The 57,671-nt window shown below is 38.3% G+C and carries 46 protein-coding genes (1 of these 46 running past the window's edge); 20 read left to right on the plus strand and 26 right to left on the minus strand.

Annotated features, from left to right (window positions below; translation table 11 throughout):
• The first annotated feature begins 119 nt into the window (after window positions 1-119).
• The 7 genes from ACFIME_RS07475 (at window position 120) to virB11 (ending at window position 6,284) form a co-directional block, all read left to right on the plus strand.
• Window positions 120-263 carry a hypothetical protein gene (locus ACFIME_RS07475; protein ID WP_015857026.1) on the plus strand — a complete coding sequence of 48 codons (144 nt, stop codon included), beginning with the start codon at window positions 120-122 and terminating at the stop codon, window positions 261-263.
• A gap of 145 nt (window positions 264-408) precedes the next feature.
• A complete protein-coding gene (locus ACFIME_RS07480; protein WP_375684742.1) occupies window positions 409-1,149 on the plus strand; it encodes a type IV secretion system protein in 741 nt (246 codons plus the stop codon).
• Between the two features lie 354 nt (window positions 1,150-1,503).
• Window positions 1,504-2,283, plus strand: a complete 780-nt coding sequence (locus ACFIME_RS07485) for a type IV secretion system protein (protein WP_375684743.1) — start codon at window positions 1,504-1,506, stop codon at window positions 2,281-2,283.
• A 286-nt stretch (window positions 2,284-2,569) separates the two neighbouring features.
• Complete coding sequence (locus ACFIME_RS07490) at window positions 2,570-3,271, plus strand: virB8 family protein (RefSeq protein WP_375606007.1); 702 nt, start codon at window positions 2,570-2,572, stop codon at window positions 3,269-3,271.
• Window positions 3,272-3,284: 13 nt separating this feature from the next.
• On the plus strand, window positions 3,285-4,091 hold the full coding sequence (gene virB9, locus ACFIME_RS07495) for a P-type conjugative transfer protein VirB9 (protein ID WP_375606008.1): 807 nt from the start codon (window positions 3,285-3,287) through the stop codon (window positions 4,089-4,091).
• The gene (gene virB10 / locus ACFIME_RS07500) at window positions 4,091-5,248 is read left to right on the plus strand and encodes a type IV secretion system protein VirB10 (protein ID WP_375618344.1); all 1,158 of its coding nucleotides are present in this window, start codon (window positions 4,091-4,093) and stop codon (window positions 5,246-5,248) included. Before virB9 ends, virB10 begins: the two co-directional genes overlap by 1 nt.
• Window positions 5,223-6,284 carry a P-type DNA transfer ATPase VirB11 gene (gene virB11 / locus ACFIME_RS07505; RefSeq protein ID WP_375634367.1) on the plus strand — a complete coding sequence of 354 codons (1,062 nt, stop codon included), beginning with the start codon at window positions 5,223-5,225 and terminating at the stop codon, window positions 6,282-6,284. The genes virB10 and virB11 overlap by 26 nt, the downstream gene beginning before the upstream one ends.
• Before the next feature lie 3,309 nt (window positions 6,285-9,593).
• Here virB11 and ACFIME_RS07510 read toward each other — a convergent pair.
• The 7 genes from ACFIME_RS07510 to rimM all read right to left on the minus strand — a co-directional run bounded on the left by ACFIME_RS07510 (window position 9,594) and on the right by rimM (window position 15,706).
• A complete protein-coding gene (locus ACFIME_RS07510) occupies window positions 9,594-10,373 on the minus strand; it encodes a succinate dehydrogenase iron-sulfur subunit (RefSeq protein ID WP_005774220.1) in 780 nt (259 codons plus the stop codon).
• A 14-nt stretch (window positions 10,374-10,387) separates the two neighbouring features.
• Complete coding sequence (gene sdhA / locus ACFIME_RS07515; protein ID WP_375620955.1) at window positions 10,388-12,232, minus strand: succinate dehydrogenase flavoprotein subunit; 1,845 nt, start codon at window positions 12,230-12,232, stop codon at window positions 10,388-10,390.
• Between the two features lie 6 nt (window positions 12,233-12,238).
• Window positions 12,239-12,625, minus strand: coding sequence for a succinate dehydrogenase, hydrophobic membrane anchor protein (sdhD, locus tag ACFIME_RS07520; RefSeq protein WP_375612246.1), 387 nt, complete (start codon window positions 12,623-12,625; stop codon window positions 12,239-12,241).
• A gap of 18 nt (window positions 12,626-12,643) precedes the next feature.
• Window positions 12,644-13,045 carry a succinate dehydrogenase, cytochrome b556 subunit gene (sdhC, locus tag ACFIME_RS07525; RefSeq protein WP_375606014.1) on the minus strand — a complete coding sequence of 134 codons (402 nt, stop codon included), beginning with the start codon at window positions 13,043-13,045 and terminating at the stop codon, window positions 12,644-12,646.
• Window positions 13,046-13,515: 470 nt separating this feature from the next.
• Entirely contained in the window at window positions 13,516-13,956 is a 441-nt protein-coding gene (rplS, locus tag ACFIME_RS07530) for a 50S ribosomal protein L19 (RefSeq protein ID WP_375662046.1), read from the minus strand.
• A gap of 209 nt (window positions 13,957-14,165) precedes the next feature.
• Window positions 14,166-14,864: a tRNA (guanosine(37)-N1)-methyltransferase TrmD gene (gene trmD, locus ACFIME_RS07535; RefSeq protein ID WP_375612244.1), complete on the minus strand. Its 699-nt coding sequence runs from the start codon at window positions 14,862-14,864 to the stop codon at window positions 14,166-14,168.
• Window positions 14,865-15,148: 284 nt separating this feature from the next.
• Entirely contained in the window at window positions 15,149-15,706 is a 558-nt protein-coding gene (gene rimM / locus ACFIME_RS07540) for a ribosome maturation factor RimM (protein WP_375639818.1), read from the minus strand.
• A 131-nt stretch (window positions 15,707-15,837) separates the two neighbouring features.
• On the opposite strand from rimM, the gene ACFIME_RS07545 reads away from it, so the two are divergent.
• Both ACFIME_RS07545 and ACFIME_RS07550 read left to right on the plus strand, forming a co-directional pair.
• Complete coding sequence (locus ACFIME_RS07545; protein WP_375620953.1) at window positions 15,838-16,659, plus strand: SapC family protein; 822 nt, start codon at window positions 15,838-15,840, stop codon at window positions 16,657-16,659.
• Window positions 16,660-16,662: 3 nt separating this feature from the next.
• Window positions 16,663-17,631: a tyrosine recombinase XerC gene (locus tag ACFIME_RS07550; RefSeq protein ID WP_375684744.1), complete on the plus strand. Its 969-nt coding sequence runs from the start codon at window positions 16,663-16,665 to the stop codon at window positions 17,629-17,631.
• 18 nt (window positions 17,632-17,649) lie between these two features.
• Here ACFIME_RS07550 and ACFIME_RS07555 read toward each other — a convergent pair whose 3' ends face one another.
• Entirely contained in the window at window positions 17,650-17,922 is a 273-nt protein-coding gene (locus ACFIME_RS07555) for a BolA family protein (RefSeq protein WP_375612716.1), read from the minus strand.
• Window positions 17,923-18,046: 124 nt separating this feature from the next.
• Here ACFIME_RS07555 and ACFIME_RS07560 point away from each other — a divergent pair, with 124 nt between their 5' ends.
• The 3 genes from ACFIME_RS07560 to cobT all read left to right on the plus strand — a co-directional run bounded on the left by ACFIME_RS07560 (window position 18,047) and on the right by cobT (window position 21,759).
• Window positions 18,047-18,667, plus strand: coding sequence for a J domain-containing protein (locus tag ACFIME_RS07560; protein ID WP_375606021.1), 621 nt, complete (start codon window positions 18,047-18,049; stop codon window positions 18,665-18,667).
• 201 nt (window positions 18,668-18,868) lie between these two features.
• Complete coding sequence (gene cobS, locus ACFIME_RS07565; protein ID WP_375684745.1) at window positions 18,869-19,849, plus strand: cobaltochelatase subunit CobS; 981 nt, start codon at window positions 18,869-18,871, stop codon at window positions 19,847-19,849.
• A gap of 14 nt (window positions 19,850-19,863) precedes the next feature.
• Window positions 19,864-21,759, plus strand: coding sequence for a cobaltochelatase subunit CobT (gene cobT, locus ACFIME_RS07570; RefSeq protein ID WP_375684746.1), 1,896 nt, complete (start codon window positions 19,864-19,866; stop codon window positions 21,757-21,759).
• 49 nt (window positions 21,760-21,808) lie between these two features.
• Here cobT and ACFIME_RS07575 read toward each other — a convergent pair whose 3' ends face one another.
• The 5 genes from ACFIME_RS07575 to rpmB all read right to left on the minus strand — a co-directional run bounded on the left by ACFIME_RS07575 (window position 21,809) and on the right by rpmB (window position 25,195).
• Entirely contained in the window at window positions 21,809-22,411 is a 603-nt protein-coding gene (locus tag ACFIME_RS07575) for a HaeIII family restriction endonuclease (RefSeq protein ID WP_375684795.1), read from the minus strand.
• Between the two features lie 7 nt (window positions 22,412-22,418).
• Complete coding sequence (locus tag ACFIME_RS07580; RefSeq protein WP_375684747.1) at window positions 22,419-22,703, minus strand: hypothetical protein; 285 nt, start codon at window positions 22,701-22,703, stop codon at window positions 22,419-22,421.
• An 8-nt stretch (window positions 22,704-22,711) separates the two neighbouring features.
• Window positions 22,712-23,470 (minus strand): DNA adenine methylase, encoded by a 759-nt coding sequence (locus tag ACFIME_RS07585; protein ID WP_375684748.1) that lies wholly within the window; start codon window positions 23,468-23,470, stop codon window positions 22,712-22,714.
• 647 nt (window positions 23,471-24,117) lie between these two features.
• On the minus strand, window positions 24,118-24,801 hold the full coding sequence (locus ACFIME_RS07590) for a VUT family protein (protein ID WP_375618314.1): 684 nt from the start codon (window positions 24,799-24,801) through the stop codon (window positions 24,118-24,120).
• Between the two features lie 76 nt (window positions 24,802-24,877).
• Window positions 24,878-25,195: a 50S ribosomal protein L28 gene (gene rpmB / locus ACFIME_RS07595; RefSeq protein ID WP_375622115.1), complete on the minus strand. Its 318-nt coding sequence runs from the start codon at window positions 25,193-25,195 to the stop codon at window positions 24,878-24,880.
• Between the two features lie 294 nt (window positions 25,196-25,489).
• Between rpmB and ACFIME_RS07600 the strand changes: the two genes are divergently transcribed.
• The 3 genes from ACFIME_RS07600 (at window position 25,490) to ACFIME_RS07610 (ending at window position 29,013) form a co-directional block, all read left to right on the plus strand.
• A complete protein-coding gene (locus tag ACFIME_RS07600; RefSeq protein WP_375618316.1) occupies window positions 25,490-26,272 on the plus strand; it encodes an SURF1 family protein in 783 nt (260 codons plus the stop codon).
• 622 nt (window positions 26,273-26,894) lie between these two features.
• Window positions 26,895-28,514, plus strand: a complete 1,620-nt coding sequence (gene purH, locus ACFIME_RS07605; RefSeq protein WP_375684749.1) for a bifunctional phosphoribosylaminoimidazolecarboxamide formyltransferase/IMP cyclohydrolase — start codon at window positions 26,895-26,897, stop codon at window positions 28,512-28,514.
• Between the two features lie 346 nt (window positions 28,515-28,860).
• On the plus strand, window positions 28,861-29,013 hold the full coding sequence (locus tag ACFIME_RS07610; RefSeq protein WP_375684750.1) for a DUF1127 domain-containing protein: 153 nt from the start codon (window positions 28,861-28,863) through the stop codon (window positions 29,011-29,013).
• 927 nt (window positions 29,014-29,940) lie between these two features.
• On the opposite strand, the gene ACFIME_RS07615 is transcribed toward ACFIME_RS07610, so the two are convergent.
• The 3 genes from ACFIME_RS07615 to htpX form a co-directional block, all read right to left on the minus strand.
• Complete coding sequence (locus ACFIME_RS07615; protein WP_375684751.1) at window positions 29,941-31,686, minus strand: heparinase II/III family protein; 1,746 nt, start codon at window positions 31,684-31,686, stop codon at window positions 29,941-29,943.
• 64 nt (window positions 31,687-31,750) lie between these two features.
• A complete protein-coding gene (locus ACFIME_RS07620) occupies window positions 31,751-33,115 on the minus strand; it encodes an RsmB/NOP family class I SAM-dependent RNA methyltransferase (protein ID WP_375662041.1) in 1,365 nt (454 codons plus the stop codon).
• Window positions 33,116-33,162: 47 nt separating this feature from the next.
• Complete coding sequence (gene htpX, locus ACFIME_RS07625; RefSeq protein ID WP_375633592.1) at window positions 33,163-34,215, minus strand: zinc metalloprotease HtpX; 1,053 nt, start codon at window positions 34,213-34,215, stop codon at window positions 33,163-33,165.
• An 83-nt stretch (window positions 34,216-34,298) separates the two neighbouring features.
• On the opposite strand from htpX, the gene ACFIME_RS07630 reads away from it, so the two are divergent.
• Window positions 34,299-34,514, plus strand: coding sequence for a DUF1674 domain-containing protein (locus tag ACFIME_RS07630; protein ID WP_375606032.1), 216 nt, complete (start codon window positions 34,299-34,301; stop codon window positions 34,512-34,514).
• 135 nt (window positions 34,515-34,649) lie between these two features.
• Here ACFIME_RS07630 and rpsP read toward each other — a convergent pair whose 3' ends face one another.
• From rpsP to ACFIME_RS07650, 4 genes are all read right to left on the minus strand, one after another.
• Window positions 34,650-35,024: a 30S ribosomal protein S16 gene (rpsP, locus tag ACFIME_RS07635; RefSeq protein WP_375612227.1), complete on the minus strand. Its 375-nt coding sequence runs from the start codon at window positions 35,022-35,024 to the stop codon at window positions 34,650-34,652.
• A 16-nt stretch (window positions 35,025-35,040) separates the two neighbouring features.
• A complete protein-coding gene (locus tag ACFIME_RS07640; protein WP_375633593.1) occupies window positions 35,041-35,370 on the minus strand; it encodes a chorismate mutase in 330 nt (109 codons plus the stop codon).
• A gap of 24 nt (window positions 35,371-35,394) precedes the next feature.
• Window positions 35,395-36,963 carry a signal recognition particle protein gene (gene ffh / locus ACFIME_RS07645; protein ID WP_375633732.1) on the minus strand — a complete coding sequence of 523 codons (1,569 nt, stop codon included), beginning with the start codon at window positions 36,961-36,963 and terminating at the stop codon, window positions 35,395-35,397.
• A gap of 230 nt (window positions 36,964-37,193) precedes the next feature.
• Window positions 37,194-37,850 (minus strand): carbonic anhydrase, encoded by a 657-nt coding sequence (locus tag ACFIME_RS07650; protein ID WP_375684752.1) that lies wholly within the window; start codon window positions 37,848-37,850, stop codon window positions 37,194-37,196.
• A 273-nt stretch (window positions 37,851-38,123) separates the two neighbouring features.
• Here ACFIME_RS07650 and ACFIME_RS07655 point away from each other — a divergent pair, with 273 nt between their 5' ends.
• Window positions 38,124-42,833 (plus strand): NAD-glutamate dehydrogenase, encoded by a 4,710-nt coding sequence (locus ACFIME_RS07655; RefSeq protein WP_375684753.1) that lies wholly within the window; start codon window positions 38,124-38,126, stop codon window positions 42,831-42,833.
• Window positions 42,834-44,025: 1,192 nt separating this feature from the next.
• Here the strand turns inward: ACFIME_RS07655 and ACFIME_RS07660 are convergent.
• The 4 genes from ACFIME_RS07660 to ACFIME_RS07675 form a co-directional block, all read right to left on the minus strand.
• Complete coding sequence (locus ACFIME_RS07660) at window positions 44,026-45,012, minus strand: DUF2125 domain-containing protein (protein ID WP_375634907.1); 987 nt, start codon at window positions 45,010-45,012, stop codon at window positions 44,026-44,028.
• 796 nt (window positions 45,013-45,808) lie between these two features.
• Window positions 45,809-46,555, minus strand: coding sequence for a glutamine amidotransferase (locus ACFIME_RS07665; protein WP_375606037.1), 747 nt, complete (start codon window positions 46,553-46,555; stop codon window positions 45,809-45,811).
• Between the two features lie 146 nt (window positions 46,556-46,701).
• Window positions 46,702-48,261, minus strand: a complete 1,560-nt coding sequence (locus ACFIME_RS07670) for a heme biosynthesis protein HemY (RefSeq protein WP_375662036.1) — start codon at window positions 48,259-48,261, stop codon at window positions 46,702-46,704.
• An 11-nt stretch (window positions 48,262-48,272) separates the two neighbouring features.
• Window positions 48,273-49,457, minus strand: a complete 1,185-nt coding sequence (locus tag ACFIME_RS07675; RefSeq protein ID WP_375662035.1) for a COG4223 family protein — start codon at window positions 49,455-49,457, stop codon at window positions 48,273-48,275.
• Between the two features lie 307 nt (window positions 49,458-49,764).
• Between ACFIME_RS07675 and tsaD the strand changes: the two genes are divergently transcribed.
• From tsaD to ACFIME_RS07690, 3 genes are all read left to right on the plus strand, one after another.
• Window positions 49,765-50,859 (plus strand): tRNA (adenosine(37)-N6)-threonylcarbamoyltransferase complex transferase subunit TsaD, encoded by a 1,095-nt coding sequence (tsaD, locus tag ACFIME_RS07680; RefSeq protein ID WP_375662034.1) that lies wholly within the window; start codon window positions 49,765-49,767, stop codon window positions 50,857-50,859.
• Window positions 50,860-51,455: 596 nt separating this feature from the next.
• Window positions 51,456-51,890: an EVE domain-containing protein gene (locus tag ACFIME_RS07685; protein WP_375684754.1), complete on the plus strand. Its 435-nt coding sequence runs from the start codon at window positions 51,456-51,458 to the stop codon at window positions 51,888-51,890.
• A 906-nt stretch (window positions 51,891-52,796) separates the two neighbouring features.
• A complete protein-coding gene (locus ACFIME_RS07690) occupies window positions 52,797-53,477 on the plus strand; it encodes a response regulator transcription factor (RefSeq protein WP_375639838.1) in 681 nt (226 codons plus the stop codon).
• A 912-nt stretch (window positions 53,478-54,389) separates the two neighbouring features.
• On the opposite strand, the gene ACFIME_RS07695 is transcribed toward ACFIME_RS07690, so the two are convergent.
• Window positions 54,390-55,160, minus strand: a complete 771-nt coding sequence (locus ACFIME_RS07695; protein ID WP_375632423.1) for a class I SAM-dependent methyltransferase — start codon at window positions 55,158-55,160, stop codon at window positions 54,390-54,392.
• Window positions 55,161-55,382: 222 nt separating this feature from the next.
• A protein-coding gene (locus tag ACFIME_RS07700) for a TIGR02302 family protein (RefSeq protein WP_375684755.1) crosses the window boundary here: on the minus strand, window positions 55,383-57,671 show its 3' portion. 141 nt of this gene lie beyond the right edge of the window; only the last 2,289 of its 2,430 coding nucleotides appear in the window; the start codon falls outside the window, past its right edge; the stop codon is at window positions 55,383-55,385.

Genomic DNA, 57,671 nt, shown 5'->3' on the forward strand with positions numbered 1-57,671 from the left:
AAAAATGAAATTAAGAAAAGATAAATTATCGTAAACTATACACTTTACTTTAGTGTCAAAATTATAATAATGACAAAAAATATCAGAATGTATATAACAGTAAAAAGAGTCATATTAAAATGAAAAATATCATTCTTGTAATTTTGATTGCAAACCTTTTATCGGCTTGTGCATTAGCACCAAAGCTAAAACAGCCCAATGATAGGAACCGCGTGCCTATTAATAAAACAATCCCTGCCGAAATCAAGCGAGGAGACAGATGAAAAAGCAATTTATTATAGTAGGAATGGTTACCCTTTTGGGAATGATAAATTTGGCACATGCAAGCAATTTTGATGGAAGTCATTTAGGTAGTAGCGTGCGGCTAAANGTTGGGCTTTTTTAATCGTCAAAAAGAGGAGTGTTAAGGTGAAAAAACGATTTATTACAATAGGAATGATTAGTCTTTTGGCAATGATAGATTTAACTCTAAGGTCTAACTTTAGTTGGGGTTCTGACGCTCAAACTTCAACTATCCAAATCTCTTCCTCAACAGAATATCTGAAAATTATTCAGTTGTTAACAGAAAAAATTAAAGTAACTGAAGAGCAGATCAATAACGCGAAAAAAGTCTATCAATCTATAACAGGAAGTAGAATAACAGAACTAAGAATAAAAGAGGAGGGGAATTTTTTCTTACACGATATGCCTATCTACGCAAAACTAAACCAAAACTACCATAACCTATTTGTGACTGAGTATCCCAATCTCAAAGACATTTCATTTTCTATTTATGCCGAAGAGAAAAGGGCAAACTTTTGGAGCCTTCCGCCAACGATGATGCGGCAAATAATTGATAAGCGTCTTAAATATAGTGGAATTGTCGAAAAAGCTGTAAGCTTGCAAACTTTCAAAGACGTAGAGAAGCGCTTTACGCAAATCATCGATTTCTTAAATGAGATAAATAGAACAACGAATCTAGCGGAAGTTTTCGAGCTACAAACACGCATCAGGAACATGTCATCCATGCTCCAAAATGAATATGCAAAATTACAAATGGTCAGAAATTTACGCGATAATGAAGAGCTCCTTATCGAAATACAAAAACGTAAATTGTATGGAAGAATAGTGAACTTTGAGCACAGCAGTATGCCCAGTGTAAGAATTTAGCGAATAAAGCTCTTTACAACATTTGCTTTTTTCATGAACACAAAAGCTAATTTACAGGGTTCAGTACTATCCCAATAATTCAAAGAGACACAGAGATTTTATCAAAGCCAAGATANGAACCGCGTGCCTATTAATAAAACAATCCCTGCCGAAATCAAGCGAGGAGACAGATGAAAAAGCAATTTATTATAGTAGGAATGGTTACCCTTTTGGGAATACTGAATCTAGCTCCAGCAAATGCAGATGTAGGCGTAAGTTTCGAACCCCCAAAACCACCTAAGGATCCAACTGTAGACTCACCNGATAAATTTGGCACATGCAAGCAATTTTGATGGAAGTCATTTAGGTAGTAGCGTGCGGCTAAATCTTTTAAGGGCACAGATTCTTTCGGAATCACATACTAAACAGAATTCACCTGCTCCATCGCCACCACCTGCTCCATCGCCACAACCTGCTTCACCGCCACAACCTGCTCCATCGCCACCACCTGCTCCATCGCCACCACCTGCTCCATCGCCACAACCTGCTCTATCAGCAGAATATTCGGAAATCCTTCAGCTTTTAAAAAAAGGAGAAATTATTGAGCTCTTAAAAAAGCAGCTTGATTCGAAAAGACAACAACTTTCACAAGTAGAAAAAGCTTATCAGGCTATAACAAAGGATCAGAAAACAAACCCAAAGCAAATAGACTTTTCTAGTTTTTTTCTTAAAGAGCCAGAATTTCTTTATACAGACAGTAAGCTTTCAAGGCAATCATATCAAGAGGTCTTGGAGGAAGAAAACAAAGTTTCTGGGAACTTTGATCAAATCAGCAAAGCTATTTCTGGGCGTTTACAATCTGTATCTGTTCAAGATAAAGCTGTGAGTTTGGAAAGTTTTGAAAACATAGAAAGTCGTTTTCAATACCTCAGAGGACTACTCGATGAGCTTCAAACAAAAGAAAAACTGAAAGACATTGCAGATCTTCAAGCACATATCGATGGTACATTAGCTATGATCCAAAATGAATTTATAAAAATGGAAATGGTAGCGTATTTACATGATGCTGAGCAATCACTTATCAAAAAGAAACGACGCGAACTTGATATGATGTTTTTTAACAATGAAAAAAAACAGATACCGATCATACGATGAACACAAAAGCTAATTTACAGGGTTCAGTACTATCCCAATAATTCAAAGAGACACAGAGATTTTATCAAAGCCAAGATATCGTGGTGAAAATACTTAGGGACTGTATAAATGCAAATGAAGTGTTTAGCATGTATCTATGTTTCAAGGTGATAAAAAGTTGAAAATTCGTTAAAGAGGAATGCCATGAACTTCACTATGTTCACGCAACTTTTCGATAAAATTAACCAGGTANAAATCGTGTGCCTATTAATAAAACAATCCCTGCCGAAATCAAGCGAGGAGACAGATGAAAACAAAACAAGCAAAACCAGTGAAAGCCGAACAACTTAGAAGTTATTATGAAGAAAGCCGTGGCTTAGAACGTGATCTTATCAATGAATTTATAAGGTCGCGCAGAACGGCATGGCGTGTTGCGAGTACTGTGGGTCTTTTTGGCTTATTCGGTATGATATGTGGAGTTGTTGGATTTTCTCAACCAGCTCCAACTCCCTTAGTATTGCGCGTTGATAATACGACAGGTGCAGTTGATGTTATCTCAATCATGCGTGAACACGAAGAAAGCTATGGTGAAGTTGTAGATAGATATTGGCTAAATCAATATGTGCTTAACCGCGAAACTTACGACTACGATACTATTCAACTGAACTATGACACAACAGCACTTTTAAGTGCGGCATCTGTTCAACAAGAATATTATAAAATCTATGATGGAGAAAATGCACGGGACAAAGTGCTTTCCAACAAAGCACGTATCACAGTTAAAGTACGATCAATCCAGCCTAATGGACTCGGTCAAGCAACTGTACGTTTTACGACTCAGCAACTTGACAGCAACGGTGCTGCTACTGGACCAAAACAGCACCAAATTGCAACAATTGGTTACACCTATGTTGGTGCACCCATGAAATCATCTGATCGATTGCTTAACCCCCTTGGTTTTCAAGTAACAAGTTACCGTTCTGACCCAGAAATACTGTTGAATGATTAAGGAATTGATTGTTATGAAAAAACTTGCGTTCGTTGTTCTATTGTCTTCGTTTTCTTCTCTTTATACGGTACCTGTGCAGGCGCTCAAAAGTCCATCAAATTCACAATATGATCACCGCATTCGCTATATAACATATAACGAAGCCGATGTGGTTCAAATTGAAACAGTTCTTGGTGTGGCAACACATATTATTCTTGAAGAAGGTGAACAGTACATAACTCATGCCTTTGGCGATTCTGAAGCCTATGCCTTTGCTCATAAAGGGCGGCATATTTTTATTAAACCAAAAGCAGAACTTGCCAATACCAATCTCATCGTTGTAACCGACAAACGGAGTTATAAATTCCGACTACAATTTCGGAATGACCGTGCGGGATCAACATATGAATTGGCTTTCCATTATCCCGATTCAAACGATGAAAAGTCAGAAGAAAACAATCGACGCCTTGCGATTGAACGTGGTTTTCACCAAAGCGTCAACGGCTATAATCTCAGTTATACCATGAGCGGTCACCAAGATATTGCTCCGATAAATGCTTGGGACAATGGGCGTATTACTTACTTCAAATTTCCCGCTAACATGGATATGCCATCGATTTATGTCGTAGATGCTGAAGGCAATGAAAGCTTAATACCACGCACCGTTATCGGCAGTTCTAATGATATTATCGCCGTTCATAAGGTCAATCCTAAATGGCTCATACGGCTTGGTAAACGCGCTCTAGCTGTTTTTAATGAAGCCTATGACCCCAATGGCGTACCAAACACAACAGGGACAGTATCTTCGGTGGTTTATCGTATCAATAAAGGAGGAAAATGATGTTTGACAATAAGGAAGGAGAGGGAAAAGGTACAAAACTGGACAACGTCGAGCAAAAACATATTGAAGGTGCCTATGGAGGATCCGAACTAGGTTCTGAACGTCGTCCGACAATTCCAGGTACCCGTGCATTGTTAATGGTAGGACTTATTGTCATAGTAGCGATACCGATTGCCTTGACTTGGAAAGCTTTTAAAATGCGTAATACCGTGGAGGTTGAGGAAGAAAAACCACAACAAATAGTACAGCAAATTATACCAAACTATGTCCCTCGGATTATAGAAGAGCCAAAGATTGTAGAAGAAGCAGAAAAATCAACACAAATAGAAGATTCAAACTTGGATATTCCACCGGCCTTGAGTAAACTTCTTCAAACAGCCATTCCTCCACATATGCTCCAAGATTCTGAAGAATTAGCACGCAAACGTATGCTCAGTTCTAGCCTTAACAACGGTGGTAGCGAAGGATCTACAGATACAAATAATAAAGCATCGAATAATGATAGAGGTAATGGCGTATTATTTGATAACCTTCAGCCCGTGCGTTTAGGTCAATCACATGCGATGCAACTTCGTAACCGTGACTTTTTGATTACACAAGGAACGCAAATAGATTGTACGTTAGAAACAAAAATCATTACATCACAACCCGGAATGACGACGTGTCATTTAACACGCGATATTTATTCCACGAGTGGACGTGTTGTTTTGCTTGACCGTGGTTCTAAAGTCGTTGGTTTTTACCAAAGTGGCATACAACAAGGACAAACGCGCGTGTTTGTGCAATGGTTACGCATTGAAACGCCTTCTGGTGTTGTTGTCAATCTTGACTCACCAGGCACAGGTCCTCTGGGTGAAGCGGGTATTGGTGGCTGGGTTGACAGACATTTTTGGGAACGATTTGGTAGTGCAATTATGGTAAGCATTATCGGTGATTTAGGAGAATGGGTAAGAGGAAAAGTTGGTAAAAGCAGCAAAGAAAATAAAGATAACTCACAAAATAAAGGAGCTCAGAATGCTGAATCTATAGCAATCGATGTTCTTCAGAATTCCATCAATATCACACCAACACTTTACAAAAACCAAGGCGAACGAGTAAATATTTTTGTTGCTCGTGATCTGGATTTCAGCGATGTCTACAGTCTCGTCACACGTTAACCCGATACAAAAAGATCAAGCAGTTTTTCAGCTTCTGCAACCGCTTGATTGTTTTTTAGAAGATCCCACGATCACTGAATTATCGATTTGCCGCCCCTGTGAAGTATGGACGAAAAGCTTTAAGGGTTGGCAAGTACATAGCGTACCAGAGTTAACAACCACTTTTTTGCAAACGCTTATTACAGCTATTATCGTTTATAACGGTATGGCTCCCAGAAGTATTAATTATGTGCTCTTGCCTGGTGGGCAACGTGGTACAATTATACAAACACCAGCTGTTGTTGATGGTGCTCTTTCCTTTGTAATTCGTAAACATTCTCTCATAGTTAAGACGTTAGAAGAACTCAAAGAAGAAGGGGCTTTTGACGATTTTTCTGATGTAAGTTTTAATAAGCCTTCAGCAAAAGAAGCCAATAACTTGTTATCGAGGCAGGACTTCACACGGTTGGAACCATTTGAAGTTCAACTCTTACAAAGTAAACGTGAGGGAAAAATTCTTGAATTTTTGGAAAAATGCGTCCTTCACAAACGCAACATTATTATCGCAGGCAAAACAGGATCTGGTAAAACAACATTTGCTCGCTCTTTAATTGAAAAGGTCCCTGTAGAGGAGCGTATTATCACAATTGAAGATGTTCATGAGCTTTTTCTACCCAATCATCCCAATCATGTACATATGATTTATGGTAACAATGTAGGTCGTGTTTCAGCTGAAGAATGCCTAGATGCGTGTATGCGTCAGTCGCCTGACAGAATTTTTCTCGCTGAATTGCGAGGCAATGAAGCATGGGAATATCTCAATTCGCTCAACACTGGTCATCCCGGATCGATTACAACAACGCATGCCAACAGCGCTTTGCAGACATTTGAGCGATGTGCCACCTTGATTAAAAGATCAGAAATTGGCCGGCAACTCGAGTTAGAAATGATAAAAATCGTTCTCTATACAACAGTTGACGTAGTGTTGTTCTTTAAAGATAGAAAACTCTCTGAAGTCTTTTACGACCCGATTTTTGCTAAATCAAAAATCGCTTAAGGGGAGCTTCCTCTCTCGGTAATATGAAGCAAACAAAAATAGCCGTAACTAATTGTTACGGCTATTTATTTAACTTTTCCTATTTTCTTTGCTTCTCCAATGGATTTTCTACACTCTTCATGAAGAAAAAAAGAAAAAAGTTAATAGACAACAACTCTACGAGAAAATCAAATTATACATAAGGCTCTCTCTATTCTCTTGCCTTTGATCATTCTTTCCATTTACCTTTTGAAAAAGTATCTTTGATGCAAAAAAGAAAAAATAGCTGCAAAATAAATATTTAAACAAAAGAAAAGAATAAATTTTGATTCGCCTATCAATGAAAGCTTCGTAAAATAGATACTTTCGATCATCACAAACAATTATCGTCATCAAGACCAAAACTTATCGTTTAAAAATTCTAAGTGCTATTTTCAAGTGATTAATAAATGTGTTTTTTAACCAAACAATCTCCAAATACGGAAAACCTCATACGAAATAAATTATCATTTCAATTTAGCATCCATAAACCACATTCTATTTGGTAATAAAAAGTATAGTGGCATATCAACGTCTTCTTCGGACGAAGAAAGATTCTTAACCTCCAGTTGTTCGTAAACAACCAAATTTCTCTTAAGCAAGCTTTGCTAACCATATCACGTGGCTTATGTCCCTCTCCTAAAGACGATATCCATAGATTACATAAGGTAAGCTCTACTCTGAATATTCCTGCTCTCTTCTCTACACCTCAAAAAGCAAAAATTCCTAAAAGCACAGATCTACAATCACTCTTCTTAAGATGCATCACATTGTCTTATAAAGAGTGTTCATTATTTTGCGTGTTGGATAAAAGATCTTAATACCGTAGGATTCTCTCATTTCAAAGCTGTTTATTAACCAAAACCATGTCTCTTGCACATTATAAGTAAATAAAGCCGTATAGAATGAAACTGTACAAAAAGCACTAAAAATGCCTTTTATAAACCATCCAAAATGCCCAAAATTGTCACAATATTGGGAGTTTGCAAAGTGTCTAATGGCGCCCAACTTGCTCTTTTATGAAGTGTAAAAATGGAGATGCTCTATAAATTTTATATTATTCATCGGGGCTTTACCATTATACCATCCACGAGCTCTGTAGTGAAATAAGCTTAGGCACCTTAAAGAAAGGTTTCTTAAAAACAAGCGTGTAAATTGACAAGCAAAGTGTATTTGGTTCGGGGCGTTCTGTTTTACATAAGGGTTTTGATCTTATTAAAGAACGAGAGAAACAAAAGCGTGAAGCAATGCGTAATCTCTATTATTTAAAAGACATTACTCTAGATGCTTTTAAAAGTCGTAAAGCAGAATTTAAAAATGATGCTAAAATGGAAACTGGTTTGCACCTTTACAGCTTCATATTCTCCTCAAATTAGGAGGCTGTATAGCGACTTTCAAAGATTACGCCAACAGAGATACATAACACTCTTAACTCCCATCTGATAAGTGAAAGCTGCAACAGCAAAAGCTCTTTTAGAAAAACAACGCCATAAAGTCATTAATAAACCGGCAATGAATTGGAGAAATGTTCCAGATTTTTATCGAACACTCTGCAAAGCAACAATAATGATACAACTGGCTTTGCATCTGCTTATTCTTACAGGTGTTCGTACCCATCTCTTGCATCAATTCGTGAAGATCAGATTGAAGAGGATATATGAACAATTCTTGGCTCGAGAATACGAACGGTCTGCGTGATACTACAGGAGATTTCGCATGCCATTATGATCACAAATATTAAAAATTTTAAAATAAGCACGCTTGTTTTTTCGCAATGATTTCTGTTTTCTGTAACCGGTCGTAGTCCTTATTAATGTGAATTTCCTATCACAATATAAGAGAGATTAGACTAAAAACCTGTCCACGTAGATTTCGCTCTCATTTACGTAATTGGCTAACAGACTCCACCTATCACACCTCAAAGGACGAAGCCTCTTAACACGCAAACTAATCTGCAAACAATCCGCCCCCTCGCCTAGCAGATTTCACCTTCTAACCACTCTAATTACCACATCCTAAATACGATAGTGTTTTATGGCACAACAGAATAAATACCAAAACAATGACTGATTATACCGTTAATACTTGGACACCTCTTTTTCATGTTAAGAAATATCTTTTATGCTGAAAAATAAAAAACACTTTTACTGCTTAAACAACTTTCTTAAGCATACATACAAGAACAATGAAATACCCTAACATAATAAATAAGATCTAAACCTAGAAATCTCTATTTTTTATAGATAAAAACATATAAAATCAAAACCTCCGAAACTCGTCAAAATACAACATATTTTCTTTGATTATTGAATTTATTCAACTCAAACGAACCTACAAACACCGCTTATTCCACATTCGCAACATGTGTTCTTAGAATTCTTACTATCGTTTTCTAAATTTTTAGAGAAACCTATAAATTTGCTATTTTTCAAACGTCTTATCTGCTCTTTAATGAATTTAAATCTATGACGTTACAATAATTTTAAATTACTTCCCCCTGAACTGTATGATCTATCTCTACAATAGATAGGGATTTTACGTTCTCCATTTTTTAAGAACTATAAATTTTGTTTTTTAATGCTATTAACAATCCAATCTTTAAAATAAAAAATATGACCTTTAAATATATAAATGATGTTATCAAAAATTCCTAATCCTGAATATTCGCAATATTTTCGATATTATAATAAACGTATCGTAAAATGACAAACTGTCATAATGATCACTTCTTTGTATTTCATATGAATAATTTACATGCGTTATAATATTTGTATCAGCATTTATTTTTTGTGCTATATTTATACAGAGTGATCTTTTTTATAAAAAATGATCAATTGAATCTGCGTCAAAGTATAAATTATGATGCGAATTTAATAAAAATAAAAACACATGGCATATTGATTTTATTGTTTTTACATAGAACGCTATTTAAAGTATAGTTTACTCGAAAGACTAATGCCTTTTTAAAGGCAATAATAACTATACTAACCGCCTTATAGAAGCCAATAAATTTTTAGAGATTAAGCCTCAAAGAGGCACAAAAAACACGCACAATTTTCTATTTTTCTTTTTACTGTTCATTAATCGGTTAATTTTCAAAGATAATATTCAACTATGAGTTTTCTGCTCAGCCATTGCAAGAATTGCTTAAATTTTTAGGGATTACTTCACTTTTAGAATGATGATAGCTACTGCGCCCCCATAAGCAGCCGATCTTCTTTTAGAGATTTAATTGCTAAAAGGAGATACAATTTCCCACCTTGCGCTTTATTTTGATCAATCAGTAAATTTTCAAAGGCGGCGTTCAACCATGAGTTTTTTAATTTCAGCAATCGCTTTCGCTGGATTTAATCCCTTTGGACAAGTTTGCGCACAATTCATAATCGTATGGCAACGATAAAGGCGGAAAGGATCTTCTAAATTATCAAGACGTTCACCACACATCTCATCACGTGAATCCGCAATCCAGCGATAAGCTTGAAGCAAAACAGCGGGGCCCAAATAACGATCACCGTTCCACCAATAACTTGGACATGAAGTCTGACAACACGCACACAAAATACATTCATAAAGGCCATCGATTTTTTGGCGATCGGAGTGACTTTGTAACCATTCTTTTGCAGGTTCAGGAGAAACTGTTTGCAACCAAGGCTCAATGACTCGGTGTTGTGCATAAAAACGCTTTAAATCAGGAACCAAATCTTTAACAACCGGCATGGAAGGCAACGGATAGACCTTAATGGGATGTTTTACATCATCCATCCCTTTGGTACAAGCTAATGTATTGGTTCCATCAATATTCATCGCACATGAACCACAGATGCCTTCACGGCATGATCGACGAAGTGTCAAAGTTGGATCAATATGGTTTTTAATAAACAAAAGCCCATCAAGAATCATAGGACCACAAGCAGAACGATCCACATAATAAGTATCTAAATGAGGATTTTCCTCATCATCAGGCGACCAACGATACACGTGAAATTCCGTCAGCTTTGTAGCACCTTCAGGTTTAGGCCAAACCTTTCCCGGTTTTACTTGAGAATTTTTGGGAAGCTTAATTTGTACCATATTTCATTCTCCCCTTAATAAACCCGTTTTTTAGGTGCAATGCGCTTTAAATCGATCCCACCATCAGCTTCAGATGTTAACGGGTCCACATGGACAGGTCGATATGATAATGTCACCTTACCCTCTTTTGACAAATGTGAAATCGTATGTTTACGCCAGTTTTTATCATCACGCTCTGGATAATCTTCACGAGCGTGAGCGCCACGGCTTTCTGAACGTGCTTCGGCAGAATGAACAGTCATGATTGCATTCGCCATGAGATTTTCAAGCTCTAATGTTTCAACCAAATCAGAATTCCATATCAGAGAACGATCTGTGACTTTGAGATCCGACAATTCCCCCCAGATTTTATTCATCCGTTGACATCCCTGTTTCAAAGAATCTTCTGTACGGAAGACTGCTGCATCTTCTTGCATCGTGCGTTGCATTTTTTCACGCAATACAGCTGTTGGTATTGCCCCTTGTGCAAAACGTAAACGATCAAAACGCGCTATAATTTCGTCAACAGCTTCTTCATTGATGGGTGGAATTTCTGCATTCCGATCAATAACTTCACCCGCGCGAATGGCAGCAGCACGACCAAACACCACAAGATCAATTAATGAATTTGACCCCAAGCGATTAGCACCATGAACAGAAGCACATCCTGCTTCTCCTACCGCCATCAGCCCTGGTTGAATACGATCAGGCGAATCAGCCGTTGGATTGAGAACTTCCCCGTAGTAATTGGTAGGAATCCCACCCATATTATAATGAACCGTTGGTAAGATGGGGATAGGCTCTTTTGTTACATCCACCCCTGCAAAAATCCGTGCTGATTCTGAAATCCCTGGTAAACGCTCATGCAAGATTGCAGGATCAATATGATTGAGAACCAAATGAATATGATCCTTCTTAGGTCCAACGCCACGCCCTTCACGAATTTCAAGTGTGATACAACGCGAAACCAAGTCACGTGAAGCCAAATCCTTAAAGGAAGGTGCATAACGCTCCATAAAGCGTTCACCTTCAGAATTGATTAAATAGCCTCCTTCACCACGAGCTCCTTCTGTAATTAAGCAGCCAGAACCGTAAATCCCTGTCGGATGGAATTGCACAAACTCCATATCCTGAAGTGGCAATCCAGCACGTGCGATCATTCCACCACCATCACCCGTACAGGTATGCGCCGATGTCGCAGAAAAATAAGCGCGTCCATAACCACCGGTTGCAAGAACAACCATTTTGGCAGAAAAACGATGTATTGTACCATCATCGAGATTCCATGCCACAACCCCCGTACAAACCCCATCCGTCATGATGAGATCGAGTGCAAAATATTCAATAAAAAATTGCGCATTATGCTTTAAGCTTTGTCCATAAAGCGTATGCAAAATGGCATGGCCTGTACGGTCAGCTGCTGCGCAAGTACGCTGAACAGGTGGACCTTCACCAAATTGTGTCGTATGTCCACCAAAAGGACGCTGATAAATTTTGCCTTCTTGCGTTCGCGAAAAAGGAACGCCATAATGTTCTAATTCATACACAGCAGCAGGAGCATTACGCACCAAATATTCCATTGCATCGGTATCGCCCAACCAATCAGAACCTTTCACGGTATCATATAAATGCCACTGCCAATTGTCAGGTCCCATATTTGAAAGCGATGCAGCAATTCCCCCTTGTGCTGCAACCGTATGTGAGCGCGTTGGAAAAACCTTCGTAATACAAGCTGTCTTTAATCCTTGTTCTGCCATACCCAGTGTCGCACGTAATCCTGCACCACCTGCCCCAACAACAACAACATCAAATTTATGATCTACAGTGCGATAAGGGGCGTTACCTGCTTTAGCGCCCAGAGATGATCCTGTACCCGCCATACTTGTTTAACCCCCTAATGCAATTTTCAAAAGAGAAAAAATAATGATACCACCTATGAGAAAACAAAATAAAATATTTAACGTCAAAAAGAATATCCGAAAACCTTCACGTGGAATATAATCTTCAATCACCACCTGCATACCAAGTTTCATATGATAAAGGACCGAAAAAGTCATCAATCCCATCAAAATAGCAACAATAGGATGTGCAAGCCGTGCACGCACAATACTATAATCCTTGCCCACAAGCGAAAGAATAAGAACAATAAAAAATATCAAAAGTGGTAGATTGATAAACCCCGTCAAACGTTCTAGCCAAAAATGCTCTGTTCCTTCATGAGCACTGCCACGCCCCCGTACTTTTCCAAGTTCCGTTCGAAAATCTTTTTTCATGTCTCTTTTCACCCCCAGCTAAACAACGGTATATCCAATAATCCAAATCGCAAAAGTAACAATAAGAGAAATAAAAACTGTCGCCCAAGCAGTGACTGTTGCCTTTTCTTTTGCCAAAAGGCAAGGCTTCAGATCCCAAACAATGTGGCGAACACCACCAACCATGTGATGAACCCCTGCCAAAGTATAAAGAAACAAAATACACAATCCAAACCAAGAACTATAAATTTCGTAAACTGTTCTAAATGTCTCCTCGCCACACGCAATAGCAATTAACCAAACAGCAAGAAAAACCGTTCCAACATAAAGTGCCATACCCGTAATGCGGTGTGCAATGGACATGGCCATAGTAATTGTCCAACGATAAATACTTATATGAGGGGAACGAGGGCGCTCTTTTATCCTAGTTGTCTCTATCATAAAATATCCTGACCTGGTTTTTGCAACCGCAATGAACGAGAAAGTTCGCGCAAAACGACTAAACATACTCTCTCGTTTTTACTTGTTTGGCATCTCAAGATACCGATATTACAGGTCGGTTGTCTCAAATAACGGATTAAAGGTCACGCATAAAAAAACCGATTACTCTCCGGATATGATCCGCAAAACTCGCCTTAATCTAATACACTTTTATCTTCACGTCAAAGGTCTAAAATCTTTTCCAAATATAAACAGACATTTTTTCAGATTAAACTTATCCTTTTGAGTATCCACGATATATGCAATGGTCTCTTAAATTGCACCCATAATTAAGAATAAAAAGAGGAAAAATTGATAGATTGAACATTTTTATGTCCACTCCAAGCCCTTTAAAAGGCAAAACGAATCAAGAAAGACACAAATAAGCGGCATAAAAGCCGCTTTTGCATAAAGTTTAGCCGATATAATCTTTACTCAGAAACTTTCTTTTCAACATCTGTGCTGACAGATGCTGCTTCTACTTTCTCAACAACCTTTTCAGCTTTTTTCCGATAATCTCTCTTTTCAGCGATACGTGCAGCTTTACCTCTCAAGCCACGTAGATAATAGAGTTTTGCACGGCGCACTTTACCACGGCGCACCAGCTCAACACCTTCAATCAAAGGAGAATAAACAGGAAATACCCTCTCCACCCCTTCACCATAAGAAATCTTGCGTACTGTAAAGGTCTCATTCAACCCACCGCCTGAACGCGCAATACAGACACCTTCATAAGCCTGAACACGCGTCCGTGTACCTTCTGTCACACGCACCATAACACGGACTGTATCTCCTGGCTGAAATGCTGGAAATTGGCGCTTTTCTTCAATTTTTGCACATTGTTCAGCTTCAAGCTGTGCGATAATATTCATTTCTTTTATCCTTCATGTTCTTTATCGAACAGTCAGAGCGCTCAACTCTTACCAAAAAAGCCTTTATTAAGAATAAGGAGCTCTTTAGGCTATGTCTTACACAGGAGCGAATACACCATTCCTTCATTTTAATTTTGGAACTACAGAAAACCTTTTATAAAAAACTCTCTAAAAAGAGAGCCATGCAATACACCACCTTATCATATGAATCAAGTTTTCTGATGATTTTTATTATAACGCGCATAAAGATCAGGGCGACGTTGACGTGTTAACAATTCGGCTTGGCTTTGACGCCAATCTGCGATCGCTTTGTGATGACCTGAGAGCAATACAGGCGGAATACCCCGCCCTTCGAAAAGAGAAGGGCGGGTATATTGCGGATGTTCCAGCAAGTCATTTTCAAAACTTTCACACCTTGCAGAAGCTGCATTCCCCATCACTCCAGGCAGAAGACGTATAATAGCATCTAAGATAACCAATGCAGCTGTTTCACCCCCTGAAAGAATATAATCACCAATAGAAACTTCTTCTAATTCTCGTGCTTCTATGACTCGCTCATCAACCCCTTCAAAACGTCCACAAACTAACGTTACACCCGTATCACGAGCCAAGCTATGCGCGTAAGCTTGGTCAAAAGGGCGTCCACGTGGACTCATCAACAATCTTGGCGAATCCTGTGGACAGCAATCAAGAGCAGCCGCCAATACATCCGCCCGCATTACCATACCAGCTCCCCCACCAGCAGGTTTATCATCAACGCTATGGTGTTTGTCTAAAGCAAAATCCCTAATCTGTACCGTCTCCAGTGACCAAATTCCACGCTCTAAAGCTTGCCCTGCTAAAGAATACCCTAAAAAACCAGGAAACATTTCAGGATAAAGGGTTAAAACGCGCGCCTGAAACTTCATTTTATTTCTTATCCTTATTTTCTTAAACAGACTCTTAATAGCAAAAATAGCACAAACAAGACTTTTAACGCTATAGCGTTAATTTGAGTCTCCTTGATCTGCGCCATATTCAATACGATCCTTCTAAATACTTGCACTAAAAAAGACTCTAAAAATTCAGGACTATTTCGAGATAAAGTGCTTACAATATCTGCTCAAAAGAGCATTTTTAATATTTTCACACATTCCACTTTTTATTGACGAAATTCATCTGTTGTTTTTTACCTTCATCTTTATTTTTAGATTCAAGCTATTTCCTTTTTATCATTGTCTCCCCCATCAATTAAACCAGCGGCCATGGAATCAACAACAAGAAAACCAGAATCCATACAAATTTCTGGTACCGCCGCCTTACTAAAGGGAATAAGAACTCTTTTACCTGTATTCAAACGTATTTCAAGCAAATCACCAGCCCCGAAATTAAAAAAACCACACACTTCACCTAAGATTTTTCCCCCACAATCTTGGACACACAAGCCTATTAAATCGACTTGATAAAACTCATCCTCCATCAAATCATCAATTAATTGATCGCGCGCCACATAAAGGCGAATACCTTTTAAAGACTCAGCCGCATTACGATTTTCTACCCCTTTAAAACGTACAATCGCCTTATTTTTTTGTATGCGAAGAGTTACAATTTCATAAGAACGCCCCATATCATCATAAAGAGTGCTGTAAAACTTGAAACGCTGTGGCTCAGCACTTAGAATTTTAACAAAAACATCTCCTTTTATACCATGAGGCATACCAATAATGGCAAGATAGACTTTATTTTTAAGCTTTTCTTTATTATACTTCATGCAAAAATATTATCTCTCAAAAATGAACCCTTCAATCTTATAGTTTTCTATTCAATCTTGTTGCCATATGAGACAATCTTCTAAAAGACCTTTCTTGGTAACAAAAACAAATTAATAAAGGAGAAAGTCTTATGGCAAATATTATGCTATTTTACAAAGATATCACACCAATCAACAAAATTTCCCATAAAAATCTAAAATTTGCTCCTCCAAGTGATATGTCTTTTGCCAAGGATACTCATTGGGTTCCTTTAGCAAGTACTGAATATTTTCAAGCAGCACTAGACTATCCTATTTTATTTATGTGCGCCGAAGATGAACAAAAAAAACGGCACTACACATCCGCAGCTCTTGTCGGTCTTTCTAATGACGAAAATGACTATATCGCTTCTGATAAAAGTTGGAAAAACAATACTTATGTTCCTGCTTTTGTCCGTCGCTATCCTTTTGTTTTGGCACAAATTAGCAATGAAAAAGAACTTTCTGTGTGCTTTGATCAACAGTCCGGTATGTTTAATGAAGTTGCAGGAACAGAACTTTTTAATTCCGATGGCTCTATTTCTCCTTTTATGGAAGAACGTATTCGCTTTCTTGAAAGTTTTAAAATCGCTATGGAGAAAACCTCTGAGTTTATTGATGCTCTTGTAGAAATGGATCTTCTAAGCCAAAAATCCATCAATGTGAAAAACGATAAAGGTCTCTCAGCGCAATTGGAACATTTTTGGGTTGTTGATGAAGAAAAATTGAATAAATTATCAGCAAGTCAACTTGCCAAACTTCATAAAAATGGCTTTTTAGGATTAATTTTTGCGCATTTGATGTCAACACACAATCTTGTGAAAATACTCTCTCTCAAAGGTGAAAAGCAACTTATCAATCGTGAAGAGCAACCCCAAAACAAGAATGGTCATTCTAACGATGAAAAATCTAAAAAGAAAGAAACTCTCAACTAGATAATGCCCATCAAAAACGACAAGAGAAAAGATGAAAATATTCCTCTCATTCCAGCAGACCATGCAATTTTAAACGCAAGGAAAAATTGGTTAGAGTGTCTTACCCAAACACGTCGTATGTCAGCACAAACAGTGCAAGCCTATGAACGTGATACGCGGCAATTTTTGTCTTTTCTCTGTCAGCACTTAAATCATACACCAACCCTTACAGATCTTGCTCATTTACGCATCAGTGACTTGCGTGCTTATCTTGCTTATCGGCGTACAAACAATGTAAGTGCGCGCTCTTTAAGCCGCGGAGTAGCAGGCATCCGTTCTTTTTTCAAATACTTATCACGTGAAGGAATCGTCAATGTTCCGGCGGCTCAACTTATCCGAAGCCCCAAACACCCCAAATTGCTCCCAAAACCTTTAGCGATAAAATCAGCACTTCACATAGTCAAACAAGAAAACCAGCTAGAAAATGAACCTTGGATTAGCGCTCGTAATGCGGCTGTCCTCATGCTTCTCTATGGCTGTGGAATGCGAATATCAGAAGCCTTAAGCCTCACACCAGAACAATTTTCTGATCCTGAAAAAACAAGTTTATTTATAACAGGAAAAGGCGGCAAAACACGCCTTGTTCCTCTCATCAAAATTGTTTACGAAGCTGTACAAAATTATCTCAAATGTTGCCCATATCCTTTAGTGGATAACCAACCCATATTTCGCGGGGCACGAGGCGGTCCCCTACAGCCCGCCATTATTCAGAAAACTGTACGCAACTTACGAGCAAGCCTTGGTTTACCAGAAACTGCAACGCCTCATACACTGCGCCATTCTTTTGCCACCCATCTTTTATCACGGGGGGGAGATTTGCGCACGATTCAAGAGCTTCTTGGGCACGCTAGTCTTTCCACCACACAAATCTATACCCACGTCGATACAGACCATTTGTTAAAAATCTATCAAAAGGCCCATCCCCGTTCCTAAAAACGTCTCATCAAAAAATTAGAGTGTTTCAACCTCAAGTGCCAAAGCATGAACACAAGTAGCTAACTCTTCTTGTAAAACTTTATAAATCGCTCGATGTATTTCTACGCGTGTCATATTAGAAAAAGAAGAAGATAAAATTTTCACTCGAAAATGTGTTTCTCCTTTACCATCAAAAGCATGTTCATTATGAGGATGTCCCTCATGAAGATGACTTTCGTTAATCACTTCAAGCTTTTGCGGATGAAAAGCATCCTGAAGCTTTCTCTGAATTATTGTTTCTATAAACATTTTTCATTCCTCAAACAAAATGAACGTGCAAAAATACACCTTTTTCATAATAGAATAAGTGTGAAAACAAATTTTTCAAAAGTCAATTCTTGTAAAATTAATCAATTTTGCATAAACCAATAATATGACAATAACATCTAAATTATTCGATTCAATTCGCATAAGCTCAAATAAAAAACAAAAAGCTGAGCCAGAAGCACAACAGTGTCAGTGGGAAGGTTGTGAAAAAACAGGGTCCCATAAAGCACCAGCAGGTCGAAATCACGAAGGACAATATTTATATTTTTGTATTGAACACGTACGCGCCTATAATAAAAATTTTAATTACTTCTCTGGTCTTAGCAATAAAGATATCGCAAAATTTCAAAAGGATGCTCTCACAGGACATCGTCCGACATGGCCTACAGATCTGAGCAATGGTACATCGAAAAAAACAGCCGCGAATTATGCAAAGATTCGCTCTGGCACAGCTGCCTATCAAAATCGCATGCGCGATCCCTTCACGCTTTTTACTGGGCAGCATTCAAGCAATAAGTTCTCACGAAAATTAAAGCCCTTAGAAGCAAAAGCTTTTGATACACTGGGACTACAGGCAAACGCTTCAGCAGAAGACATCAAAATGAAATATAAAGAGTTGGTAAAAAAGCACCATCCTGATTCCAATGGTGGTAATCGTGCTTCAGAAGAGCGCTTTCGTGATGTTTTACATGCTTACAATTTGCTAAAAAAGTCTGGTTTGTGCTGAAAACATGCGCTTATATGAGTCTATTTTCATTTAGACCATCATTATTTGCGCAAAATGTTACTTTTTTGCAAAACATTATAGAATACGTAAAAAAATCTTTCTTCAACATCTAAGGCTCTCATTATAGAGCATTGCATAAATACTTTAACTCTTGTATCGTTTCTAATGAATAAATAGCGTCCTCTCCCTTCCAGAAACATAATGACAAATCTTACCGTTGAAAATTTGCCCGATATTACACTTTGTGCTCGCGATCTATTTCATATTGAAACAGATCTGAAAGTCCCTGCTTTTAGCACAAAAAGTCCCCATGTTCCTGATATCGATCCTGATTATCTTTTTGATCAGCAAACAACTTTAGCGATTCTCGCAGGTTTTGCCTTTAACCGCCGTGTAATGGTTTCTGGCTATCACGGTACAGGGAAATCAACGCATATTGAACAAGTTGCTGCACGTCTTAACTGGCCTTGTCTTCGCATTAATCTTGATAGTCATGTAAGTCGTATCGATCTTGTAGGAAAAGATGCTATCGTTTTAAAAGATGGCTTACAAATCACTGAATTTAAAGAGGGCATTTTGCCATGGGCTTATCAAAATAATATTGCTCTTGTTTTCGACGAATATGATGCGGGGCGTCCCGATGTTATGTTTGTTATCCAACGCGTTCTTGAAACCTCTGGAAAACTAAGCTTACTTGATCAAAGCCGTGTCATCTCTCCCCATCCAGCATTTCGTCTTTTTGCAACGGCAAACACCATTGGTCTTGGTGATACAACCGGTCTCTATCATGGTACCCAACAGATCAATCAAGCTCAAATGGACCGCTGGTCTATTGTTACGATACTCAATTATTTACCCCATGATAAAGAGGTTAATATCATTTGTTCAAAGGTCAAATCTTTTCAAACGGCTGAGGGAAAAAAGACAATTTCACAAATGGTTCATGTTGCTGATATGGTACGCCAATCTTTTATCAATGGAGATCTTTCAACTGTCATGAGTCCACGTACCGTCATTACTTGGGCAGAAAATACAACAATTTTTCAAGATGTCGGCTTTGCCTTCCGATTAACCTTTCTCAATAAATGTGATGAACTCGAACGTACCACTGTTGCAGAATTTTATCAACGCGCCTTTGGACAAGAGCTTCCCGAATCACTCATTCATGGTGTTTCGCCTTAAGGAATCTGTCACTCATGGCTACCGATATTGGCGACAACAAAAATCTGGCAAAGGACTCTTCCAACAACACTCTTAATGCTGAAGCTTTTAAAAAAGCACTTTCCACCTGTATGCGTGCAATTGCAGGCACAAACAACCTTGAAGTTTCCTTTAGTCATAACCGACCATCTTTAAGCGAAAGTTGCGCGCGTTTACCAGAATTACCTCAATACGCAACGAATAAAGACATCACTATTACCCGCGGACTAGGTGATTCCATGGCTCTGCGCAAAGCATGGCATGACAACCGCATTCACATGCAATTTTCTCCACCAGAATCAGAAGCACATGCTATCTTTGATGCCCTCGAACAAACACGTATTGAAGCAATTGGTACTTTAGCCATGGAGGGACTTGCAAAAAATCTTGATGTCATGCTCGCCGATAAATACAAAAGAGCCCATTATCATAAGATTAGCAACCAAAGTGAAGCCCCCATCCAAGAAGCGATTGCACTTTTATTGCGTGAAAAAATAACAAAGCGCGCAGCTCCAAGAGAAGCGGGTCCTGTTTTAGAATTGTGGCGTCAAGAACTCGAACAAAAAGCAGCATCACAACTCAATGAACTCCCACATCATATTTACAACCAACAAGCTTTTGCACAGATTGTTCGCCAAATGCTTGTTACACTCAAAATGACAGTGCAACAAGCTGAAGCTTCTAACAGTGAAAACAATAAAAAATTAAAAAATGCGTGTGAACCTCAAGACCAAAGAGAAGAAGAGAGTAAAAACAAAAAACACGCTCAAAGTGAAAAACAAACCAGCACTGAACAAGAAAGTGATGTGCAAGATGATGGAAAAACACAAGCGACACAATCAAACAACAATGATCAAGCTGACGGCGAGCAAAAAAATGGACCTTGGCAAGAAAAGCCGAGCAAACCCAAACACCTTTTTTCTGATTCGGAACAAATGCAAAGACTTGGCAATTATAAAATCTTCACCCGTCAATTTGATGAAATTTTGGAAGCAACAGATTTTTGTTCTGAAAACGAGTTAGATCACTTACGCCGTTATCTTGATAAGCAAATCAATCATCTGCAAAACATCGTTGGACGTTTAGCAAACCGTCTCCAGCGCCGCTTGATGGCGCAACAAAATCGCAACTGGAACTTTGACCTTGAAGAAGGATATCTTGATACAACACGGCTTCCACGTCTAATTATTGACCCCATGCAACCCCTTTCTTTTAAAATGGAAAGCAACACCCAATTTCGGGACACAGTTGTTTCACTCCTCATTGATAATTCTGGCTCAATGCGCGGACGCCCCATTAGCGTTGCTGCAAGTTGTGCTGATATTTTGGCACAAACTCTTGAACGTTGTGGTGTCAAAGTTGAAATTTTAGGTTTTACCACCAAAACTTGGAAAGGAGGCAAATCGCGCGAACAATGGCTTACCCAAAACAAACTCCATAATCCTGGACGCCTCAATGATTTATGCCATATCATCTATAAAAGTGCTGATACCCCATGGCGTCGCGCACGACGCAATTTAGGTTTGATGATGCAAGAAGGATTATTAAAAGAAAATATCGACGGAGAAGCTTTGATTTGGGCTCATCAACGCCTTTTATCACGGCGTGAACAACGTCGCATCCTCATGGTCATTTCTGATGGTGCTCCTGTTGACGATTCGACACTATCGGTCAACTCCAGCAATTATTTAGAAAAACACTTACGCGCAGTGATTCAAGAAATCCAAACACACTCCCCTATCGAACTCATTGCCATTGGAATTGGTCATGACGTCACACGTTATTATCAACGTGCTGTAACAATTATGAATGCTGAAGAACTCGCCGACGCCATAACAAAACAATTAGAAATACTTTTTAGTGATAAAAGAACTCATATTCATAAGAAATAAACCTGCCTTGAATCAGCAACGATTACATTTTAAAAAATTATCTCTATCATTAAACCATCGGAATTTGATGACTAACAACCTGAGAAGATAATCCCACAAATTGAATATCGAACTTTAAGGAAGCTTCTACTTTACTGGATGCATTATGAATCCTAAAAGAAATGCTCCAACCATCTTCAAAAATTATAATGAGTTTGTTTTTACTTTCTGGTTTTAGTGCAACGGATAAAATTTTGCTTGGAATTTTCCATTTACGACCATATCCTAGAGTGCCATTCAAATTAAAAGACTGAATAATAACCCGTTTTTGTTTAGATCTTGTATCTATCATAATCTTATAAAAATCATAAGAACCTATAACATACTGAAACAATAGCTTCACAAATTTATCTTGATAATCTAAACAAAGCCTTTGAAGTTCTTTAGAAAAAGCTTCTAGGATTGGAAGATAAACTCTGCTGTCTTTATCCTCTATATCTCTAAAGAACATCTTCTTATCTCTAAGCTCTGCTAAATAATCAAAAATAGGCCTAACTTCATTGAAATAAACGCTGCTACAAGAATAACCTGTCCATTCTTTACCAAAATCTATTTTACTGGAAAGGCGAGGATGTTTGATAGCGCTATGATTATGTTTTGCAGAAATACCAATAGGATTTTCAGGAACTTTTAAATAATATCACGGACATCTCCTTTGATCCCAACAAAATCTTCCTGAAGAACAATAGTTTTCGTGTTTCTAATATTTTTATCATGTAATTGTAAAAAACGGCTGCTTCAATAGAAGCAAGATTTAAAAGCCTTTTTTCAGTATCATTAAATAAATTATAAAAAGACTCCGCTATTTGAAAAGACGAATTAAACTCTATAGAAGCCTTTGTTGCTTTTTTAAAACCCATAGCCAAAGCATATTCAAAGGCTTTTCCATTTTCTACCTGATTCATGCAATTTCCTAAAGATCCTTACTCAAAATTACGAGTTCATTTGATTTTTTATTGTTTCCCATACCGTAAGTCCATTCAGGATTAAGTATTGTATGTCCTTTATAAAGTTCTCTAACTTCCACACAATCATTATAAGATAAAACCCATCCTTGACGCTTTCTCAAAAGTTCAGCAAGAGCTTGATGATCAAAAGAATTATGTTTATCGCCTTTGTGACCATAAAGTTTTTGATTAATAAGGTACGGAGAATCACAATAAAGAAAATCGTTAGAGTGTTTAGGAATACTTTCTGTAAAATCTCTGTGTTCCACTATGAAGTTTTCAATCTTAAAATCTTTAAGCCGTTCAATAGAACGATAATTGAATCGGGGATGTCCTGGAGACATACCACCAGAAAGTGTCGTTCCGGAAAAAGAAGAACGATTAAGAACAAAAAAAACGGCAGCAATCTCTAATTGATTTTTAATATTCCCAAAAGTTTTTTGGAGATTATAAAACATTACGGGAGTCATATCTTCATATTCTCTCACTTTTTCTGCAAGAGCTAAAGCATCTTTCAAAAGCATCTGCCAAAAAATAACAAGCGGCTTAAAAGCATCATAAGCATAAACCCTTGTTCCTCTTTTTGCTAAGGTTAATTCAATTGAACCGCCTCCCACAAAAGGAGAACATAAAGTTTTCTGTTTCCTTATATAGTTATTAATAATCATAGGAACAGCACGACTTTTCCCTCCCGGATAACAAAGAGGTGATTTTACAATAGGCAACTCCCTAGTCTCTCTGTTTTTTCAAGGAAGTTAATACAAAATTATCAAATAAAGCCTCTGTATGATCTGTTTGATTTATCATTTTATTCATACTATCAGCTCCAAGTATCGCATTTCTAACCTACAATTATCTAAAATAAACACTCGAAGCGTTTGCCAAATTCTACAGAGATCGCATTATAACAAATTGTAAATTCATTAACATATCTGCACAAACATTTGTTACTAAAATAATGATAAATATCAGTATAACCAAATTTTAAAACTGTCAAAAAAGACTTGATACCATTGGTATTTATTTTTCTATTTATATACTACCCAAATGTATATCGAAATGTTTTTTCCTTTATAAGAACCAAGTTTCTTATAGCTCAAATAATCATAAGTAAGACATCACAACTCTTAACAAAACATTTTTGATCCTTTATAAGAGCTTTATTATCTGTTTTTAATGCTGATAAGATGCTCTTATCCCATACTGAATCAGTCAAAACCATTTCCTTACACATCGTAAGCATAGATGATGTATGGATAAATACAACTTGAGAAAAGAATCAAAATACCTCTTATAAATCCGCTTAAATTCTGCCCTTAGAGGACATAACTCCCCTCCCCTCTTCTTTAGCAAAACAAAAGAACAAAGACCATTATTTGTTACAAACAAAAGAAGAATCATCCTTTGAAGGACTTTGATAAAGAGGAAGCTTTACAATATTAAGAATTGTTCCATAAGGAATCAACATAAACAGGCTCATAATAATTTTTACCGAAAAATCACCAAAAGCAAGCGATAGCCAAACTGGCATGCCTATCCCTCCCAAAACAGTACTCTCCACTAGTGAACTATCAGCATAGCCTGTTATCTTATCAAGAACAGCAAACGAGCTAGAAAAAGCAAGAGCAAAAAACAGCACTGTATCCAAAGCTGAACCAACCAACGCTGCTGCTAAAGGTGCTTTCCACCATGTTTTACGTCGCAAAGGAGTAAAAACAACAATATCAAGGAGTTGCCCAAATAAAAATGCAAAACTAGAAGCAAGTGCAAGCCGTGGTGTCGCCAATATCCAAGAAACAAAGACACCCGTAAAAAAACCAGCATAAACCACACGCCGCGCAGCAGATGGACCATAAAAACGATTGGTCAAATCATTGATCAGAAAAGCAAATGGATAAGTAAAAGCCCCATAAGTCAACAGCTCATTCAAATCAAACCAATAGACAGGATATTGAACTAAAATATTAGAAGCCGTGACAGCAAGGCACATTGCAAAAATAGAAAAAACAACATACCTTTTCTTTTGCTGTTCTAATAAAGGACCGCTTGAAGACATTTTTTTAACCTGGGATATGGAACCAATAAAACAGAGCGATCAAAAAGAAAAAAGCCAAAAACAATAACGCTGAAAATTACGCTGCTTGTTCAGCCTTCTGCTCACCTTCTTGCTCAGCTTTTTTCTTAACGATTTGGCGTTTTAACAAACGCGCACGTTGTGACAACTCTTTATCGTCTGCTTTAATCAAAAAACCATCAAGACCACCGCGGTGCTCAACAGAACGCAATGCACTTGCTGAAATACGCAAGCGATAACTTTGCTGTAACACCTCTGAAATCAATGTCACATTGCAAAGATTTGGTAAAAAACGACGCCGAGTCTTATTATTCGCATGGCTAACATTATTACCATACAGAACCGTCTTCCCTGTCAATTCACATGCACGAGACATAAACTTCACCCTTAAACTCTAAGAAACTTTCAAATCCCCATACCCAAAGGACACAATGAACGCAAAACACGCGCAATGCAACCTTGAACGGGCATCATTGGGAAGTTTCTTTCTAATAGGGGGTCGACAACAAAAGGTCAAGTCTTTTATAAAACCTTTTTCATCTCTTGTTGGCTCATTTTTCATCTTTTTCCTCAATAAGGCGTGCAAATTCCACCAAAACGCGTACAAAATGTTTTTTTAATATATACATGTTAGAATAAAAGCCTATTGTCCCGAAAGGAAGCACAAATCATGAGCAAAAAAGAGCCCCCTATGACAAAGCTTCAGGGAAATTCTTGCCGTTTTTCTTCTTTTTTATTTGGAACTTTATGTATTTGTTTTTTTCTTCTCTTCAGTGCATTAGGTATATGGCAAGTACAACGGTTAAACTGGAAAACAAATCTTATCACCAGTACCAATCAACGCATTCATTTGCCCCCCATAAAAGCCCCTCCAAAAAATCAATGGTCAGATGTTACTTTTGAAAAATATGAATATCAACCTGTTATTATCACAGGAAAATTTTTAACAGATAAAAATATTTTAGTCACTGCTGCCGCTCAAAATACTACAGGCTATTGGGTTTTGACTCCTTTAAAAACTGCTGATAATACACTGATCTTTATCAACCGTGGCTTTATCCCCATGGATGAACGTAACAATTTTCAAAACTCAGAGCAATCGCATACAAATGCCTCATCTCAGCAAAATTCTACCACGGACACAGAACAAACAACGATTATAGGTTTATTACGCATGAGTGAAAAAAATGGATTTTTCCCGCGTAAAAATAATCCTGACAAAAATTTATGGTATACGCGCGATCTCCCGGCTATGGCACAAAAACTTGGTTTGTCCACTGTTGCTCCTTATTTCATTGATGCCAGAAAAACATCTCCACAAGCAAAACTTCCCGTCGTTGGTCTTACGATTATTCATTTTCGAAATAATCACCTCGTTTATGCAATCACGTGGTTTATTTTAGCTGCTGGTGTGTTAGGAGCTTTTCTTTTTCTGCTACGGCAAAAAAACTAAAAAAATACCTCTTCCATCTCAAGTAACAAAAATTTTTAGAATCTTGAAAACTGATAAAGAGAATAAAAGCTACCAACTTGCGCCTTTGTTAAATTAAAGATCATAGGCATACAATGAACTTTATACCATCCACAAAAGATTTACGCGACACTCTTAAAAAGAATTGTCATAAACGCTTTTGAAAAACATAAAGTCAAATTTAAAAATAATAGGAAAGATAGGCACCTATTTTTACCTTTATAATTTTATATTCTTGCTTCATTAGATTGTTTCCCATTTCAGAGATTACTCCAATTGATATACGCAATACTTTTCGCCTTCATCTAATATAAAAGCTAATATAGCAAAGAACATACGGATACATTTTTTGTTTCACAACTGCTATGAAGATGAGATATTGAGTTATAAGCAACAAAAAAACATTTAATGTCTCAATGAGACTTTTATACCTATCACCACACCTCAAATGAGAGGTTTTTACAGTATAATAGAAAAAGGTGAATCATCCTATATTCTAAAAAGACAGTTTATCCTTTCAGTGTATTTTGCTAAAGGCTTATGCTATAAATGTATAAGCTTGTTTTACTAGAATTTTAACTCTTTCATTTTTAAGGCTGCTGTTATGGGTGTTGTTGCCAAAAATTTTCCCGTACCTGATCTTCATCGGGTTTGTCGTGTTCTCTTTTCTGTGTCTGATAAAACGGGTGTGGTTGCTTTTGCACAAGCTCTTCATGCTACTTACAATGTTGAATTAATTTCAACAGGAGGAACAGCAAAAACCCTCATAGCAGCTGGTTTACCCGTAAAAGATGTTGCTGAAGTTACTGGATTTCCTGAGATAATGGATGGGCGTGTAAAAACACTCCATCCTTTGATTCATGGTGCTTTGTTAGGGGTAAGAGAAGATCCTAGCCATAGGGAAGCTATGGAAAAGAACAGCATTCATGGAATTGATCTTTTGGTGGTAAATCTTTACCCGTTTGAAGAGACGATCCTATCGGGAGCTGATGGACAAACGATTCTTGAAAATATTGATATCGGTGGACCGGCGATGATTCGCGCCGCGGCAAAAAATTATGCTTATACCGGTGTTGTAACAGCGATAAAAGATTATGATTCGATTCTAGCTGAATTAAAGCAGCATAATGGATGTTTAAGCTTATCTATGCGTCATCAGCTAGCAATGCGCGCTTATGCACACACCGCTGCTTATGATACGGCAATAGCATCGTGGTTTGCACGGGATTTAAAAATTGAAATTCCATCATGGCAGAGTTTTTCCGGTCATCTTGAAAGTGTTATGCGCTATGGGGAAAATCCACATCAACAGGCAGCATTTTATCGCAATAATGAAAAACGTTTTGGTATTGCAACAGCAAAACTTTTACAAGGCAAAGCGCTTTCTTATAACAATCTGAATGATACAGATGCAGCCTTTGAGCTTGTGGCAGAATTTGATCCGCAAAAAACCGCTGCTGTCGCTCTTATTAAACATGCCAATCCTTGTGGTGTTGCGGAAGGAGAAAATTTGAAAGAAGCTTATTTGAAAGCTCTTATGTGTGATAATGTATCGGCATTTGGTGGAATTGTTGCTTTAAATCAAACCCTTGATGAGGAATGTGCTGAAGAGATTGTTAAAATTTTTACAGAAGTGATTATTGCTCCTGATGCCACAATGGCGGCACGTGAAATTATTGCCAAGAAAAAAAATCTTCGTTTGCTCATTACAGGTGGAGTTCCTGATCCACGCTGTGGAGGACTTCTTGCGAAAACACTTGCAGGAGGTATTTTAGTGCAATCACGTGATAACGTGGTAGTCGATGATCTTAAATTGCAAGTAGTGACAAAGCGGGCACCAACTCAAGATGAAATGTGTGATCTTCAATTTGCTTTTCGTGTAGCAAAGCACGCTAAATCAAATGCTATTGTGTACGCGAAAAATAGCGCAACAGTTGGAATTGGAGCCGGACAAATGAGCCGCATCGATTCAGCCAAAATTGCTGCAAGTAAAGCAGCAGAAAGTGCGCAAAGAGCAGGCTTAACAGAAACTCTCACAAAAGGATCTGTTGTTGCATCAGATGCATTTTTTCCTTTTGCTGATGGTTTATTAGCAGCAGCTGAAGCAGGAGCAACAGCAGTTATTCAACCAGGAGGCTCCATGCGTGATGAAGAAGTTATCGCCGCTGCTGATGCACAGGGGTTAGCGATGGTTTTTACAGGAACACGTCACTTCCGCCATTAATAATTTTGCTGCTTTTCTTTTCGTATGAGACAAATGTTTCAAGGAATTTTTCATAATTATCGTATGACTATTGATAACTGTTGAAATGGAAGCAGTTATTCAATCCAAAGAATCTACACGTAAAGAAGTTTATCACCGCAGAAAATGCACATAATTTAGCCATTGGTTAGGGATAAGATGTTCTTGTTGATATTTCTAATGGTTACCCTTTCGCATGAGGAAAATGTTAAAGGGACATTATCTTGTATGTAGATGCATACCTGCTATGATATTATAACACAACTCTTTTTAGTAATATACTCTATTCTTAAACTAAAGAGTGTAATGAAAAGTTTGAGTAGAGGATATGAATATTCTACATTTTTATAGTAATTGGCGTCGTTATCGTCGAACCGTTAATGCGTTAAGTCGTCTTTCAACATATGAACTCAGCGATCTTGGAATTTGTCGAGGTGATATTGATTCAATTGCACGACGTTATTCGCGTAAATCTTTATGAAAATTGTTTGAGATATTTGAGAGAATGCTTTGCTATAAAAAAGTGCGCATTTTGTGGTTTGTTATTATGACTTCATTTTTAGTATAATAACAAAGAGCAGAGGGGTTATTTTTCTCGGCCATTGTAATGTATTGTTTCTCGAATTTTCAATGCTTCTGTGATGTACAACATTTGATTTGTAATAATAATTTAGCGTTATTCATATTGAATTAGAACTCCGAATACCGTAAAATTCTTCCATTTCAAATCTATGTATGTTGAATCAACCAAAACCATTCGCCTGCACGTTACAAGCGCGGGGAGAGCTGTATGGATAAAAGCTATTAAGAAAAGGCTAAAAATGCCTCTTATGAACCATCTCTAGTGCCAAGAGCTTGTTACAAACATTGGGCACTGATAAATAGTGTGATAGTGCCGAGCTGCTCCTTCATAAGCGTAAAGATGGGGGTGCTTAATGGATTTACCGTTATACCCATCACGGGCATCATCGCAAAATAGGCTTGGAAGCGTTAAGGGATTTTTCTTTAAAATAAGTCCGTGAATATACAATACAATAGCGCTCTGTTTTTCGTGAAGAGCGTAATCCTATTAATGCAACTCTCTCAGAGAGAAATATTGATCCCAACAGCACACTTAAAAACTTATCGAAGATAAGCAACGGCTTAATTTTCTCTCCATATCTTTAAAGGATCAAAATCCTTAACTAGTACTCATCTGTCAACAATGGTCTTTCAAAAACCTTTTTTTCTGAAGCCAATCCCTTTAGCATCACCTCATGAGATTCTATGAGCAAACCTTGCCTAAAAACATCCAACCCATACTCCCAAAAAATGCTTCGTGTATAAAATTGATATGATCTTCAAATTTTGAGAATATTACCACAATAAACGATGATGTTTTGCGACACGCAAGATAAAACGCAATATACTATGGGTTGGAACAATGTTCTAATTTTTTATCAAATGCTTTACGGATAAAACGCCAACGAACTTTTTCCTGAAAGGCAGGACGAAAATATAAAACAATCTGTTGTGTCCGTTGTGGACCTGTTAATTCTGCAAAATCAATCGAATCTTCAAGACAAATATCTGCGTCAGGCGATATAAAATACCATACTTGTTCGCTCTTCACGTTCTCGTTCTTTACGGCTAAACACACACGTTTGCCATCATAGTTAACTTCAACTTGTGGATGAAGATGAAACCGAACAGCAACATAATTTTGTTCATTTTGCACACTCTTGTGTCTCTTTCTCCCTTTATTTGGCATAAAAAAGCGATCAAAACCTTCGATCGTATCTCCATTTGTCGCCAAAATAAGACCACGCTCATGAATAAGATTAAAGGGTCGCACATAACCATTATGACTCGCAATAAAACCTGTCTTCTCTGAATCCTCTATACGGCACACTTGAACATCTGTTGGTCCATCAAACAAAAATGGCGCGCCATTTTTCTTTTTATGATAAAAAGCACCCACTGAACAATCATTAAGCGTAGCTGTTGAATGTGCTGCAGTAACACGCCCTAAATGTCGATACTCTTCCCGCCCATCAGGATTAACACCGGTATTGATAATAAAACGGTGCCCTTGTGAAGACATTTCAAAAGACAAACACCCCGAACAAGCCTGCTGTGCTACAGAGCGGGGTGGAAACTTTCCTGTATCTGCAAGCACTGTTGTTTGATTGGCTTTTAAGCGCTGAAATCCTGAATAACGGGCATAACTAAAAGGATGTCCTCCTGTTTCATCAAGCTCCAAAAGTGATGATAATCGTTCCGACACAAGGGGACCAACCCCATTAAAATGGGCCAACGTTTGATCCTCATGGATAAAGAATCGTAAAGCTGGCAACATACGCTCAACAGAATCAATCAAAATACGGGGTGCTGTTTCATTGCTACGCATAAAAAGATGCCGTAACGACAATAAATCCGATAACAAATTCAGCAAAATAACAGGACTACGGGAAATATGCCCACCATCAACTAGGATTTGACGAGAAAGCTCCTCTATAAGTGTGGTTTGTACCTTTTTTTTCACTGCCGCAGAAACAGGCAAAGCAAGAGATGCAAACGTCAAAGCTACTGCTGCTTGTAAACGTTGATCATTGTGCTCCATACTACAAATTGTTACGCGCAAATAACGAAATTGCAAACCAAGTGCACGCAAAAAGCGTTTTTCAAACCGCTCACTTGCCCCTTCTAACAACATTTTCGAATGACAAATCCATGAAATCAAGCGCCGCGCCACAACAGGACTACTCCAAGCAAGCCCTTTTACCTTCTTGCCAGCATGGTCAAACCAATCTTCTAAAAGAGAGCGTGCATGTGCAGAAGCTAAATCACTTCCTGCTGCCTCCATATGGCGCAACCAATGAAAATCATGTAGAGCCGCTTCCCATTCTAGCGTTGGTGGAACCAATGAAAACGGCGAAACAGCACCAGAATGAACAATGTGACCAGCAAAAGCAAAACGACCATGATAAAATTCATGCGCCATCATCGGATCAGCTACATGCAAATCCATGGGATGCGCTAAAATTTTATGAGGACGAAACCCTGAAAATCGCCAACGAAACAATGGTCCAACCCATAAACGCCGCATAACATTCTGTATCGTATCGATACAGGCTGCCACTTTTACCTGAGGAGCTTTTACCGCAACCGCCAAAATTTCATCTCCATTTATGCTGAATCAAATACAATTTCGACCATTTTTGTAAATGAAGCGTTAATTAAGCAATTTTTCGTAAGCGCGCAGCAAAAAAACCATCCATTCCTAAAAATACGGTTTTCTCAGCATCAAAATTTTTATGACAAAAATCCGCAGGCGTTGTCCGTAACATCCCCCCACAAAGCAAATGTTCCAGTGCTCCCATTTCCTCTGGATAAATAGGGTCTAAAACAATGTCATTGCGTGTCGATAAAATTTTCTCAATAAGATCTTCACCTTCTTCTCTTGCCAATGAACAATTGGAAAAAACAATCCGCCCCCCTACCTTCACCAAAGAAATTGCTGCGACAAGCAAATCATATTGCAACGCCGCTAACTTGACGATATCTTCCCTCGATTTCGTCCATAAAATATCTGGATGACGACGGATTGTTCCTGTAGAAGAACAAGGAGCATCAAGAAGAACCACATCAAAAAGCTGTGTGGGATAGAAATTTCTCACATCGCCCTGCCAAATGTGAACTGAAAAATGAAGCCGTTCCATATTTTCTTTTAAACGCTTTATGCGGTTAGCAGAAAGCTCAATTGCAGTCACCTCAGCCCCTTGCAAAGCCAATTGTGCTGTTTTTCCTCCAGGGCTCGCACAAAGATCAGCAACGCGTTTACCCTCAATATTCCCAAGTAAACAAGCAGGCAAAGCTGCTGCAAAATCTTGGACCCACCAAGACCCTTCACGATAGCCTGGTAAATCAGAAACAGAACACTCCAGACGCTTCAATCGAACAGAACCATTGGGCAATACCACACCGCCAAGCCTTTCAGCCCATCCACCACTATCAGATTTTACTGTCAAATCGAAAGGAGGTTCCACACTTTGAATTGCGATAATCTTATGCGCCTTTTCTGTTCCATAAGCTGACACTAAAAGCTGTCCAAACCACGCTGGAACACCTTCAATGGTAGGAACTTGTTGGCGTAAAGGCTCTGCCTCACGCGCAACATTGCGCAAAAGAGCATTCACCACCCCTGAAAAACGGCGCATTCGAGGATCAAGTTTCGCCACACGGACAGCTAAATCAATAGTCGCATGATCGGGAATATCAAGATAAAGAATTTGTGCAACACTGATATGCAAAAGATGCTGAAGTGAAAGTGCTTGTGAAGGCAAAGGACGCACCAAAAAGCGTGAGAGAGCCGCCATAATCTGCCCTCGATGACGCAATGAAGCTGTTAAAATAGCCCGACATAACAAACGATCTCGTTGTGAAAGCTTCAAATATTGTGGATGTCCGTGTTCATTATCCGTCAAACCAGACAGAGGCGTGTACTTATCAACTACCGCCCCCAAAAGACGCACACACACCTGTCGAACAGCTAATCCTGGAACATTTTTTTCAGACACATGCCCCGCTTTTTTGTGTTTCAAAACACCACCTTTATATCACTATTTTCTCAAGAGCTCCCTCAATAACTCTATGAACCAGATCTTTTTGAATTTTCATAACGAAGCCAAGAGGGACGTTTTGTAACACGCTGAAAAGAACTGTTTTCTTGCTCACCTAATGCATGAGTCTGACCACTATGAAAATCTCCATAGTTCATCCCGCTGCTTTTTTCATGTATAGCGTCTTCTTTATTCCATCCCACACTTTTGGCAAGAGCCCCTTTCATCTCTTCTGCTTGCTGATAAAGAGCAGCGATACGATTTGCAGTTGCTGGATGTGTCGAAAAAAGACTATCCGCTCCCTCACCGCTCAAAGGATTAATAATAAACAGATGCGCGGTTGCTGGATTATGCTCTGCTTCTTCATTATATACCCCACGTCCTCCATCAGCAATCTTACGCAATGCCGAAGCCAACCATAAAGGATTACCACATATTTCAGCCCCTCTACGATCCGCAGCATATTCCCGTGTACGGCTAATCGCCATTTGCACCAGCATCGCTGCAAAAGGCGCCACGAGCAATGCAATAAATCCTCCAATTGCCCCAGCGCCATGAGAATCTTCTGAAGAATTACGCTGTCCTCCCCCTCCCATAAAGAAAGCAAAATTACCAAGCATTGAAATTGCCCCTGCAATCGTTGCGGTTAGAGTCATTGTTAACGTATCACGATGCTCAATATGTGCGAGCTCATGCGCCATAACGCCGGCAATTTCCTCAGCGCTTAACCGCTCTAACAACCCAGTACTTGCAGCAACAGCTGCATTTTGCGGATTACGTCCCGTCGCAAAAGCATTTGGCTGTGCATTCTCAATAACATAAATTTTTGGTTGAGGAAGAGAAGCTTTTTTAGCTAAATCGCTTACAATCTTATAATAAACTGGTGCTGAATGCTGATCAACTTCACGCGCCCCGTACATGCGTAAAACGATTTTATCTGAATTCCAATAAGAAAAAAAGTTTAAACCACTTGCCATTAAAAGAGCAATGACCATGCCACCACCCCCTCCAACAAGATAACCAACTCCCATAAAGAGAGCAGTTAAAAAAGCCAAAAGCATAGCTGTACGCATTATATTCATTACTCAAAAAACTCCATGATAAAAGTCAATCAATACTATATGATGGTGTTTTCTTTCTGCTTCTTCAATGGAATAGGTGTAAAATGAATAAAAAAGATGAGAAAACAAGCAAAAAAAATGCAACTGTCATTAAACAGCAATCTCTTTCTCCCGCAGCACAACGCGCCCTTAAAGAAGCTGAAGAAAGACGAAAACGCGCAACAAAAAAAGAACAACCTTTAGAAAACGGCGGACGCGGCGGCAAAGACCCTTCCCGCTATGGAGACTGGGAAATTAAAGGCCGCGCCATTGATTTTTAAAACCATTGATTTAAAAAAACCAGCGCGATTTAAACAAGCAACTTTTTAAAGAAAATCCGTTTTTGATAGACAAAAACGGATAATATTTATTTTTCTAAAGCTTTTAAAAACACATTGATTAAACAACCATGCTTCTTATGCTGTAGCAGATTCTGCTTCAGCCGCTGCCGCTGCTTCTTCTGCCGCTTGCTTTGCTGCTGCTATACGTTCTTGTGCTTTTTTACCCGGTTCACCTTTATGTGGATTATTACGAGTTGGACGCTTTTTCAAGCCAGCTGCATCTAAAAACCGTAAAACGCGATCTGTTGGTTGAGCCCCTTGCCCAAGCCAATATTGGATACGTTCTTCATTAAGTTTCACCCTCGGTCCATCTTTAGGCAACATTGGATCCCATGCACCAACACGTTCAAGAAACCGTCCATCGCGCGGACTACGAACATCTGCAACGACGATATGATAGTAAGGACGTTTTTTTGAACCTCCACGGGACAAACGAATTTTCAATGCCATATTTTATCTCCTATTGTCAGCTCTGGCTTTCGTTTAAATTGACTTTTTTTGTTTTTTGCTCTTCAGCAATAACTTCATGATGACTCACAACTTCTTTAATAATAAATTTTAAAAATCTTTCAGCAAAATCAGGATCAAGATGACTATCTATAGCCAATTGCCGCAAACGCGCTACCTGATATTGCTCACGCAGAGGATCTACTTTAGGCAAATCATAATGGGCTTTTAAGCGCCCAACAGCTTTCGTACAACGAAACCGCTCTGCTAAGATATGAATCAAGGTTGCATCAAAATTATCAATGGATGCTCGTAAATGTGCCAATTCGTTTAATACTGTTTCCTGCATTATATTCCTTTCCCTCTTTACATCTTATTTTTTCTTAGGATGCTGAGGAAAATTTCCCCCATCGACAATGCCATTGGAAAGACCAGGAAATGTAGATCCACGCTTAGGAAGTCCGGGCAAGAGCTTCCCTCCATTACCATTTTCAATTTGCTTTTGAAGCATTGAGAATTGCTTTGGATCCAATCCCGACAAATCCGGCATAGCTGGAGAATCCCCTCCCAAGTTTCCCATACCACCAAAACCCATTTTGGAACCAAGGCCTCCCAACATTTTTCCCATAAAACCACTTTTTCCTTTACCACCCATAGCTTTCATCATATCAGCCATTTGGCGATACATCTTCAAAAGTTTATTAATATCAGCCGCTGTCGTACCAGACCCCTTAGCAATTCGTTGTTTGCGGCTATGTTTTAAAAGCTCTGGATTCGCCCGCTCTTTCGGTGTCATAGATGAAATAATGGCCAATTGACGATCAAACAAACGATCATCAAACCCCGCAGCCGCAATCTGCTCTTTGACCTTCCCCATTCCTGGCAACATGCCCATAATACCGCCCATTCCACCCAGTTTTTTCATTTTCTGCAACTGTTCTGCAAGATCATTCAGATCAAATTTTCCGGCTTGCATTTTTTTTGCAAAAGCAGCAGCTTTCTTGTGATCCATTGTTTCTGCAGCTTTTTCAACCAAAGAAACAATATCCCCCATTCCGAGAATACGATCAGCAATACGACTGGGATGAAATTCTTCTAAAGCATCTATTTTTTCACCAGTTCCAATTGCTTTAATTGGTTTACCTGTAACAGCACGCATAGAAAGAGCAGCGCCACCACGCCCATCACTATCCATCCGTGTTAAAATAATCCCCGTAATCCCTACACGCTCATCAAAAGAACGAGCAAGATGAACGGCATCTTGCCCCGTCAAACTATCAGCCACCAACATAATCTCATGAGGAAGGGAACATGCTTTAATTTCAGCCAATTCGAGCATCAAAGCTTCATCAATATGATTACGTCCTGCTGTGTCAAGAAGAAGCACGTCATAACCACCCAATTTAGCAGCCTGCACGGCACGTGATGCAATATCAACGGGCAGCTGACCCGCAATAATAGGCAAGCTTGCAAGTTTTGCCTGCTCTCCCAATTGGCGCAATTGTTCCTGTGCAGCGGGACGGCGTGTATCTAATGACGCCATGAGAACTTTTTTATTGTGCTTATCAGTAAAACGTTTTGCAAGCTTTGCTGTTGTGGTTGTTTTTCCCGAACCTTGCAAACCAGTCATCATGATAACAACAGGAGCTGGTGCATTTAAATCACTCAGAACGCTTTCATTTCCAAGAATATGAACCAATTCATCATGAACAATTTTAACCACCATTTGGCCTGGTTTAATTGATTTAACGATTTCGGCCCCAACAGCTTTTTCCCGAACTCTATCGGTAAAAGAGCGCACAACATCAAGAGCAACATCAGCTTCCAATAAAGCGCGACGAATTTCACGCAGCGCCTCTACAACATCCTGATCCGATAAAGCGCCACGTCCCGTCAAATGAGACAGGATAGAACCAAGTCGCTCTTGCAAGGATTCAAACATCATTTACCTCATTGTTGCATAACAAACAAACCAAAATAGCATCCGAGAACGCATCGCGCCGTCGGATGTTGACCTCTGAGATCTCTTTATACCCTTAAACCGGGGTCTCAGTCGGTGGCTCCAAGTTAATTTTGTCACTGAAAGCTTGCTCCTTCAAACAATAAAACCCCAGCTTTGTCAAGTTTTATCATAAAATGTCTTTTTATACGAAGAAATAAAAACAACAAATACTATACTTCAAAACTTTCAACTTCAACACGCATAAAACAACCTGTTTCCTGTTCCATGCTCCATAATTTTCCGCTAGAGATATCAAACCAAACCCCATGCAATGTCAAAAAACCTTGATCTTTGCGAAGCTTTATCCACGGAAACGTCTCTAAATTTCTCAACGAATGGCGAATAGAAAGCTGCTCTAATGCCGTCTGTTTTTCTGGCCACGACAACGACTTATTATTCAAAACAACTTCTGCTGCTGGAGCTAAGAGACTTATCCATTGACCGATAAAATCATTTGATAATAAAGATTTATATGTCTCATTAAGAGCAGTACGAATGCCTCCACAATGGGCATGACCAAAAACGACAATATGTCTCACCTCAAGCAATTGCACAGCATATTCAAGAGCTGCTGATGTTGCGTGATATTGGTCATCAGGAGAAAAAGGAGGAACCACATTCGCCACGTTGCGCAGAGTGAAAATTTCCCCTGGCTTAGCATCAAAAATCATTTCTGGTACTGCACGCGAATCACAACAAGCAATGACCAAAACTTCAGGTTTCTGCCCCTCAATCGCCAATTGCTGATAATCTGCTATTTTATATAAAAAATGATTGTTTATAAAGTTTTGGTAACCACTTAAAAGTCTTTCTGGTAAATGCGCCATTCTCTCTTTACTTTTGCTTCTTTTTTTACTTTCATTTTGTATAGTTTAAAAAACAAACTATTAACATACAAAAATACTAAAAATGCCCTTTCCTTGAAGCAAAATATTTCTTTAAAGTACAAAATATTACTAAAAATAGCAAAAACAAACTCATTCTTTCCAAATAAAGAGCTATTTTCTTCAGAAAGAAGGTGTTACAGTATATAAAAAATATAATGGTCTGCTTTTAAAAAGAGAAGAAAGACCCCTTAAGAGCAAAAAGGGAGAGTGAATGTGTTGCAACAAAAAAAAACAGAAACAAAAAACACCCAAGATAAAATAGAACAAATCCTTTTTGCCCAAACCGATAAAGAAGATATTGCTTATTATGAAAATGAAGAACTTAAAAAGGCCACAGCCATCGCGGTAAAAGCTTTTAATCTCCATCAGACGGGAAACAACACCATCTGCTTTGAACAAAATTTAACCCGTAGTAACAGACCTGTAACCGTTATCACGCTTGTCAATGATAACAAACCCTTCCTTCTCGATTCTATTTTAAATGTTTTCAATCAACACAAAAACCATATCTATTTGATTGCACACCCCATTATTGATTGTGCTTCTGGAAAACGCATCAGTCTGATGCAAATTCACATCGAGTCATTAAACAAACAGCAAATACAAAAACTTGAAAATGAACTCACCTTAGTTCTTGAACAGGTTAATGCTGCTGTACAAGACTGGAAACCTATGCTTGAAGAAGTTGAAAAGCATATTCATGCCTACCAAATAAGTCTTCCCCCGCACTACAAACAAGAAGGCGAAAAAGCCATTGAGTTTCTTCACTGGCTAATGGACGATAATTTCATTTTCCTTGGTATGCGCACTTACAACTTCATCAAAGACCAAAAACCCCTAAAATCCTTTACAGCAAGTAATATTGAACTTGGTATACTCACGGATGCTTCTATTCATATTATTGACGATAAAAGCATGAAAGAACCTCCTCAAGAAGTTTTATCCTTCATGGAAAGCGATAATCTGTTTATCGTGACAAAAGCGAACAGCCGCTCCAAAATTCACCGTTCTGTTTGGCTCGATTATATTGGTCTTAAAATCTTTGATAAAGAAAACCAACTCTGTGGAGAATTACGCATTGTAGGGCTTTTTACCTCCTCAGCTTATACACGTTCTATTTTGCAAATTCCTTTCTTAAAAGAAAAAGCCCGAACTATTATTCAACGTCTTGGACACAATCATGCCGATTATTCAGGAAAAGCACTCATCAGTGCTTTAGAAACCTATCCAAGAGATGAAATGTTTCGCTCTGATGTTGATACATTGACAGAAAACACTAAGCTTATTCTACAATTAGATGAGCGCCCACGTTTACGGGTTCTTGCCCACACTGATTCTTTTGGACGCTTTGTTTCTATCCTGGTCTACGTACCGCGTGACCAATATAGCAGCAGCCTGCGTGAAAAAGTTGGCGAACATTTTGTTGAGCTTTATAAAGGTGACTTTTTTGAATCTTATCCGCTATTTTTGGAAAGCACTCTTATACGTGTCTATTATATCATCCATCGCAAAGGAAATGAAACTGTTCCTCTTCACGAGCGCTCCACACTTGAACAACATGTACGTTCGATTGCACGAAGTTGGGAAGACAGGGTTCAAGCCATCGCTCTTAACAAGAAAATAACAGAGCAACAAACACGTCTAGCCAGTGAATTCCCCAACAGCTATCGTGATTTATTTTCAGCTGAAGACGCTATTAATGATGCCGGACATATTCTAAGTCTTCATGATGAAAAGCCCTTTTTCGTGATCTTTTATCACGCACAAAACAAAGAAAAACAGTGCATTTCTCTTCGGCTTTTTCACCGCCATGAAGCACTTGCCCTTTCCAAACGTGTACCACTCCTTGAAAACATGGGGTTTCGCGTTATTGCTGAACAAACCCTTGAATTACCAGATGGCAATGGGCGCTCTGTGTATCTTCATGATATGCAGCTAGAAAGTACTTTCCAACGCTGTATCGATTTTGAAAAAGACGGTCAAAAACACGCCGAAACCTTTGAAGCCATTTGGGCACAAAATGCTGATAATGACGGCTTTAATGCTCTCACCCAGACAGCTGAGCTTGATTGGCATGAAATTGTTATTTTGCGCCATTATGGGCGCTATCTCCAACAAGCTGGAATTCCTTATTCGCAAGATCGCGTTGCCCAAACTTTAAATGCTTATCCTGACATTACCCAAGATCTTTATGCTTTATTTCATTTAAAATTTCATCAAAGCCATACAGAAAAAGAACGGGAAAAAAACCAACAAGTCATTCAAAAGCGCATTGAAGAAAAATTACGGAAAGTCTCTGGTTTAGACGATGATCTCATTTTACGCCGTTATTGTAACCTTATCGAGGCGAGTTTACGAACGAATGCCTTTACACCTCTTCCTGATGGAAGTCCACGGCGTATTTTAGCCACCAAATTAAATCCGCGCCAGATTGAAGGTTTGCCTGAACCGCGCCCTTACCGAGAAATTTTTGTTTATGGACCAGAAGTTGAAGGGGTCCATTTGCGTTTTGGACCTATCGCTCGTGGTGGAATTCGTTGGTCTGACCGTGCATTAGATTATCGCACCGAAGTGCTTAGCTTAGTCAAAGCCCAACAAGTTAAAAATGCGGTTATCGTTCCTGCAGGTGCAAAAGGTGGATTCTATCCCCATCGGCTTCCCCAAACAAATGACCGTGCTGTCATCATAGAAGCAGCACGACAAGCTTATACAGACTTTATCACAGCTTTGCTCTCCATTACAGACAATCTGATTAACGGCAAAATAAGTTCTCCCCACAATGTCATCTGTCATGATGACCCTGACCCCTATTTTGTTGTTGCGGCAGACAAAGGAACAGCAACTTTTTCTGATACAGCCAACGCCATCAGCCAAGCAAACCACTTTTGGCTTGATGATGCTTTTGCCTCTGGAGGTTCAGCAGGTTACGACCACAAAGACATTGGTATTACAGCTAAAGGTGCATGGGAAGCCGTCAAAAGACATTTTAGAGAGTCATTTAATCACGATATTCAAACAACGCCCTTCACCTGTGTCGGTGTTGGCGACATGTCTGGTGATGTCTTTGGCAATGGGATGCTGCTTTCCAAACAAACAAAATTGATTGCCGCTTTTGATCACCGCGATATCTTTATTGACCCAGATCCGAACATAGACGAAAGCTATGCAGAGCGTACGCGTCTCTTCAAACTGCCTCGCTCAAGCTGGCAGGATTACGACCAAAGCAAATTATCAAAGGGCGGTGGTATCTTCTCACGAAAAGAAAAAACCATTACTCTCTCACCTGAAGCAGCACAAGCCATTGGTTTCGAAAAACAAACAGGAACACCCTTTGAAATTATCTCTGCTCTTCTCAAAGCCCCTGTTGATCTTTTATGGTTCGGTGGCATTGGTACTTATATCCGTGCTGCAACAGAAAACGATGCCCAAGTAGGTGATCGCGCAAATGATGCAATACGCATTACCGGAGAACAAGTGCGTGCAAAAATTATTGGTGAAGGAGCTAATCTTGGTGTTACACAACGTGGACGGATTGAATATGTCTTAAATGGTGGTCGATGCAATACGGATGCCATTGACAATTCTGCTGGTGTGAATTGTTCTGATATTGAGGTCAATCTCAAAATTGTTCTTGCATCAGCACTACGTGCCAAAACGTTAACCCGCGAAGATCGCAATAAGCTCTTGAAAAAAATGACGCCTCAAGTCGAGCAACTCGTCTTGCGCAACAATTATCTACAACCCCTTGCGCTTTCTTTGGCGGAAAACCAAAGCACTACTGATTTGCCCTATCAAATACGCTTTATGCACGATTTGGAACAAAAAAAGCTTCTAGATCGTAGAGTTGAAATACTCCCTGATGAGCAAATTTTACGACAAAGAACAACCCAAGGCAAAGGTCTTCTCCGTCCAGAACTCGCCGTTATTTTTGCCTATGCTAAATTGACCTTAAAAGAAGAAATTGCTAATAGCCCCATTGTTGATGATCACTATTTCAATACAGCCTTGCTGAACTATTTTCCAACCCAAATTCAAGAAAATTTTAAGAAGGAAGTTATTAACCATCAATTGCGTCGTAATATTATCGCAACGCTGATTGCCAACGATATTGTAAATCGTGGAGGCCCCACTTTTGTTAATAGACTACACGATGCAACAGAACAAAAGACTGAAAATATTATTCGCGTTTTCATTGCCATCCGCGATGGTTTCGAAATTCCTCAATTGTCTGAGCAAATTGATAAGCTTGATAATAAAATACCCGGTCTTGTCCAAAATAAATTCTACGCAACAATGACCCCAATGCTCTTTGAAACAACCAATTGGGGTTTGCACAACATAGATCTCTCACGTCCATTAGAAGAAATTGTAAAAACAATAAAGCAAGCCCGTAGCGTTATTGAAAAAGAGCTTATGCATTCTCACGACAACGATATTAAGCAAAAGATTGAAGAAAAAGCATTACACTACAGCGAAGAGGGAGCACCAAAAGCATTAGCGAAACAATTAGCCCTCTTGGAAGCTGCTTCAACAATCTGTGATATTTCTTTAATTGCAAAAAAAAGCAACAGTGATCTTATTAAAACCGCAGAGATCTACTTTTCACTTGCGCAAATCATTCGTATAAACCGCATTAACGAAGCAAGTCGTATAATCCCTGTAGTAGATTATTATGATAGTATGGCTTTAAGCCAAGCCAAAGAAAATGTTTCTGAAAGCTTTCGGCAAATCGTTATGAAAATCCTCAAAAATCATGGAAAGAAAAAAGATCCTTTTGACACTTGGAAAAAAACAGAAGAAGATCATATTCACAACATTACAAACCGCATTAGCGCCCTTATTGAAAATGATCTCAATATTTCTCGTTTTACCTTTGCAGCAGGATTGATTTCTCAACTTCAAAATATTGGCTTTCAAACCTAAAGCAAATACAAAACGACCCACTCAATCTCCCGTTCTATCCCACCACTACAACAAACCAACAAAAATAGAGAGCGGGAGTTTGCATTTTTAGGCAAGGTTCCAAAAATAAAAATCTCGCTATTTATCACAATAGAATTGTTTGCAACAATTTCAAAAAAACAACAGGATTTATTTTTCACCCTAAAAACATAAACTTTCAGACTTAAAAGCTGTACAAAACAGCTAAGCTTTTGCTCCGTTCTATCCATCCATGACTAATCAGCAAGGGAAGAACGGAAGCCCTATCCTGCATTTTTAGACAGAGCACTCAAAATAAAAAATAAATTCAAATTTTACTGTCAATTAACCCCATTTCCCCTTGCATATTGCAAATGGGAAAACCGAATAGATAAAAACAGTAAAGAAAGGACTAAAAATGCCCCTCATAAACCGCCCCAAGTGCCAAAAGCTGCAGTAACATTGGGAGTTAGCAAATATAATATGATGGTGTTGCCCCCTAGCTTATTACTCCATAACCGAAAAGATGGTGGTGTTTAATGGCTTTATCGTTATACCATTCATAGGCGACATCGTGAAATAAGAAGCACTGAGAAATATTGTTTTAATAAATACGTAAATATGCAATACAAATATATTCTGTTTTACGTGGAAGACATATGGCTTCATTAAAAAATATCAGAAATAAAAGGATAAGTTTAATCCATTATTTAAAAGATATAACTGTAACTGCTTTTGAAATGCATAAAATCGAATAAAAAATGACAGTAAAGATGGATGTTGATTTTCCCCTTTACAACTTCATATCTTCCTCCAACTAGGCTATTTACTTGTTTTAAGAGGTTACACCCAAACAAATATATGCAATATGCTCATTCCATATATAAAGAAAAAGGTTCCTAACAAAAACCACACCACCTGTATAAAAAGGCAATTCAGCATACTTTAAAATGCCACTTTTTCCATACAAACACTGTTGCTATATGTAGTTTGACATAAGATTTTGTACTAAGTGAAAAGAGGTTGGACGAATTAGGAGTAGGTGGTAATTTTTTATTTTTATAGCTATTTTTTTACCATTAAATACGCATTTTGTTAAAATAGATTTTGACACTCTAAAATTGCAAAAAAAGTATGAAAATCAGAAAAAATCGAAATTTGGTAGTAAAAATGAAAAAAGACTTTGGTACAACACCTAAAGCGGAGCAAGACGACCAAGTTTTAAAAAGCCTAATTTTACCCACCCATTGTTAATGAGCAAGGAAAGAACGGGAGTGCCGTCCGCATTTTTAGGCAAAACACCCAAAATAAAAAATAACGCTTGAAGATTATTGGCTTGCGCGGGAAATAAGTGCTGCAGAGTGTCAAGAAGCTTCATGGACTGAATAAGGACAAGTTCAAATTTTGCTGTCAAATATCCTTCATCATCAAAAGAAAAAGGTCCACTAATACGCACTGCACCACCTGTATGAAAAGTCAATTCACCTTGCTTTAAAAGTCCACTTTTTCCATACAGTCGCTGTTGCCAATTTTTTTCTTCATCTTCAGACTGAAAAGAGATGTCATTTAAAATCCATTTCAAATTGCCATCAATTTTAGGAATATCAACAAAAGAAGATTTTAAAAAAGGAGAAGCATCAAAACCGTCAAAAGTTATATGTCCCGATAAATTATTCTTTTCATGTTTTAGATCAAAACGCAAAAATTCTGCCGTTATTTTTTGAGGCATATCTTGTGGCTCTAACGGCTGAATAATCACGTCATGCGTATTTTGCAAAGATGCCGGATCTTCAATATTTTCTTGTGTCGTTTTTTTATCTGCCGTTTGTGCTCTTAATGCTTCTTGAAGCTTTTGATCTTCAGGGGAAGAGGAAAAAGATGAAATATCAAGCCCTTCAGCTATAAATTTCAATGTTTTACCCGTTTTCCAATAAGGCTCTGTTTCAATCACCAAATTGCGCCAATGCGATACTATGGGAGTTTTTCCGGAAAAAACAATTAATGCAGGAGAATGAACATTAAACTCGACCAAATGAGGTGCGTAAATTGGTGCACCAGCTGTCAAACGCCCCGTCGATAAAGAAACCCCATGTAAAGGCCAAGAAAATTGAAACTTGTCACAAACAACACCGACACGTAAAGGATAACCATCCTTGTGCACATTCTCACATACCGCCGCCATATTATGGGAAGATACTTTTGTGAATATATCAGAAACATAGTCTTCTATTTTACGTGAAAAAAAAACCAGAGTGCGCTATAAATAAATATCAGAGCAAGACAAAAGAGCCCACAAATTAAATAACTCAAAGAAAAACTTTTTTGTGATGATGGTATTTGAAAGGATTTAGACAATATTCAAACTTTCTTTATCTCTTAACTTCCTCCCCACCCTAAAAAGGATAAAGATTCCCAACCACGTTCAGTTTATACACAATCCAACTTCTTAATCGATCGGATTTTATCTACTGATCACTTCAAGAAGCCCCTATACATCGTTCTAAAGTATAGTATCTCATAAGCTTAATAAACAAGATTTTCTTAAAAAAAAACCATTACACCCTTTAACAAAAAACACCTCATGTGTAAAGTTTTACATAGATTTTCTACCTCTGCCTTAAACCATACTGTTTTACAGCACAACAAAAATGATAATGAATAGTGTTTCTTAACGATAAAGCCATTGAGCCCCCTCTTTACGCTTATGGAGGCCCCAAAGCCAGCACCATCATTATATTTGGCTAGCCCCCAAATGTTGCGACAGCCCTTGGCACTTAAGACAGTTCATAAGAAGCATTTTTAGTCTTTTCTTATACAGTTTTTGCCCACACGCCAGCCCCACTTGTGACATGCAAGCAAGAAGTTTTTATTGAGTCAACATACACAGGTTTGGAATGAGAAAACCTTACTATATTCGGGGTTCTCATTCAATATACAAAACCGTGAATTACCTATATAAATCAATGCTTTGTCAACAATCACACAAGTACGGGCGGTGTACAAAAAATCTGGTGTAATGCGCTTTCAAACCATTGGCTCAAAGCTCGATCATAGATTAAACGACCTTTCAAATGTGCACAAGCAGGTTGAGCACCTTTTTCAGTCAATTTATGTGCCGAACGCACGACCAAACGCCGCATCATAGCGCGTGTAAATTCAGCATGAAACTGCAAGCCCCATGCATTGTTTCCATAACGAAAAGCTTGTGTAGGATATGTATTCCCTGTTGCCAAAAGCATTGCCTCTTTCGGTAAATCATAAATACCTTCATCATGGAAATGGTAGACCATCTCTGGCCAATTCATCAATTCCTTCCCTTGTGGGGTTGCTTCTAGTGGATACCAGCCGACTTCAACAGTCCCATCACTTCTTGTACCAACGCGCCCCCCTAGATTTCGCGCTAACATTTGTGCTCCAAGACAAATACCCAAAAAAGGCTTATTTTCCTTTAGTGATAACGAAATCCAATCAATTTCCTCACCAATATAGGCTTCGCTGTCATTCACACTCATCGGTCCCCCTAAAATAACAACGCCGGCATAATGCTCTAATGTATCAGGGAGTTTTTGTCCAAAAATAGGACGATAAATATCAAGAACAAAACCATTTTGTTGTAAAAATTTTCCCAAACGACCAGTATAGGTAGAGCGCCGATGAATAACGACAGCAATCCTTGGTTTGTTATTTTTTTGTTTTTTATCAAGACATCTCTGATTTAAAAACATTTTTTAACCAATCACCTCTGCTACCAAGCAAAACTTTATTTTTAAAACATAAGAGAATAATTTTATTGGATAAGACTAACGATATTTTTTCTTCTAGGTCAATTGTTTCTTCTGAGAAAACATTCGTATTATCACATTGGTGCAATTTAAAATAAACGAAATTTTTTCCTCGATAAAGATGTTTCTTCTTCTGTTTTAACCCCTGGATCATCAACATTTAAGTGAGTTTGACTGAACATTTTTACATCTTTTTCTTTTATATCTTGTTTCTCCACCTGCGCATTATGCAAAAGAGAATCATCTATAGGTGTTGATTTTTCAAGCTTCTTATCTCCAACATCATCACTTTTTCCCATAACATACTCTTTGTCTTGCCTTTTCGACACAATATTGTCCGCCTCTAATGTGAGAGAAGGCATACAAGGAGGCGCCTTCCATTCAAAACAGCCCAAACGTCCACTGATTGGAGAAACCGCTGACCAAGAAGAAAAAATGGCCCCATCACACATCCACACTGGATCACGTTCAGCACGAAGTGCTAAAGAAAGCCATTGACGCACAGCACCTTGATTGTTTCCCTGTGCCTCTTCAATATCTGCCAACAATAAATAAACACTTTCCCGTGGATGACATTGTAATGCTTTTTGTGCCTTCTCTCTTGCTAATGCTGTTTCACCAGCATCCAAAGCTGCTTTAGCAATAAGGAAAGCCGACTCAAATGCATCTTTATTATAAGAAGCAAGTGTCTTAGCCCTTTTCAATCGCCCAATGGCTCCTTCTTCTCTTTCAAGATAAAGCGCTCCCAAGTCAGGATGAGGCTCCTTTTGCCAAGCCGCTATAATCATTTTATCCGCTTTACGCGTTTCGTTTAATTTATAAAGAATATCAGCAGCAATAACTATTGTTGGAACAAAATCATGCGCCAATTTATGGGCTTTCAAAATAGCTTCACGTGCTTGTACAGGATGTGTATCAAACAAAGAAAGTGCCTGCCCACTTAGTAGTAAAACCTGTATATGCTGCCGCTCTGGAGTCGCGCGAATAGAACGCGGGAGAGCTTTTTGCGTTCTTTCAAAAATAGTAAGTGCCTTATCCCATTTACCCTCAGTACTTAACCGATCAAGCACCGCCTGATGCGCCCATAAAAGTGCTGGCGATAAAGTCAGTGCCTCTTCGGCATATTGTTGCGCTGCCTCATAAGCTTTACTCTTCATCGCTTCACGAAACAAACCATAAAGTCCAACCAGTTTTGTCGGATCTTCCTTTCTCATCTCTTCATAAAGACCGATGGCGCGAACAGAGTCATTTTGTAAAGACAAGGTTTGCGCTTGTAAGAGTTTTACCAATGGCTCTTGTTTTCCTGCAAGATATTTAGCAACCCGTGCTTCCATTTTTTGCGCAACCATACTATCACCAGCAAAAGTTGCAAGAATCCCCTTTGAAAGAGCTTCGTAACCACGCTTTTGATGGCGTTTATAAAAATAATTGCAAAGAGCATTCGGTATGGAAAAAAAGAAAGACAATAACCACCATAAAAGCACCAGCGTTATAAAAAACAAAATAAGCACACTTAACACTGTAAGAAATGAAGCAGAAAATCTGAAATGCAAAAATGTGAGAACAAAAATACCATTGTGATTAGCTACCCACGTGAAAGCTAAACCGAGGATACAAACAACAAAAATATAAATAAAAACACGTATCATCTTGGGCCTATTTACATCTTTGTTGCTTTAAAAGATCCTTGTTGCACAGACAATAACAATTGCTGCAACAACTGTTGAATAGCAATATGTCTTTCAAGCTGCTTAACAAAATCCATTGAAACATCTTTTGCACTTTGAGGCAATGATTGCCATTCGCTCAAAGCCTTTTCGTAATCACCAGCTTGAATGGCAACTTCCATGCGTGCCGCAATAGCCCCCAGTGTTGGCCCTTCAACATTTCCAATCGGTCGCGAAACAATGAGCCCTTTTATCCATGCTAAAATTCGGTCAAAAAAACCAGCATCTGACGCAACAAGATTTTGCGTACCAACAATTGCATCGGCAACATTAGCAAAATCAACTGAAAGTTGTGCTGAACTTGGAAGACCCACAGTAGCTGTTTTTTGCAACACATCAAGTCCATTAATCGAAGGCGATAATTGCTGTAACAGCTTTAATTCATTATTATAAGATCCACCACGCTCTACAGCATTTTTTAATGAACTAATTGCAGTAAAGAGCGCGGTATCTATTTCTTTTTTCTCACTATTTTTAACAGCAGTTTCTTCCTGTAGTGCTTCTAACTGTTGTTTTAACGCAGAAAAATTATTTGCATTGCTCTGCCCAACAGACAAAGCCGTCTCTATATCTTTCGACTTTCTAACAAAAGTTTGTACAGTTTCTTCAAGAGCTTTTACTTTTTCCTCTAAAATCGCAAAAGCTTTTTTGCTTTCTTCTTTCGATAGTTCATCATTTTTCGTTGTTTTAAACTGTTGTGATGAAAAAGAAGAAAACTCTGTTTTTAACGTATCAATTTCTTGAAAGACCCGCCTCAATTGTTCCTTTGTGTCTTCACCTTGACTTTTTGCGGCTTCAGCAATCTGCAAAGCTTTTTCTCCTCCAGCAGAATTTTCCACAAAAGGAGAAGGAAAAAAACCAGCCCATTGAAGCCCCATAAAAATTCCCAAAGCAATGAATCCTCCCAAAATCCCAGAAAGGGACAAGAAAAGCCAAGTTGTACTAGAGGTACTTTTATCCTGACCTTGCATATTCTGTTTTTCTCGCGCATGAGCTTCTACAGAATTGTGGATTTTTTCCTCTGAATCATGAGGAACAGCTTCATGTTCAATAACTGGTTTCTTACGGCGCGTACCAGCATAATGTGGTTTAACTTTTGGTTTTGAAGAATCGACCATCTCTGTCACTTTTCGTGCACACTTTTTTTAATGATAAAATAATAAAATGAAAAAAGTTTTAAAAATGCAGCTTTTCTCAATAATATTTACAATTATCGCCTTTAATAGAAAAGTTTTTAAAAAACATTTGCATTTTATACTCGAAAATACAGCTTTATTTTTTAATCAACGATATCATAAAATTCAAAGAAAATGCCAAAACACATATTTTTCATAGAAAAAACAATTCTAAGAGAAATACTTTGCATCTTTTTCTGTTCATGGTACGCACGCAGGAAAGAAGCTTCAATATAAGGTTTTGTTTAAAATGCGTCTGCTGGGAATAGAAACAAGTTGTGATGAAACGGCAGCGGCTGTCATTGAATATAACAATGAATCAAACAGCCGAATTCTTTCCAATGTTGTTTGGAGTCAAATTGATCACCATGCACCTTACGGCGGTGTTGTTCCTGAAATTGCTGCTCGTGCCCATGTTGAAGTTCTTGATCATTTAATTCTACAAGCACTAACAGAAGCAAACACAAAATTAAAAGATATTGATGGCATTGCAGCCACCAGTGGACCTGGTTTGATAGGAGGACTGTTGGTAGGGGTTATGAGCGCAAAAGCACTCTCTCTTGCTACTGGAAAACCATTTATTGCCGTAAATCACTTAGAGGGACATGCTTTAACAGCTGTGTTGACGCACAATGTCAACTTTCCTTATTTATTACTTTTAGTTTCAGGTGGCCATACACAAACAATCCTTGTTCATGGAGTAGGTAACTACCAGCGTTTAGGAACCACCATTGATGATGCATTAGGAGAAGCCTTTGATAAAACAGCAAAACTTTTAGGTCTTCCTTATCCTGGTGGACCAGCACTTGAAAAAGCAGCTTTATTTGGTGATAAAAATCGCATCCCTCTTCCACGACCTTTAAAAGGTGAAAAACGGTTAGACTTTTCTTTTTCAGGACTCAAAACTGCTGTTCGACAAGCCGCAACAGCCATAGCTCCCCTTACAGAAAATGATATTGCTGACATTGCCGCAAGTTTTCAAGCCGCCGTGACCGATACAATACATGATCGTATTCACCTAGCCCTACAACACTTTGCCCACCAATATCCTCTCTCTCATGATCAAGAAAAGCGTTCTCCTGCTTTGGTTGTCGCAGGCGGTGTTGCCGCAAACCAAGCCATTCGCTCTACGTTGCAAGAACTTGCCCATCAACATGGTTTTGAATTTATAGCCCCTCCTCTTTCCTTGTGTACCGATAATGCTGCAATGATTGCTTTTGCCGGTGCACAAAAACTCGTACGAGGAGAAACAAACTCTCTTGACATTGCACCCCGCTCACGCTGGCCATTAGATGAAAAAGCCCCGCCCTTGATCGGGATGGGACGCCGTGGAACAAAAGCATAATAAAATTGACGTCCTACACACATCTTAAAGAACGAAGATTTCTACTCAATCCGGTCTATAGATAGTCCGAATTCTCTATCGAGCAGATTCCACCTGCTTCCCACTCACACAATTCACTTAACCCAAAGATCGACACGTAAACCTAAATATTCACCACACATTCTTAAAAACTTCATGTTTCAAAAAACTGCCTTATATCATTACACTTCAAATGACGGTATTTTACAGCATAATAAGATCTACTCTCTCCCACGAAGCATAGATATGAATGCCATTCGTTGACCTCATCATCTTTGATCATTTATTCGTTTCATTGTCATTGTAATCTTAAAGCTTTTTAGAACCAATTTTCTTAATTTTTTCCAACAAACTCTTATAGTAACCGCATTTCAAACCATAGCTGAAAAGATAAGCAAAGAGCAAAATACTTTTATACAACATGAAATATCAATGGAGAGCGTCTCTCTACTACACATTATTTTGAAACAAGAAAAAATAGATAATAGCCGTTCTTTACCCCATTTTTAAAATCATCGTTGATGGTATTACAAAGATGCTTATAAAAATGCATAACAGTCTATGAAAAAGGAGAACTCATGGCTTATTGGCTTTTTAAATCTGAACCCCATAAATGGTCATGGGAGATGCAAAAGAAAAAAGGAGCTGATGGCGAACAATGGGATGGTGTACGCAATTATCAAGCCCGTAACAATATGCGCGCTATGAAATATGGTGATAAAGGTTTTTTTTATCATTCAAATAAAGGTTTAGAAATTGTAGGAATTGTAGAAATATCTGCTGAAGCGCACCCTGATTCTACAAGCTCTGATCCACGCTGGGAATGTGTGGACATCCGTGCACTTTGTGACATGCCAACACCTGTTTCATTAAAACAAATTAAAGCCAATCCCAAACTAGCAAATATGGCGCTGGTCAAAGCCAGCCGCTTATCAGTGCAACCCGTAACAGAAGATGAATGGAAAGAAGTCTGTTTAATGGGCAACCTTAAGGAGGAAATGCTTTTATCTTAAAACAATAATTTTTATTCATTAACTCATATAAAAAGATGCTTCATAGCGCAGAAGAATAAGCTCAACACATCCTTCTGTTGAGGTGTTCTCATGCTAAATGCATAAATATGATATTTTTCTTTGTCATTTTTTATCCTGCACTCTTTCTCAATACAGTCTCCTTCCAAATTACACAAAAAACCTCTTTATGATGCATCTTTTCGGCATTGCTAAAGGCAAAGCTTGCTCAACGATTATAATAAGCAACACCACGAACATAACACACAATCCCCTTCGCACACAAATGCAACAAAAAAACAAAACTGAACGTGGATAAAAACAATAAAAACGATCGTGAAGTTCTCCTAAACAGTGCATATGTGCTAAGTGTTGCACAATTCTCTTCACGCTTAAAAAACGCATCATATTGCGTGTTCATTGTTTTGCATGTTGGACGAGTGCGCCTCATACCGCAGGATTCTCTCATTCCCAACCTGTTTTATATTGAATCAATCAAAAGCTATTGGCTTGCACATTCTAAGCGGAGAAAGTCCCATATAGATAAAAAACGTGAAAGAAAGCACTAAAAATTCCTCCTATGAATCGTCTCAAGTGCCAAGGACTGTCCGCAACACCCACGAACTGGCAAAGTGAATGATAGTGCTAGCTTGTTTCTCCATAAGCGTAAAGATGATGACACTCAATAGCTAAAACACGTTCTAGAACATAAAAAACGCTTCCAACCAATACGTAAAATACTCTGCAGACGGAATACCTTCTTTTCAGCAAGCAACCATTAGAAATTATAAAAGTTTATTTTTTAGAAGCGTTCTTTTTTAATTTTCTTCTTTTAATTTTTCTTGCATGAAATCTCATTTTTCATGAAACTATATCAATCAGTGCATCAACATGCCTATAAGGAAAAACATGAACCACTATACTCTTTTAATCGTTGAAGACGATGATCTACGCCCCATTTTAGTAGAACAATTGCAAATGCATCAAGAGTTTAAAATTTTCCAAGCAAAAACAGCAGAAGCGGGAATGAGAATAATCCAAGAAGAAAATATTGATCTCACTATTTTGGGATTTCAACTTCCTGATCTTGATGGCTACAAAGCCGTTAAACAATTACGCACCCAAGGATTTCGTGCCCCCATTATCATGATAACAAATTATGATACAGACTGTGATAATATTTTAGATCTTGAAACAGGCGCCAATGATTATGTAACAAAACCCTTTCGCTTTGCGGTGTTATTAGCGAGAATTCGAGCACAGTTGCGCCAATATGAACAAAATGAAGACGCAACCTTTCATATTGGTCCCTATACTTTTAAACTAAGACAAAAACTTCTTCTTGATCAATGCAACAATAAAATCTGTCTCACAGAAAAAGAAGCAGCGATTCTTAAATGTCTCTATTATGCCAATGATAAAATTGTCAGCCGTGAAACATTGTTAGAACAAGTTTGGGGTTATAATGAAAATATTGTCACTCATACTTTAGAAACCCATATCTATCGTTTGCGACAAAAAATCGAAAAAGATCCCTCCAATGCACAAATTCTCATGACAGATCAAAATGGTTATCGTTTAAATCTTTAATTCGAGATTTACTGTTTCAAAAATAATTTTAATATCCTAAATGAAAACAGAAACGAGATGAAAAAACTTTCACGTATAATTCGAATGCTATTACATATACATAGAACTTACTCTTATCTGTACTCTTATGACAAAATATATAACATTATGAATAAAAAACGAAATATTCCAACATGAGAACCAGAAACAAAAATGCTTTCAACCCTCACGATATACTTTGTAACTTCTGTTTCACATGCTTTTGTTCTTTCTAAAGTTTTTAATATGTTTCGCATATAAATAATCGTGATATCTTTTAGCAACATTCTTGATCATAACTATCATCTTTAGATGAGTGCTATTTATGATTATTTTTTCAGAAAAACCGCTCCACGCACTGCTTTATCTCATATTCACTAGCCTAAATTGAGAGATGTTTTTTATCTTTATAGTTTTCTTCTATTCTTTATGATTTTATCTCCTCTTAAGAGGTTATATAATTAATGATATAACGCTAAATGTTTATCCTAACGATAAAGCCACTGAGCACCACCATCTTTACGTTTATAAAAGAATAAGCCAGCACCATCACACACTTATGTTAGATCTCGATGTTGCAGAGGAGCCCTTGATACTTGAGATGGTTCATAAGAAGCATTTTAATCCTTCCTTGTACAGTTTTTAACCACCATAAACCATATTATGCAAGATCCCTTGGACTCTGCTATTTTTACGAAGATGCCAGCATTTTTTTCTTTTAAAATGTTTCCACTATTCATGAAATATGGTTCGGTATATAGATACTTGAGATTTTTATTCACATACCAATTCCACATATTAATGTACAAAAGAATATTTTTAAATTGTAAATGCAAAAAATTGAAATAAGAGAATCCTTCTATACTTGCGGTTCTTATGACAATGACAAAATGATTAATTATCTTTATAAATTAAAATATTTCTTGTCTGTGGCGATAAAGCAGGAATAAAAATACGTCGCGACTGACGACGCTGTACGAGCAAACCCTGATAAACACGTTTTTGTGCCTGACACATTAAGAGTCCACCAAAATAAGGCAAAAGATAGCGAGCAAATGGCTCGTAAAAAAATGAGAACAACCGCGAAAAATACCCCGTAGAGGGCATATAGTGTACAATTTCTTGTATTGGACCAGAAACAAAATTTGTTTTTTCGAACAAACGAGTAATTTGTTGCCGACTATAGGGTTCGCCATAACCAAAGGGCGTAGTAATATTGCGCGCCCAAAAGCCAGAGCGATTAGGTACAATAACGATCAAGTGGCCATTGGGTGCTAAAACACGCCATATTTCATTCAACGTTTCAAATGAATTTTCTGTATATTCTAATGCATGTACTAATAAAATACAGTCAACTGACGCATCAGGAAGCGGCAAATCTTCTTCAAAAACAAGCGCTGTAGCAACTTGCTCAGAACAAGGCCAAGGCGAAACACCCTGAGCAGCAGGCATAAAAGCAAAACATTGTTGGGCACGTTCACGCAATGTAGAAAGATAAGGAAGTGCATAACCCAATCCCATAATCCGTTTATCCGTAAGATCAGGCCACCATAAATTCAATTGGTCACACAGCGTCTTTTGCACACGTAGTCCAAGTGCAGAAGCATAAAAATCTTTCAGCGTAACGATATCCAACTCAACATACCATGTAGAAACAAATTTCAAACATTACAGATTTTCATATACCAAACCTATATGGACTTCTGCTTTTTTTCCGCAATAGCGAACATTTCAATATTGCATATTTTAAACTTAAATGATTAAAAAATCAGTACAACAGGATGATTATTGCCTTACAAGCACTTTAATCATTTTTTTGGAGATAAACCCCATAGAGGTTCTTCATACACTGTTTTTGACATCAATTAAGAAAAAAGCCAACACTGGTTAATTAAAATGAAGCAATCTTTCAAGATAGTTTTTTTCTTCTTCTGAAAGATGCTCTTTACCAAGACGTTTGCGAATTTCATCCAAAATCTGCCGCGTACGCATTTGATCACTTTCTTGTGGTAGTGCCTCGCCTTCTTGTTCTTCATCTGTTTTTGAAGAAAGTGGACGTCCTAACGGATCTTTAGGACCAGAATCAGCATTTTGCTCATCTCCCGTTTCTTTAAGTGTTTCGCGCATTTTTTTCAAAACATTTTGTGCACCTTGCCTCAAAGATTCCAAAGCATCAGACTGATTTTGTATAGATACCTGATGATTTCCATTATCAAGCGCATTTTCCGCAGAATTCATTTTTTCTTCTGCCCTTTTCAATGCGCCCCCTGTTTCAAATCCTCGTTCTGATAATTCTTTTTCTAATGTTGATAATTCAGATTGCAATTCAGCTTGACGTTTTTTTAAAGATTTTTTTTGTGTTTCCGGTACATTTTCTCCGCGTTTTTGTTCCATCTCTAACTGATGTGTTTCATTGAGAATTTCTTGCTGACGACGCATTAAATCTCCAAGCTGGTCCATCTTTTCTTTCATTTGTGCAGATTGGCTTTTTTCTCCCTCATTTTGATTGCCTTTTTGCACATGCAAATGATCAAGCGTCTGTTCAACTTCCGCCAAGAGTTGTTCAGCTGCTAAAGAAGAGCCTGTTTTAGCCATTTCCTCAATTAAATTTAGCTTTTCTTGTAATGTAGCTTCAGAAAGATTAGGACTTTTTGAGCTTTTAGAATTTTTAGAAACTTGACTATCCGGTGCTTTTTCAGCCAAAGCACGAATATACTCATCCATAGCTTGACGTAAATCTGCCATAAGCCGTTCAATTTCTGCCGCTGAAGCACCGTAACGCAATGCATCACGTAAAGCAGCTTGTGCTTGTTTTAACTTTTTTTGCACGGATTCAAGTTGATTGCCTTCAATACCCAAAGCAATTTGCCATAAATAATCCACCACATCGCGCAAATCCTCGTCTGTTTGTGCTAAAGAAAGTCTTGTCCACGCACTTTGTAGAACAATAAAATGCGATGCATTTTGCAACCCCTTTTCTGGACGCACAAGCAAAGCAGAAAGCATATCAAGTACCCGCTCTCGCGCTAAAGGATTAAGAGCTAATAAACGACGCAGTTCAACCACTGCGCGTGCAACAGGATTCGAAAAAACACACTGTGGTAATATCATAACAAAAGTTTTGCTACGCCCTTTCTGCCCCGCACCATCTTCTGCCACCAAAGTAATTTTGACTTGCGAACCCGCCCATGGATGCGCTGATATATCCTGCACCATTCGCATTTTCCCCTTTCCACCACGCGGAAGAAGAAGCTCTATTTCCGGAGCATTATAAAGAGAAGAAGCACTTTTATTCTGAGGAAGAAAAGGCTCTATTTCAACAAAAGCCTTTGTCACACCATAATCATCATCCACCACATATCGTAATTCCAATGATCCTGTTAAAATCCTCCCTGGTTTTTCCAACCAATGAATTGTTGGAAGCGTGTCCTTAATTATCTGCAAATGCCATTGCTGTTTTTTACGACGTGATGATACAAATAAATTTATTGAATGCTTTAAATGTGTTTCAAAATGAACAATTGGATCATTCAAAGCTGTTTGTTCCGTTTTCTCTGAAAACGAAACTTCCCTCCCATCTTCTACAGACTTTGCTTTTACTGTAATGCCAGCCCCATTGACAACACGCACAACAACATTACTCCCTTCAGGGATTTCTAGTTGTGTTTTCTCATCTTTTGTCAAATAAATCGGTGCCACACCGGTATAAGCAGGTGGTGTTACCCAAGCATCAATCCGCATGAGTTTTTCATCAACGACAGGACGAAAATCAAAGGCATCAGCCAAACGCCCCCCTTGTGAACCAAAAGAAAAACTAAAAGCGCACACAAAAAGAAGAGCACACAAAGCCCTCAAAGCCAAAGGATCATAATCCGCACTATTAAGAGAGATAAATCCCGTTTTTAAATGGTATAATTGCTTTGCCATTCGGCGTTGATGTTCACGCCAAATAACAGCACTAAAATCTTCATCATTTTCAGAACATAAACGATCTGTCTGAATATTCAAAGGCTGATGTCTAAGATCATTGACGCGTTCAAGGCGGCAATTTACTTCCCGCATTGTGGGAAACCGAAAACGAATAAGAAAAAATAAACTCGCCCCAGCACAAATAAGTATAACCCCAAGTAAGAGCAAATGTGACCAATAGCCCAAAATACCAAAAAGTCCCAACCA

Source organism: Bartonella sp. AP1QHHD (assembly GCF_042196265.1).
Classification (GTDB): domain Bacteria; phylum Pseudomonadota; class Alphaproteobacteria; order Rhizobiales; family Rhizobiaceae; genus Bartonella.

Coding starts and splice junctions, on each gene's coding strand:
- ACFIME_RS07610 (WP_375684750.1), top strand. CDS start 28,861: ATGAATATTCTACATTTTTATAGTAATTGGCGTCGTTATCGTCGAACC.
- virB10 (WP_375618344.1), top strand. CDS start 4,091: ATGTTTGACAATAAGGAAGGAGAGGGAAAAGGTACAAAACTGGACAAC.
- ACFIME_RS07630 (WP_375606032.1), top strand. CDS start 34,299: ATGAATAAAAAAGATGAGAAAACAAGCAAAAAAAATGCAACTGTCATT.
- ACFIME_RS07510 (WP_005774220.1), bottom strand. CDS start 10,373: ATGGTACAAATTAAGCTTCCCAAAAATTCTCAAGTAAAACCGGGAAAG.
- sdhA (WP_375620955.1), bottom strand. CDS start 12,232: ATGGCGGGTACAGGATCATCTCTGGGCGCTAAAGCAGGTAACGCCCCT.
- sdhC (WP_375606014.1), bottom strand. CDS start 13,045: ATGATAGAGACAACTAGGATAAAAGAGCGCCCTCGTTCCCCTCATATA.
- ACFIME_RS07660 (WP_375634907.1), bottom strand. CDS start 45,012: ATGGCGGCGGTATGTGAGAATGTGCACAAGGATGGTTATCCTTTACGT.
- ACFIME_RS07550 (WP_375684744.1), top strand. CDS start 16,663: ATGCCCATCAAAAACGACAAGAGAAAAGATGAAAATATTCCTCTCATT.
- ACFIME_RS07475 (WP_015857026.1), top strand. CDS start 120: ATGAAAAATATCATTCTTGTAATTTTGATTGCAAACCTTTTATCGGCT.
- rpmB (WP_375622115.1), bottom strand. CDS start 25,195: ATGTCTCGTGCATGTGAATTGACAGGGAAGACGGTTCTGTATGGTAAT.
- rimM (WP_375639818.1), bottom strand. CDS start 15,706: ATGAAGTATAATAAAGAAAAGCTTAAAAATAAAGTCTATCTTGCCATT.
- ffh (WP_375633732.1), bottom strand. CDS start 36,963: ATGTTTGAATCCTTGCAAGAGCGACTTGGTTCTATCCTGTCTCATTTG.
- tsaD (WP_375662034.1), top strand. CDS start 49,765: ATGCGTCTGCTGGGAATAGAAACAAGTTGTGATGAAACGGCAGCGGCT.
- ACFIME_RS07600 (WP_375618316.1), top strand. CDS start 25,490: ATGAGCAAAAAAGAGCCCCCTATGACAAAGCTTCAGGGAAATTCTTGC.
- virB9 (WP_375606008.1), top strand. CDS start 3,285: ATGAAAAAACTTGCGTTCGTTGTTCTATTGTCTTCGTTTTCTTCTCTT.
- sdhD (WP_375612246.1), bottom strand. CDS start 12,625: ATGAAAAAAGATTTTCGAACGGAACTTGGAAAAGTACGGGGGCGTGGC.
- ACFIME_RS07650 (WP_375684752.1), bottom strand. CDS start 37,850: ATGGCGCATTTACCAGAAAGACTTTTAAGTGGTTACCAAAACTTTATA.
- ACFIME_RS07580 (WP_375684747.1), bottom strand. CDS start 22,703: ATGAATCAGGTAGAAAATGGAAAAGCCTTTGAATATGCTTTGGCTATG.
- cobS (WP_375684745.1), top strand. CDS start 18,869: ATGACAAATCTTACCGTTGAAAATTTGCCCGATATTACACTTTGTGCT.
- htpX (WP_375633592.1), bottom strand. CDS start 34,215: ATGAATATAATGCGTACAGCTATGCTTTTGGCTTTTTTAACTGCTCTC.
- ACFIME_RS07665 (WP_375606037.1), bottom strand. CDS start 46,555: ATGTTTTTAAATCAGAGATGTCTTGATAAAAAACAAAAAAATAACAAA.
- ACFIME_RS07640 (WP_375633593.1), bottom strand. CDS start 35,370: ATGCAGGAAACAGTATTAAACGAATTGGCACATTTACGAGCATCCATT.
- ACFIME_RS07545 (WP_375620953.1), top strand. CDS start 15,838: ATGGCAAATATTATGCTATTTTACAAAGATATCACACCAATCAACAAA.
- ACFIME_RS07490 (WP_375606007.1), top strand. CDS start 2,570: ATGAAAACAAAACAAGCAAAACCAGTGAAAGCCGAACAACTTAGAAGT.
- cobT (WP_375684746.1), top strand. CDS start 19,864: ATGGCTACCGATATTGGCGACAACAAAAATCTGGCAAAGGACTCTTCC.
- ACFIME_RS07670 (WP_375662036.1), bottom strand. CDS start 48,261: ATGATACGTGTTTTTATTTATATTTTTGTTGTTTGTATCCTCGGTTTA.
- ACFIME_RS07685 (WP_375684754.1), top strand. CDS start 51,456: ATGGCTTATTGGCTTTTTAAATCTGAACCCCATAAATGGTCATGGGAG.
- ACFIME_RS07675 (WP_375662035.1), bottom strand. CDS start 49,457: ATGGTCGATTCTTCAAAACCAAAAGTTAAACCACATTATGCTGGTACG.
- trmD (WP_375612244.1), bottom strand. CDS start 14,864: ATGAAGTTTCAGGCGCGCGTTTTAACCCTTTATCCTGAAATGTTTCCT.
- rplS (WP_375662046.1), bottom strand. CDS start 13,956: ATGAATATTATCGCACAGCTTGAAGCTGAACAATGTGCAAAAATTGAA.
- ACFIME_RS07560 (WP_375606021.1), top strand. CDS start 18,047: ATGACAATAACATCTAAATTATTCGATTCAATTCGCATAAGCTCAAAT.
- virB11 (WP_375634367.1), top strand. CDS start 5,223: ATGTCTACAGTCTCGTCACACGTTAACCCGATACAAAAAGATCAAGCA.
- rpsP (WP_375612227.1), bottom strand. CDS start 35,024: ATGGCATTGAAAATTCGTTTGTCCCGTGGAGGTTCAAAAAAACGTCCT.
- purH (WP_375684749.1), top strand. CDS start 26,895: ATGGGTGTTGTTGCCAAAAATTTTCCCGTACCTGATCTTCATCGGGTT.
- ACFIME_RS07590 (WP_375618314.1), bottom strand. CDS start 24,801: ATGTCTTCAAGCGGTCCTTTATTAGAACAGCAAAAGAAAAGGTATGTT.
- ACFIME_RS07555 (WP_375612716.1), bottom strand. CDS start 17,922: ATGTTTATAGAAACAATAATTCAGAGAAAGCTTCAGGATGCTTTTCAT.
- ACFIME_RS07690 (WP_375639838.1), top strand. CDS start 52,797: ATGAACCACTATACTCTTTTAATCGTTGAAGACGATGATCTACGCCCC.